Origin of the sequence: Streptomyces neyagawaensis (assembly GCF_023516595.1) — a bacterium.
Taxonomy (GTDB): Bacteria; Actinomycetota; Actinomycetes; order Streptomycetales; family Streptomycetaceae; genus Streptomyces; species Streptomyces neyagawaensis.
In genome coordinates, this window is the sequence record NZ_JAMGBG010000052.1 from 57,672 (window position 1) to 114,673 (window position 57,002).

General features: G+C 71.8%; 50 protein-coding genes, 1 pseudogene and 1 riboswitch (1 of these 52 only partly in view). Of the genes and pseudogenes, 10 read left to right on the forward strand and 41 right to left on the reverse strand.

Going from position 1 to position 57,002, the window contains the following annotated elements; genetic code table 11:
• Positions 1 to 405: 405 nt before the first annotated feature.
• Positions 406 to 1,578: an acyl-CoA dehydrogenase family protein gene (locus M8J73_RS23065; protein ID WP_055542147.1), complete on the reverse strand. Its 1,173-nt coding sequence runs from the start codon at positions 1,576 to 1,578 to the stop codon at positions 406 to 408.
• Between the two features lie 391 nt (positions 1,579 to 1,969).
• On the opposite strand from M8J73_RS23065, the gene M8J73_RS23070 reads away from it, so the two are divergent.
• Positions 1,970 to 3,214 (forward strand): glycoside hydrolase family 18 protein, encoded by a 1,245-nt coding sequence (locus M8J73_RS23070; protein WP_055542146.1) that lies wholly within the window; start codon positions 1,970 to 1,972, stop codon positions 3,212 to 3,214.
• A 72-nt stretch (positions 3,215 to 3,286) separates the two neighbouring features.
• On the opposite strand, the gene M8J73_RS23075 is transcribed toward M8J73_RS23070, so the two are convergent.
• The 3 genes from M8J73_RS23075 to M8J73_RS23085 all read right to left on the reverse strand — a co-directional run bounded on the left by M8J73_RS23075 (position 3,287) and on the right by M8J73_RS23085 (position 5,698).
• Positions 3,287 to 3,946, reverse strand: coding sequence for a TetR/AcrR family transcriptional regulator (locus M8J73_RS23075; protein ID WP_079055184.1), 660 nt, complete (start codon positions 3,944 to 3,946; stop codon positions 3,287 to 3,289).
• Between the two features lie 128 nt (positions 3,947 to 4,074).
• Positions 4,075 to 4,218, reverse strand: a complete 144-nt coding sequence (locus tag M8J73_RS23080) for an SCO1431 family membrane protein (protein WP_107424119.1) — start codon at positions 4,216 to 4,218, stop codon at positions 4,075 to 4,077.
• Positions 4,219 to 4,312: 94 nt separating this feature from the next.
• Complete coding sequence (locus tag M8J73_RS23085) at positions 4,313 to 5,698, reverse strand: C39 family peptidase (RefSeq protein WP_249829006.1); 1,386 nt, start codon at positions 5,696 to 5,698, stop codon at positions 4,313 to 4,315.
• A 173-nt stretch (positions 5,699 to 5,871) separates the two neighbouring features.
• Here M8J73_RS23085 and M8J73_RS23090 point away from each other — a divergent pair, with 173 nt between their 5' ends.
• Entirely contained in the window at positions 5,872 to 6,525 is a 654-nt protein-coding gene (locus M8J73_RS23090; protein WP_249829007.1) for a uridine kinase family protein, read from the forward strand.
• Between the two features lie 435 nt (positions 6,526 to 6,960).
• The gene (locus M8J73_RS23095) at positions 6,961 to 8,826 is read left to right on the forward strand and encodes an AAA family ATPase (protein ID WP_055537210.1); all 1,866 of its coding nucleotides are present in this window, start codon (positions 6,961 to 6,963) and stop codon (positions 8,824 to 8,826) included.
• A gap of 236 nt (positions 8,827 to 9,062) precedes the next feature.
• Here M8J73_RS23095 and M8J73_RS23100 read toward each other — a convergent pair whose 3' ends face one another.
• The 9 genes from M8J73_RS23100 to M8J73_RS23140 form a co-directional block, all read right to left on the reverse strand.
• Positions 9,063 to 10,151: a hemolysin family protein gene (locus tag M8J73_RS23100; protein WP_055537209.1), complete on the reverse strand. Its 1,089-nt coding sequence runs from the start codon at positions 10,149 to 10,151 to the stop codon at positions 9,063 to 9,065.
• Positions 10,148 to 11,491: a hemolysin family protein gene (locus M8J73_RS23105; RefSeq protein ID WP_055537208.1), complete on the reverse strand. Its 1,344-nt coding sequence runs from the start codon at positions 11,489 to 11,491 to the stop codon at positions 10,148 to 10,150. The genes M8J73_RS23100 and M8J73_RS23105 overlap by 4 nt, the downstream gene beginning before the upstream one ends.
• Before the next feature lie 287 nt (positions 11,492 to 11,778).
• Positions 11,779 to 12,234, reverse strand: a complete 456-nt coding sequence (locus M8J73_RS23110) for a PH domain-containing protein (protein ID WP_055537207.1) — start codon at positions 12,232 to 12,234, stop codon at positions 11,779 to 11,781.
• Between the two features lie 20 nt (positions 12,235 to 12,254).
• Positions 12,255 to 13,112 (reverse strand): ATP phosphoribosyltransferase, encoded by an 858-nt coding sequence (hisG, locus tag M8J73_RS23115; RefSeq protein WP_055537206.1) that lies wholly within the window; start codon positions 13,110 to 13,112, stop codon positions 12,255 to 12,257.
• Positions 13,113 to 13,165: 53 nt separating this feature from the next.
• Complete coding sequence (locus M8J73_RS23120; RefSeq protein WP_031486114.1) at positions 13,166 to 13,438, reverse strand: phosphoribosyl-ATP diphosphatase; 273 nt, start codon at positions 13,436 to 13,438, stop codon at positions 13,166 to 13,168.
• Between the two features lie 34 nt (positions 13,439 to 13,472).
• On the reverse strand, positions 13,473 to 13,958 hold the full coding sequence (gene ribH / locus M8J73_RS23125) for a 6,7-dimethyl-8-ribityllumazine synthase (RefSeq protein ID WP_055537205.1): 486 nt from the start codon (positions 13,956 to 13,958) through the stop codon (positions 13,473 to 13,475).
• Between the two features lie 80 nt (positions 13,959 to 14,038).
• On the reverse strand, positions 14,039 to 15,328 hold the full coding sequence (locus M8J73_RS23130) for a bifunctional 3,4-dihydroxy-2-butanone-4-phosphate synthase/GTP cyclohydrolase II (protein WP_055537204.1): 1,290 nt from the start codon (positions 15,326 to 15,328) through the stop codon (positions 14,039 to 14,041).
• On the reverse strand, positions 15,325 to 15,957 hold the full coding sequence (locus M8J73_RS23135; protein WP_055537203.1) for a nicotinamide mononucleotide transporter family protein: 633 nt from the start codon (positions 15,955 to 15,957) through the stop codon (positions 15,325 to 15,327). Before M8J73_RS23135 ends, M8J73_RS23130 begins: the two co-directional genes overlap by 4 nt.
• Entirely contained in the window at positions 15,954 to 16,556 is a 603-nt protein-coding gene (locus M8J73_RS23140) for a riboflavin synthase (protein WP_055537202.1), read from the reverse strand. Before M8J73_RS23140 ends, M8J73_RS23135 begins: the two co-directional genes overlap by 4 nt.
• A 156-nt stretch (positions 16,557 to 16,712) precedes the next feature.
• Positions 16,713 to 16,843: riboswitch (FMN riboswitch) on the reverse strand.
• Positions 16,844 to 17,302: 459 nt separating this feature from the next.
• Here M8J73_RS23140 and M8J73_RS23145 point away from each other — a divergent pair.
• Positions 17,303 to 18,061, forward strand: a complete 759-nt coding sequence (locus M8J73_RS23145; protein WP_055541132.1) for an SDR family oxidoreductase — start codon at positions 17,303 to 17,305, stop codon at positions 18,059 to 18,061.
• A gap of 581 nt (positions 18,062 to 18,642) precedes the next feature.
• On the opposite strand, the gene M8J73_RS23150 is transcribed toward M8J73_RS23145, so the two are convergent.
• Positions 18,643 to 20,013, reverse strand: coding sequence for an ROK family transcriptional regulator (locus tag M8J73_RS23150; protein ID WP_055541133.1), 1,371 nt, complete (start codon positions 20,011 to 20,013; stop codon positions 18,643 to 18,645).
• A 277-nt stretch (positions 20,014 to 20,290) separates the two neighbouring features.
• Between M8J73_RS23150 and M8J73_RS23155 the strand changes: the two genes are divergently transcribed.
• Positions 20,291 to 21,502, forward strand: coding sequence for an MFS transporter (locus M8J73_RS23155; protein WP_055541134.1), 1,212 nt, complete (start codon positions 20,291 to 20,293; stop codon positions 21,500 to 21,502).
• On the opposite strand, the pseudogene M8J73_RS23160 reads toward M8J73_RS23155, so the two are convergent.
• Together M8J73_RS23160 and M8J73_RS23165 are read right to left on the reverse strand one after the other, a co-directional pair.
• Positions 21,462 to 21,602, reverse strand: a pseudogene (locus M8J73_RS23160) (acyl-CoA thioesterase); the annotation flags it as partial. The gene M8J73_RS23155 and the pseudogene M8J73_RS23160 sit on opposite strands and share 41 nt — an antisense overlap.
• A 77-nt stretch (positions 21,603 to 21,679) precedes the next feature.
• Positions 21,680 to 22,807, reverse strand: coding sequence for a glycoside hydrolase family 6 protein (locus tag M8J73_RS23165; RefSeq protein ID WP_249829020.1), 1,128 nt, complete (start codon positions 22,805 to 22,807; stop codon positions 21,680 to 21,682).
• Positions 22,808 to 23,015: 208 nt separating this feature from the next.
• Here M8J73_RS23165 and M8J73_RS23170 point away from each other — a divergent pair, with 208 nt between their 5' ends.
• Positions 23,016 to 23,699, forward strand: a complete 684-nt coding sequence (locus M8J73_RS23170) for a DUF5995 family protein (protein WP_055542277.1) — start codon at positions 23,016 to 23,018, stop codon at positions 23,697 to 23,699.
• Positions 23,700 to 23,756: 57 nt separating this feature from the next.
• Here M8J73_RS23170 and M8J73_RS23175 read toward each other — a convergent pair whose 3' ends face one another.
• From M8J73_RS23175 to M8J73_RS23210, 8 genes are all read right to left on the reverse strand, one after another.
• Positions 23,757 to 25,469, reverse strand: coding sequence for a flavin monoamine oxidase family protein (locus M8J73_RS23175; RefSeq protein ID WP_249829008.1), 1,713 nt, complete (start codon positions 25,467 to 25,469; stop codon positions 23,757 to 23,759).
• 54 nt (positions 25,470 to 25,523) lie between these two features.
• The gene (locus M8J73_RS23180) at positions 25,524 to 26,312 is read right to left on the reverse strand and encodes a carbon-nitrogen hydrolase family protein (protein WP_055538012.1); all 789 of its coding nucleotides are present in this window, start codon (positions 26,310 to 26,312) and stop codon (positions 25,524 to 25,526) included.
• Positions 26,313 to 26,538: 226 nt separating this feature from the next.
• Entirely contained in the window at positions 26,539 to 27,762 is a 1,224-nt protein-coding gene (locus M8J73_RS23185; protein WP_055538013.1) for an MFS transporter, read from the reverse strand.
• A gap of 162 nt (positions 27,763 to 27,924) precedes the next feature.
• A complete protein-coding gene (locus tag M8J73_RS23190; protein WP_249829009.1) occupies positions 27,925 to 29,394 on the reverse strand; it encodes an HAD-IA family hydrolase in 1,470 nt (489 codons plus the stop codon).
• A 247-nt stretch (positions 29,395 to 29,641) separates the two neighbouring features.
• On the reverse strand, positions 29,642 to 30,724 hold the full coding sequence (locus M8J73_RS23195; RefSeq protein WP_055540259.1) for an ABC transporter ATP-binding protein: 1,083 nt from the start codon (positions 30,722 to 30,724) through the stop codon (positions 29,642 to 29,644).
• Positions 30,725 to 30,727: 3 nt separating this feature from the next.
• Entirely contained in the window at positions 30,728 to 31,573 is an 846-nt protein-coding gene (locus M8J73_RS23200) for an ABC transporter permease (RefSeq protein ID WP_055540258.1), read from the reverse strand.
• Positions 31,561 to 32,463: an ABC transporter permease gene (locus M8J73_RS23205; protein WP_055540257.1), complete on the reverse strand. Its 903-nt coding sequence runs from the start codon at positions 32,461 to 32,463 to the stop codon at positions 31,561 to 31,563. Before M8J73_RS23205 ends, M8J73_RS23200 begins: the two co-directional genes overlap by 13 nt.
• Positions 32,460 to 33,611, reverse strand: a complete 1,152-nt coding sequence (locus M8J73_RS23210) for an ABC transporter substrate-binding protein (RefSeq protein WP_055540256.1) — start codon at positions 33,609 to 33,611, stop codon at positions 32,460 to 32,462. The genes M8J73_RS23205 and M8J73_RS23210 overlap by 4 nt, the downstream gene beginning before the upstream one ends.
• 238 nt (positions 33,612 to 33,849) lie before the next feature.
• Between M8J73_RS23210 and M8J73_RS23215 the strand changes: the two genes are divergently transcribed.
• Positions 33,850 to 34,590: a GntR family transcriptional regulator gene (locus M8J73_RS23215; RefSeq protein WP_055540255.1), complete on the forward strand. Its 741-nt coding sequence runs from the start codon at positions 33,850 to 33,852 to the stop codon at positions 34,588 to 34,590.
• Between the two features lie 10 nt (positions 34,591 to 34,600).
• Here the strand turns inward: M8J73_RS23215 and M8J73_RS23220 are convergent, their stop codons facing one another.
• The 6 genes from M8J73_RS23220 to rpe all read right to left on the reverse strand — a co-directional run bounded on the left by M8J73_RS23220 (position 34,601) and on the right by rpe (position 40,817).
• Entirely contained in the window at positions 34,601 to 35,053 is a 453-nt protein-coding gene (locus M8J73_RS23220; RefSeq protein WP_055517441.1) for an Lrp/AsnC family transcriptional regulator, read from the reverse strand.
• Positions 35,054 to 35,063: 10 nt separating this feature from the next.
• Positions 35,064 to 36,530: an amino acid permease gene (locus tag M8J73_RS23225; RefSeq protein WP_055540254.1), complete on the reverse strand. Its 1,467-nt coding sequence runs from the start codon at positions 36,528 to 36,530 to the stop codon at positions 35,064 to 35,066.
• Between the two features lie 291 nt (positions 36,531 to 36,821).
• Positions 36,822 to 38,264, reverse strand: coding sequence for a GuaB1 family IMP dehydrogenase-related protein (locus M8J73_RS23230; RefSeq protein ID WP_055540261.1), 1,443 nt, complete (start codon positions 38,262 to 38,264; stop codon positions 36,822 to 36,824).
• 130 nt (positions 38,265 to 38,394) lie between these two features.
• Positions 38,395 to 38,748, reverse strand: coding sequence for a barstar family protein (locus tag M8J73_RS23235; protein ID WP_055540253.1), 354 nt, complete (start codon positions 38,746 to 38,748; stop codon positions 38,395 to 38,397).
• A gap of 200 nt (positions 38,749 to 38,948) precedes the next feature.
• Positions 38,949 to 39,992 carry a sugar-binding transcriptional regulator gene (locus tag M8J73_RS23240; protein ID WP_063799247.1) on the reverse strand — a complete coding sequence of 348 codons (1,044 nt, stop codon included), beginning with the start codon at positions 39,990 to 39,992 and terminating at the stop codon, positions 38,949 to 38,951.
• Positions 39,993 to 40,130: 138 nt separating this feature from the next.
• On the reverse strand, positions 40,131 to 40,817 hold the full coding sequence (gene rpe / locus M8J73_RS23245; RefSeq protein WP_249829010.1) for a ribulose-phosphate 3-epimerase: 687 nt from the start codon (positions 40,815 to 40,817) through the stop codon (positions 40,131 to 40,133).
• 131 nt (positions 40,818 to 40,948) lie between these two features.
• Between rpe and M8J73_RS23250 the strand changes: the two genes are divergently transcribed.
• Positions 40,949 to 43,066 (forward strand): MMPL family transporter, encoded by a 2,118-nt coding sequence (locus tag M8J73_RS23250; RefSeq protein WP_055542133.1) that lies wholly within the window; start codon positions 40,949 to 40,951, stop codon positions 43,064 to 43,066.
• Positions 43,067 to 43,108: 42 nt separating this feature from the next.
• Positions 43,109 to 43,732: a hypothetical protein gene (locus M8J73_RS23255; protein ID WP_055542134.1), complete on the forward strand. Its 624-nt coding sequence runs from the start codon at positions 43,109 to 43,111 to the stop codon at positions 43,730 to 43,732.
• 74 nt (positions 43,733 to 43,806) lie between these two features.
• Here the strand turns inward: M8J73_RS23255 and M8J73_RS23260 are convergent, their stop codons facing one another.
• On the reverse strand, positions 43,807 to 45,237 hold the full coding sequence (locus M8J73_RS23260) for an RsmB/NOP family class I SAM-dependent RNA methyltransferase (RefSeq protein ID WP_055542135.1): 1,431 nt from the start codon (positions 45,235 to 45,237) through the stop codon (positions 43,807 to 43,809).
• A 223-nt stretch (positions 45,238 to 45,460) separates the two neighbouring features.
• A complete protein-coding gene (gene fmt / locus M8J73_RS23265; RefSeq protein WP_249829011.1) occupies positions 45,461 to 46,405 on the reverse strand; it encodes a methionyl-tRNA formyltransferase in 945 nt (314 codons plus the stop codon).
• A 403-nt stretch (positions 46,406 to 46,808) separates the two neighbouring features.
• On the opposite strand from fmt, the gene M8J73_RS23270 reads away from it, so the two are divergent.
• Positions 46,809 to 47,426 carry a hypothetical protein gene (locus M8J73_RS23270; protein ID WP_249829012.1) on the forward strand — a complete coding sequence of 206 codons (618 nt, stop codon included), beginning with the start codon at positions 46,809 to 46,811 and terminating at the stop codon, positions 47,424 to 47,426.
• Between the two features lie 131 nt (positions 47,427 to 47,557).
• Here M8J73_RS23270 and M8J73_RS23275 read toward each other — a convergent pair whose 3' ends face one another.
• The 9 genes from M8J73_RS23275 to carB all read right to left on the reverse strand — a co-directional run.
• Entirely contained in the window at positions 47,558 to 49,708 is a 2,151-nt protein-coding gene (locus M8J73_RS23275; protein ID WP_249829013.1) for a primosomal protein N', read from the reverse strand.
• Between the two features lie 144 nt (positions 49,709 to 49,852).
• Entirely contained in the window at positions 49,853 to 51,061 is a 1,209-nt protein-coding gene (gene metK, locus M8J73_RS23280; protein ID WP_055541591.1) for a methionine adenosyltransferase, read from the reverse strand.
• 240 nt (positions 51,062 to 51,301) lie between these two features.
• Positions 51,302 to 52,504 carry a bifunctional phosphopantothenoylcysteine decarboxylase/phosphopantothenate--cysteine ligase CoaBC gene (coaBC, locus tag M8J73_RS23285; protein WP_055541592.1) on the reverse strand — a complete coding sequence of 401 codons (1,203 nt, stop codon included), beginning with the start codon at positions 52,502 to 52,504 and terminating at the stop codon, positions 51,302 to 51,304.
• Positions 52,505 to 52,668: 164 nt separating this feature from the next.
• The gene (gene rpoZ / locus M8J73_RS23290; protein ID WP_055541593.1) at positions 52,669 to 52,938 is read right to left on the reverse strand and encodes a DNA-directed RNA polymerase subunit omega; all 270 of its coding nucleotides are present in this window, start codon (positions 52,936 to 52,938) and stop codon (positions 52,669 to 52,671) included.
• A 51-nt stretch (positions 52,939 to 52,989) separates the two neighbouring features.
• Positions 52,990 to 53,583: a guanylate kinase gene (gmk, locus tag M8J73_RS23295; RefSeq protein ID WP_055541594.1), complete on the reverse strand. Its 594-nt coding sequence runs from the start codon at positions 53,581 to 53,583 to the stop codon at positions 52,990 to 52,992.
• Between the two features lie 57 nt (positions 53,584 to 53,640).
• Positions 53,641 to 53,964, reverse strand: a complete 324-nt coding sequence (locus M8J73_RS23300; protein ID WP_003977346.1) for an integration host factor — start codon at positions 53,962 to 53,964, stop codon at positions 53,641 to 53,643.
• A 299-nt stretch (positions 53,965 to 54,263) separates the two neighbouring features.
• Positions 54,264 to 55,112 (reverse strand): orotidine-5'-phosphate decarboxylase, encoded by an 849-nt coding sequence (gene pyrF / locus M8J73_RS23305; protein WP_055541595.1) that lies wholly within the window; start codon positions 55,110 to 55,112, stop codon positions 54,264 to 54,266.
• Positions 55,109 to 56,218, reverse strand: coding sequence for a quinone-dependent dihydroorotate dehydrogenase (locus M8J73_RS23310; RefSeq protein WP_055541596.1), 1,110 nt, complete (start codon positions 56,216 to 56,218; stop codon positions 55,109 to 55,111). Before M8J73_RS23310 ends, pyrF begins: the two co-directional genes overlap by 4 nt.
• A 95-nt stretch (positions 56,219 to 56,313) precedes the next feature.
• Positions 56,314 to 57,002 carry the final stretch of a carbamoyl-phosphate synthase large subunit gene (gene carB, locus M8J73_RS23315; RefSeq protein WP_055541597.1) on the reverse strand. The gene runs 2,620 nt beyond the window's last position, so the window shows 689 of its 3,309 coding nt (coding positions 2,621-3,309); the start codon falls outside the window, past its right edge — the gene reads right to left on this strand; its stop codon occupies positions 56,314 to 56,316.

Consider the following 57,002-nt stretch of genomic DNA (forward strand, 5'->3'; position numbering starts at 1 on the left):
GCGTACGCCGTGCCGGCCGGGGCGGTCGCGAACGCAGGCACGATTCACCTGAGCGGTGACCCCCGCACCGGTCGTCGCGTTGACCCGGTATGACCCCTACGCACCCGGTGGCCGGACGTCGCCACCACATCTTCGTCCCGGCCCCGGCAGAATCGGTTCCCCAGGGGGCGGCATCCTCGCAGGATCCGCCCATCTACCGGGCCCTCATGCTGACGTGGGCGGACGGGGGCCGCACCCTGCCGGGGCGTCACGACCCGGAGTGGGTGCGGCTGGCGACGCCTCCGAGACCCCTCGGTCAGTTCGTCGCCGCCAGGGACCCGTTCGCGACGAGCAGCTCGTTCGGCAGCTCGGCGCTCGGCTTCCACGGGCCCTTCGACGGCTCCCCCACCGACTTCGTCAATTCGTTCAGCGTGACTCGGGACCCGCGAGGTGCCGGGCGATGACCATGCGCTGGATCTGATTGGTGCCCTCGACGATCTGCAGCACCTTGGCCTCGCGCATGTAGCGCTCGGCCGGGAAGTCGGCCGTGTAGCCGTATCCGCCGAGGATCTGCACGGCGTCCGTGGTCACCTGCATCGCGCTGTCGGTGCACAGCAGCTTCGCCATGGCCGCCTGCTTGGAGAACGGCCGGCCCGCGTCCCGCAGTCGGGCGGCGGAGAGGTACAGCGCGCGGCCCGCCTCTATCCGGGTCGCCATGTCGGCGAGCATGAAGCGCAGCCCCTGGAAGTCCGCGATCGGGCGCCCGAACTGGCGGCGGGACGTCGCGTAGGCGACCGCCTCGTCCAGTGCGGCCTGGGCCACGCCGATCGCGCACGCCGCGATGCCGAGCCGCCCGGAGTCCAGCGCGGACAGGGCGATCGCGAAGCCCTGCCCCTCCTCGCCGAGGCGCCGGCTGTCGGGGACGCGCACCCCGTCGAAGTGGACCTGCGCGGTGGGCGAGCCCTTCATGCCCATCTTCTTCTCGGGTGCCGCCCCGCTGAGCCCCTCGGCGTCGCCGGGCACCAGGAAGGCCGTGATGCCGCGTGAGCCCTCGCCGCCCGTACGGGCCATGACGGTGTAGAAGTCGGCGATTCCGCCGTGCGTGATCCAGGCCTTGGTGCCGGTGATCACCCAGTCGTCGCCGTCCCGCACGGCCTTGGTCCGCAGGGACGCGGCGTCCGAACCCGACGAGGGCTCGGAGAGGCAGTAGGCGCCGAGCAGGCCGCCGCCGAGCATCGCCGGGAGGTGCTCGACCTGCTGCTCCTTGGTGCCGTAGGTGGCGAGGGCGTGGCAGGCGAGGGAGTGGACGCTCACGCCGAGACCGACGGTGAGGCGGGCCGCGGCGAGCTCCTCCAGGACCTGGAGATAGACCTCGTACGGCTGGTCGCCACCGCCGTGCTCGGAGTCGTACGGCAGGCCGAGCAGTCCCGACTCCGAGAGCAGGCCGAAGAGTTCGCGCGGGAAGCGACCGGCGTCCTCCTCCTCGGCCGCGTACGGGGCGATCTCCCGCTGCGCGATCTCACGGACGAGCGAGATCAGATCCCGGGCCTCTTCCGTGGGCAGTTGACGGTCCACCGGCTGCGGGGCGCGGTCGGGCATGGCGACGCTCTCCTCCCTGTCGGGCACTGCGGCGGCGCACACCAGGGATGGGGTGGCCCCGCCGGGTCTTACGGGCCGCGGCCGATGCTGCCCCTCCGGATCTCGGAAGTGTGCTGGTCAGCGGCTGTGGCGCTTGGAGTATGCCCGATCGGCGGCATCGAGTCACCAGTTAACGACCGCTAATGAGAAGAAAGGCCGCGGGGCGACGCGCCGAAGTCGATTGGTCCAAACCATTGACCGATTGGTCTAGTCCTTCTACTGTTCCGGCAACGCGCCATCGCGTCCATGCCAAGCAGCGGCCCCGCAGCCGCGCGAGGCGGCACCCCGGCGCGGCACCAGCAGGTCGGCTTTCCTCCCCCGCTCACTCCCCGCTCCCTCACGAGGAGACCCCATGCTCCGACCGTCCCACCCCCGCACCCGATCCCGGGCGCTGCTCTCCACCGCGTGTTGCGCCGCCCTCGGCGCGGGGCTCCTGGCCGGCGCGGGCCCCGCGTCCGCCGGCGAGACGGCGGCCGATGCGGCCGCCCAGCAGGCGGCCCCAGGCTCCAAGGTCGTCGGCTACTTCATCGACTGGGGCATCTACGGCCGCCAGTACTACGTCAAGAACATCGAGACGTCCGGTTCGGCGGACCGGCTCACCCACATCAACTACGCCTTCGGCAACGTCGCCGACGGCAAGTGCGCGCTCGGCGACCCCTGGGCGGACGCCGACAAGCCGTTCACCGCGGAGGAGTCCGTGGACGGCGTCGCCGACACCGCCGGCCAGCCCCTGAGCGGCAGCTTCAACCAGCTCCGCAAGCTCAAGAAGCTGCACCCGAAGCTCAAGATCGTCTGGTCGTTCGGCGGCTGGAGCTGGTCCGGCGGCTTCGGCGAGGCGGCGAAGAACCCCGAGGCCTTCGCGAACTCCTGCTACGACCTCGTGGAGAACTCCCGCTGGAAGGACGTCTTCGACGGCATCGACATCGACTGGGAGTACCCCAACGCCTGCGGTCTCACCTGCGACACCAGCGGCAGGGAGTCCTTCGAGGAGCTGATGGCGGCACTGCGCAAACGATTCGGCAAGAAGGAGCTGGTCACCGCCGCGATCACGGCCGATGCCTCGAAGGGCGGCAAGATCGACGCGGCCGACTACGCGGGCGCCGCGAAGTACGTCGACTGGTACAACCCGATGACGTACGACTACTTCGGCGCCTGGGACGCGACCACCGCCCCGCACTCGCCGCTGCGTCCGTACCCCGGCATCGCGAACCCGGTCTTCAACACCGCGTCGACCATCGCGAAGCTCAAGAGCCTCGGCATCCCGTCCTCCAAGCTGCTGCTCGGCCTCGGCTTCTACGGGCGGGGCTGGACGGGTGTCACCCAGTCGGCGCCCGGCGGCACCGCCACCGGCCCCGCCCCGGCCACGTACGAGGCCGGCTACGAGGACTACAAGGTGCTCAAGACCAGGTGCCCGGCGAACGGCAGGGTGGGCGGCACCGCCTACGCCAAGTGCGGGGACGAGTGGTGGAGCTACGACACCCCGGCGACGGTCAAGGGGAAGATGAAGTACAAGGAGGCGCAGGGCCTCGGCGGCACCTTCTTCTGGGAACTCAGCGGTGACACCCCGGACGGCGAGCTGATCAGGGCGATCAACTGACGCCGGAGGCAGGGCACTTGGGGCGGAGGGCCGAAGGCGGGCCTCCGCCCCGTCCCCGGTGGGTCCAGCCGGTCAGCCGTCGCGGCGGGCGGGCTCCGGGGCTGCGTACGACGGGTCGATCTCCTCGATGGCGCGCAGCGCCCCGCCCAGCATCTTGACCAGCAGCTCGCGCATCGTGTCGCGGTCCAGCCCCGGGCGGTCGATCCAGTCGAGGGTGGCCCCCTCGACTCCGCAGACCCAGCCGAACAGGCCCATGCGGACCACCGGGGCTAGGTCGCTCCTGCCGTAGGCGCCCTCGGCGATGGTGGCGACGATGGCCTCGCGGACACCGTCCCGGATGGCGTGCACCTGGGTGTCGAAGCCGACGCCTCCGCTGACGATGGTGCGGTAGGCGGCCTGGTTGTCCTGGGCGTAGCGCAGATAGCAGTCGATGGTGCGCTGCACCCGCTCCACCGGGGGCAGTCGGAGGCCACTGGCCGCGTGCGTGATCAGGTCGGCCACCGAGTCCTCGACGATCGCGAGGTAGTAGCCGCGCTTGGACTTGAAGTAGTAATAGATCAGTCCCTTGGCCACATGCGCCTGCTTCGCGATGTCGTCCATCGACAGCGTGTCGTAGGACGTGTCCGCGAACAACCTGCGCCCGATGGAGATGAGTTCGGCGCGGCGCGCTAGGGATCGGTCGGTGCCCCGGGCCCGCGGACGTTCGATCCCACGCTGTTGACTGCTATTCAATTTCGGTCCTGGTCTCCAACTGCCAGCGGGACAACCCGCAGTATGGCAGACCCGCACCACCAGCTTGTTCGACTCTGATCGACAGGATCGGGCGGTGGATCAGGCCTGGGGATCGGCAGGGGGGCGGGTCACAGCAGACCCAGCTGAACCACCAGCATCGCGACGACCACGACGAGGGTCCAGCCCATGATGTGTTCGACGATCTCGGGGCCGTCGTCCTCGGGGCCGCCCGTGCGGGTGCGGACGTCGGTGGTGGCAGAGGTCGCGGTCATGGCAGCTCGCTGGTGTGATCGACGTGCGGTGGACTTCCCCCCTACCGTGCGCCCACCTTGCCACCGGTCGGAACGGTCGCGGCCGAGACCTTGGTCACACACGCACCCCGACCGCCGTGAGCGCCGCACGCTGGCGGGCGGTGGGCCGCGCCGGGAAGTAGAGGTAGCAGACACCGCCGGTGCCGGAGACGACCTTGCCGGAGGCGTTGTACCGCTTGGTCCGCAGCCAGATGTTCTCCCACTCGCGCCGCAGGTAGACGCGGCGCACGGCCTCGTTGGTCGGGGAGTTCGGGTCGTTGGCGACGACGTCCCCGGCGGCGGTGAAGCCGATCACCGTCATCAGGTGACCGGGCGTGCCGTAGCCCGCCCCGGTCAGCTCGCTTGCGAGGAACGACTGGGAGGTGATCACCGGGATGCCCGCCGCGATCAGCTTCTCCAGGTCGGTGAGCGAGCCCAGCCGGGTCACCACGCCCTGGAGGTCCCGGTAGGTGGCGGCGTAGGCGGCGTTGAAGGGCCAGTTGCCGCAGCCCTCGTACGCGTAGTCGTAGGTGAACCGGGCGGCGTGGCACACCTGCGGGTCCGCGAACTCCGGATCGACCCAGGACAGGTCCTCGGCGCTGGGCCTCCGCCCCCAGTACTCGATGATCATCTGGGAGGACGTGGGGCTGCACCAGGCCTCGCCGCCGTTGTCGTACTCCGGGTACTGGCCCTTGTGGGTCTCCTGGGAGTAGCGCGGGACGTCCAGTTCGCGGGCGAGGCCGGGAGCGGAGGCCGGGACGGTGAAGCGGTCGGGGACGTCGGAGCCCATCGCGCCGAGGCGCCAGACCGTGGGGGTGAGTCGGGTGCCGGGGGTGCGGTGGAGGGTCAGCCGCAGGCGGTACGAGGCGAGGCGCAGCCCCGTGGCCGGATCGTCGATTGCGAAGGTGTCCGTCCAGACGCTGCTCCGGCCGTCCTTCTGCCCGTCGAGGGAGGTCCGCCGGATGTCCTTGTCCCCCGACGCCCACCGGCCCATGACGTACCAGGGGGTGTCGGTGCCGTCGGAGTAGGTGCCCCGCAGTTCGATCTGGACCCAGGTGCCGTCGGGGGTGTGGGCGTTCCAGGAGGGGATGACCTCGGTGGCGGGCACGGCGAGCCGGTGCACGGGCGACGTCCAGGTCGCGTACTCCCAGGTGGCCGTGCGGCCGGTGTGCGGGTCGGTGTAGTCGGTGGTGCCGGCCGGGGAGCCGATCACCAGCCCCGGCCGCTTCCCCGCCTGCGCGCGGGTGCCCTCGGAGGTGCCGCCGCACCAGTCGGCGTACGACGTCCAGCCGTGGTGGTCGACGAGGCGCTCCGGTGCGCGCGCCGGGCGCGCGGGGGCCTCGGTCCGGACCGGTGGCGCGGCGGCGGTGGCCGGGACGGCGGCCGCGCCTGCCGCCGCGGCGGCGGTGGCGACGGCTGCGGTCAGGACGGTCCTGCGGGACGGCTCGGAAAGTCTCGACATGGGCGGGTGACCCCCAGTGGTCCGGGAAAGACAGTTCAGACGCACGACTGTTCGCCAACTATGGACGCCGGACGCGGACTTCTGCCAGCACCTCGGGCCTCGCCACGCCCTCCAATATTGGTCGATACCACTGGCACGTTCCGGCGTCACCCGTCCCGGTGTTCAATCGCCCCATGCGCATCTCCCCCGCCTCCGAGGACCCCGCCGTCAGCGACCTGGCCGACCGGCTGCGGCTGCTGCCGCCCTCCTGCGGGCCGGTCCGGCTCATCGGCGTCGACGGGCACGCGGGCTCCGGGAAGACCACGTTCGCCGGGCGGCTGGCCCACGCGCTCGGAGACGCCCCCGTGCTCCATCTGGACGACATCGCCACCCACGAGGAACTGTTCGCGTGGACCGAGCGGCTGCTGGGCCAGGTGGTCGAACCACTGCGGCTCGGCGGGATCGCTCACTACGCCCCTTACGACTGGCGGCGGCGAACCTTCGGCCCCCGCGTCGCCCTGCCGCCGGAACCCGTGATCGTCGTCGAGGGGGTCGGTGCGGGACGCCGGGCGCTGCGGCCGTATCTGGCGAGGCTGGTGTGGATGGAGCTGCCGGGTAAGGAGGCGTGGGCGCGGGGGCGGGCGCGGGACGGGGCGGAACAGAGTGAGTTCTGGGCCGGATGGGTCAGGGCGGAACGCCGGCACTTCGCCGAGGATCCCTCCCGGCCGTTCGCCGATCTTCTGGTTCGTGGGGGAAAGACGGGATACGAGGTGCTGGCGGGACCTGGTGTGACTCCGCGTTCGAGGCCCGACCTCACTCAGGGTGACGACCCATCGGCAATGTGCTGAACTTGTGAAGACCCTCGCCCGAGAAGTTCCCCGAGTGCCTCAACTCGGCTTGACCGAGGGCCCGTACAGGTCTTACGTTCTCAATGTGCGGCCCATGGGAGCCGCCCTCCTACGCGAAGCCCCCGGTTGTTCCCCCGTGATCGGGGGCTTCGTTCTGCCCTCGGCCGGTCTCCGGACCCCTCCCGGCGCACGATTTCTTCACCCTCGGTCACCGTGCGCTATGCGCCCCGTCTGCTCCCACCTCGCAATTCGAGCCCTGCGGCACCCTTCGAAGGGCACCCGACCCGCAGGTACGATGCCCTGGGTGCGACCTTCGGACGGTTGCGGCAAACGTGACCACGCAACTCCCGTCCGCGGCACAGCGGTTCGAGAAGGCTGCCGACGGGCACCGGCCCGTTCGGTTTCCACACGGGGGCACGGTTTGTGGGGGACGTGATGGACTTCGGCTCGCGGGGCCCCGAGGCTCCGGCCGACCTCGCCTGGCTGCGAGGCGTGGACGCCTACACCATGGGCGCGTATCCGCAGGCGGAGGAGGAGTTCCGCGCCGCGGTGCGGATGGATCCGGGCATGGCCGACGGCTGGCTCGGACTGCACGCGCTGCGGGTGGACACGACGACCGCCCTGCTGCGGATGTTCCGGCACCGGGAGCGCTTCGGGGAGCAGCGGGCCCGCCATCGGCGCACCCTCAATTCCTGGTACTGGCTCGGCTGGTGGGTCCAGCCGGTCCTGGAGACCCCGCGCGACCTGCTCCTCGCCCACGCCTCGCACTGGCTGGACGGGCGCCACGTCCCCGAACTGGACCGGGCGCTCGCGGGGCTGCCACCGGTGGACGCCGACTCCCAGGTGCGCTTCCTGCACGCCTGCCGCGCCTACCTCGTCAAGGACTGGGAGCAGCTGGTCCGGCACACCGATCCCCTCCTCGACGATCCCCTGCTCGGTATCGAGGCCGGCCTCTTCGGCGGCATGGCCCGGGTCCGCCTGGAGACGTACGGGCAGGCCGAGCCGCTGCTGTCCGCGGCGCTGATGCGCTGCCGCAGCGAGCAGCCGCAGCGCAAGGAACTGCGGTACTGGCTGGCCCGGGCGCACGAGGGGACCGGACGCAGTGCCGCCGCGCTGCCGCTCTACCGGGCCGTGCACCGGGTCGACCCGGCCTTCATGGACACCTCCGCGCGGCTCGCGGCCATCGCCGAGGGGGACGGGTACGACGACGCGGCCGACCTCGCGGCGATCGCGCTCGCCGGGATCGGGCAGGACGCGCTCGACGGGGGCGACGGTCTCGACCCGCTCTTCGACTCCGAGGGCCGGGACCTGAAGCTCTCCGATCCGGACCCCGTGCCGCCGGGCGGGCTGCCGCCCGAGGCGGGCGACACCTTCGTACGGCAGAAGTCCGTGGTGCGGATCGATCCGCTGCCGGCCGGGCCGACCGATCCCGAACTGCTGGAGGAGGCGCTCGCCGAGCTGGAGCGGATGGTCGGCCTGGAACCGGTGAAGCGGCAGGTCAAGGCGTTGTCCGCGCAGCTGAACATGGCGCGGCTGCGGGCCGGGCAGGGGCTGCCCGTACAGCCCCCCAAGCGGCACTTCGTCTTCTCCGGGCCGTCCGGGACGGGGAAGACGACCGTCGCCCGAATACTGGGCCGGGTCTTCTACGCGCTCGGGCTGCTGGGCGGGGACCATCTGGTGGAGGCCCAGCGGGCGGATCTCGTCGGCGAGTACCTGGGACAGACCGCCGTGAAGGCCAACGAGCTGATCGACTCGGCGATCGGCGGGGTGCTGTTCGTGGACGAGGCGTACTCCCTGTCCAACTCCGGGTACGGCAAGGGGGACGCGTACGGCGACGAGGCGCTGCAGGTGCTGCTGAAGCGGGCCGAGGACAACCGGGACCATCTCGTGGTGATCCTCGCGGGGTACCCGGAGGGGATGGACCGGCTGCTCGCCGCGAACCCCGGACTGTCGTCGCGGTTCACGACGCGGGTCGACTTCCCCTCCTACCGGCCGCTGGAGCTCACCGCGATCGGTGAGGTGCTCGCCGCGGAGAACGGGGACGTGTGGGACGAGGAGGCGCTGGAGGAGCTGCGCTCCATCGCCGGACATGTCGTCGAGCAGGGGTGGATCGATGAACTGGGCAACGGGCGGTTCCTGCGGACGCTGTACGAGAAGAGCTGTGCGTACCGGGATCTGCGGCTGTCGGGGTATCCGACCGTGCCGACGCGGGACGACCTGTCGACGCTGCGGTTGCCGGATCTGATGCAGGCGTACGGGGAGGTGCTGTCGGGGCGGGGGCCACAGGATCCGTCGGCGTAGTGAGGGGGCGCCCTGTAGCTCGGGGGTGCGCGTCGGTTCGGCGGGTGCGGGTGGTTCGTGGTTTCTCGCGCAGTTCCCCGCGCCCCTGAAGGGAACGGGCCTACGGCCCGCCCCTTCATGAAAAGCACGGGGCGCAGCCCCGGTCGCATTTCAGGGGCGCGGGGCGGTGACACATGCGGCTCCGCCGCGTGGGCGCGACCAGCCCCCACGCACCCGCTCGCACCCGCGCCCTACCCTCAGCTCGCCAGGACGTTCTCCGGGGATCCCGTCGTCCTCGGCTCAGCCAGACGTACCGGCGGAGCCTGCCGGTGGGCCGGGTCGCGGACCTCGCCCACCAGGAGTTCCAGGACGTCCTCCAGGGCGACCAGGCCGAGGACCTTGCCGGACGCGTCGACGACCTGCGCCAGGTGCGTGGCCGCGCGGCGCATGACCGTGAGCGCGTCGTCGAGGGGGAGTTCCGAGCGGAGGGTGGTCATGGGGCGCCACACCTGCTGGGGGACAGCCCGGTCGGAGTCCTCCACGTCGAGGACGTCCTTGACGTGGAGGTAGCGGCCCATGAACGCGCCGGTCTCCGCGACCACCGGGAAGCGGGAGTAGCCGGTGCGGGCGGTCAGGGCCACCACCTGCGCGGGGGTGACCGAGGGGCCCACCGTCACCAGCGAGTCGCGCTTGAGCAGGACGTCCGTGACCGGGCGGGAGCCCAGCTCCAGCGCGTCCTCCAGGCGTTCCTGTTCCTCGGGGTCCAGCAGTCCCGCCTGGCCCGAGTCCTCGACCAGCCGACCGAGCTGGACGCTGGTGAAGACCGCCTCCACCTCGTCCTTGGGCTCGACGCGGAAGATCTTCAGAATGACCCGGGCGCAGGCGCCGAGGCCCACCGTGACCGGTCCGCAGACTCGCGCGAAGGCGACGAGGCCGGGGCTCAGCCACAGCGCCGTCTTCTCGGGCGCCGCCATCGCCAGGTTCTTCGGCAGCATCTCGCCGATGACGAGGTGCAGGAAGACCACCACGGCCAGCGCGATGACATACCCCAGGGGGTGGATCATCCCGTGCGGCAGATGGATCGCCTCGAACACCGGTTCAAGCAGCTTCGCCACGGTCGGCTCGGCGACCGCGCCGAGCGTCAGTGAGCAGATCGTGATGCCGAACTGGGCCGCCGCCATCATCTGCGGCAGGTTCTCCAGGCCGTGGAGGACCTGTCGGGCCCGTGCCGTGCCGAGCGGTTCGATCTGGCTGCGGCGGACCGAGACCAGGGCGAACTCGGCGCCGACGAAGAAGCCGTTGGCGAGCACGAGGAGCAGGGCGAACAACAGTTGGAGCGCGCTCATCGGGCCGCCTCCGCCAGGCTGAGGGGTTCGGAGGCGGGAGCGGTGCGCACGAGGCGTACCCGCTCGGCTCGGTAGTGCCCGACCTGGCGCACCGCCAGCCGCCAGCCGGGCAGCTCCGCCTTGTCGCCCGGCGCCGGGATCCGGCCGAGCAGGTCGGCGACGAGGCCCGCGACCGTCTCGTAGGGGCCCTCGGGCACATGGAGGCCTATGCGCTGGAGCACGTCGACGCGGCAGCTGCCGTCGACGTCCCAGGCGGGGCGGCCTTCCTCGGGCGGGGCGACGGCCAGTTCGGGCAGGTCCTGCCCGTCGTGCTCGTCGCGGACCTCGCCGACCAGTTCCTCGACGATGTCCTCCAGGGTCACCACGCCGGCCGTGCCGCCGTACTCGTCGACGACGACGGCGATGGGCTGTTCGCTGCGCAGCCGGGCCAGGAGCGGCTGCACGGGCAGCGTCTCCGGCACGAGCAGCGGGGCCTTGGCGATATGGCCGACCGGGGTGTGCAGCCGGTCCTTGGCGGGGATCGCGAGGGCGTCCTTGAGGTGGACCATGCCGACGATCTCGTCGATCCGCTCCCGGTAGACGGGGAACCGGGACAGGCCGGTGGCGCGGGTCAGGTTGACCACGTCCTCGGCGGTGGCCGAGGACTGCAGGGCGCTGACCTTCACGCGGGGCGTCATCACGTTCTCCGCGGTCAGCTCGCCGAGGGACAGCGTGCGGACGAAGAGGTCGGCCGTGTCCTGTTCCAGGGCGCCGGCCTGCGCGGAGTGGCGGGCCAGGGAGACCAGTTCGTCGGGGGTGCGGGCCGAGGCCAGTTCCTCGGCGGGTTCGACGCCGAGCGCGCGGACCAGCCGGTTCGCGACGGCGTTGAGGCCGGCGATGACCGGGCGGAACAGGCGGGAGAAGACGTACTGGGGGCCCGCGACGAAGCGGGCGACCTGCATCGGCCTCGACACCGCCCAGTTCTTCGGGACGAGTTCGCCGATCACCATCTGCACGGCGGACGCCAGCAGCATGCCGACGACGACGGAGACTCCGGAGACCGCGCCTTCGGGAATGCCGAGCGCGGTGAACGGGCCGTGGAGCAGCTCCGCGAGCGCCGGTTCGGCGAGCATGCCGACGACGAGGGAGGTGATGGTGATGCCGAGCTGGGTGCCGGAGAGCTGGAAGGACAGCTCCTTGAGGGCGCCCACCACCTTGTGGGCCCGGCGGTCGCCCTCGGCGGCGGCCTTCTCGGCGTCCGGTCGCTCGACCGTGACGAGGCCGAACTCGGCGGCCACGAAGAAGCCGTTGGCGAGGATGAGGAGGAAAGCGGCTGCGAGCAGCAGCAGAGGGATGGTCATGCCGCCGCCTCGATATGTCGGGAGGGGGCGGCGCAGGTACTACAGGACGATCCGTCCATCGCTGGAAGGAGTCACTCCTCGAAGTAGCAGGGGGCCACTGGCGTACCCGGTGGCACAACAGTGGCGGAGGCGCAACGAAAACGCCTCCGCCAACAGATTAATCAAGACATGGGCCGGTGCGGCAGGGGCGGCGGCCCTGAGTCGGCCCTGATCTTGCCCTGCGTCGGCCCCGAGCCTGCTCGGGGGCGCCCCGGATGCGCTCGCTGTCAGTCCGGGGTCACTCGGTGTCAGCCCCGGGGCTGTTCGGGTTCACCGACGGAGTGGGCCTCGACCAGCGCGCTCAGGGTGCGGGCGTCCTCGATGGCGTGCTGCTTGGCGATGCCGGGCTGGATGCCGAGCGCGGGCAGGCTAGTGCCGTCGGTGAGGTCGAGGAAGACCCAGGGGTCGCCGACCCGCAGGTTCACCTGGACGATCTCCGCCCAGCCGAGCCGGCGCCTCCCGGTGATGTTGACGACGGTCACTCCGGACTCGTCGGCGACCACCTTGGGCCGGGAGAGCAGACACAGCACCCCGGCGAGCAGGGCCGCCGTGAAGACGAAGCTGAGCCGCTCGCCCGGGCCGAGGGTCGGCAGCAGCAGGGCGACCACCGTGATGACCACGAAGATCGCCGCGGCGGCGGTCAGCAGGACGGCCCGGGTGCGCCCCGGCCGGAAGGTGACCGGCAGGGCGGGCAGATCCGACATCGCGTACGACTCCCCGGAACTCAGAGGCGGCAGGCGTGGATGGCGGTGGTCAGGATGGCCCGGGCACCGATGTCGTACAGGTCGTCCATGATCCGCTGGGCCTCCTTGGCCGGGACCATGGCGCGTACGGCGACCCAGCCCTCGTTGTGCAGCGGCGAGACGGTCGGCGACTCCAGGCCCGGGGTGAGGGCGACGGCCTTCTCCAACTGCTCGACGCGGCAGTCGTAGTCCATCATCACGTACGTGCGGGCGACGAGGACGCCCTGGAGGCGGCGCAGGAACTGCTGCACCTTGGGCTCGTTCTCCGAGGAGGTGTCGGCGTCGACGCGGCGGATGACGACGGCCTCGGACTTCATGATCGGCTCGCCGAAGACCTCCAGGCCCGCGTTGCGCAGGGAGGTCCCGGTCTCGACGACGTCGGCGATGACCTCGGCGACACCCAGTTCGATGGCGGTCTCGACGGCGCCGTCGAGGTGGACGACGGAGGCGTCGATGCCGTGGTCGGCGAGGTGCCCCGCGACGATGCCCTCGTACGAGGTGGCGACGGTCTTGCCCTTGAGGTCCGCGACGCCGGCCGCCGTGCCGGGCTTGGCGGCGAAGCGGAAGGTGGAGCGGGCGAAGCCGAGCGGGAGGATCTCCTCGGCGTTGGCGCCGGAGTCGATCAGCAGGTCGCGGCCGGTGATGCCGATGTCGAGACGGCCTGAGGAGACGTAGATCGCGATGTCGCGGGGGCGGAGGTAGAAGAACTCGACCTCGTTCTCCGGGTCGACGATCCGGAGTTCCTTGGACTCCCTGCGCTGGAGGTAGCCGGCCTCATGCAGCATCTCCCCCGCAGGGCCGGACAGGGAACCCTTGTTGGGGACGGCGATGCGCAGCATGAGGCAGGCTTCCTTCGTTCTCGTGGGTGCTCAGATGTGTGCGGGGTGACGGCTCAGAGGTGGGCGTACACGTCGTCCAGGGAGATGCCGCGGGCGACCATCATCACCTGGACGTGGTACAGCAGCTGCGAGATCTCCTCGGCGGCCGCTTCCTTGCCCTCGTACTCGGCGGCCATCCAGACCTCGGCGGCCTCTTCGACGACCTTCTTGCCGATGGCATGGACGCCCTTCCCGACCAGTTCGGCGGTGCGGGAGGTGGCGGGGTCGCCGTTGGCAGCCTTGTGCTGGAGCTCGGTGAAGAGCTCCTCGAACGTCTTCTTGGACATGGTGGGCCCCACACTACGCCGTCACGGGCGTGCCTCAGCGCCAGGGTTCGGATACTGAGCGGAGCGTGGCCGCGGTGGCCACGGCCGCGGTCACCGCCTCGTGCCCCTTGTCCTCGTTGGAGCCCTCGATGCCGGCGCGGTCCAGGGCCTGCTCCTCGGTGTCGCAGGTCAGTACGCCGAAGCCGACGGGGACGCCGGTGTCGACGGAGACCTGGGTGAGGCCCTGGGTGACGCCCTGGCACACGTACTCGAAGTGGGGGGTGCCGCCGCGGATGACGACGCCGAGGGCGACGATGGCGTCGTAGCCGCGGCCGGCGAGGACCTTGGCGACGACCGGGAGCTCCCAGCTGCCGGGGACGCGCAGGAGGGTCGGCTCGTCGATGCCGAGGTCGTGCAGGGCGCGCAGGGCGCCGTCGACGAGGCCGTCCATCACCTTCTCGTGCCACTGGGCCGCGATGACCGCGACGCGCAGGTCGCCGACGTTGCTGACGGACAGTTCGGGTGCGCCCTTGCCGCTCACGTTGCTCCTTGGTTCCTGAATCTCGGTTCGAGACGGTCGTGCTGTGGTTCTGGGGTTCGGTGGTTCTGGGGTCCGGCTTGTTACTGCTCGCCGCAGGTGGTCACGGTGGTCGTGTCCAGCCAGGGCAGGTCGTGGCCCATCCGGTCCCGCTTGGTGCGCAGGTAGCGGAGGTTGTGCTCGCCCGCGCGGACGGGCATCGGTTCGCGGCCGGTGACGGCGAGGCCGTGCCGGACGAGGGCGTCGGTCTTCTCGGGGTTGTTGGTCAGCAGCCGGAGGCTGCGGACGCCGAGGTCGCGGAGGATCTGGGCGCCGGCCCCGTAGTCACGGGCGTCGGCGGGCAGGCCCAGTTCGAGGTTGGCGTCGAGGGTGTCGCGGCCGCGTTCCTGGAGTTCGTAGGCGCGCAGCTTGGACAGCAGGCCGATGCCGCGTCCCTCGTGGCCGCGGAGGTAGACGGCGATGCCGCGACCCTCGGTGGCGATGCGTTCGAGCGAGGTCTCCAGCTGGGGGCCGCAGTCGCAGCGCAGGGAGTGGAAGACGTCGCCGGTGAGGCATTCGGAGTGGACGCGGACGAGGACGTCCTCGCCGTCGCCGATCTCGCCGTGGACGAGGGCGACGTGCTCGACGCCGTCGACGGTGGAGCGGTAGCCGTAGGCGGTGAAGTCGCCGAAGGCGGTGGGCAGCTGGGTCTTCGCCTCGCGCTTGACGGTGGGCTCGGAGGAGCGGCGGTAGGCGATCAGGTCCTCGATGGAGATGATCGTCAGGCCGTGCTTGCGGGCGAAGGGGATCAGCTCGGGCAGGCGCAGCATGCGGCCGTCCTCGCCCGCGATCTCGACGATCGCGCCGGCCGGGCGCAGGCCCGCGAGGCGGGCCAGGTCGACGGCGGCCTCGGTGTGGCCGTTGCGCACGAGGACGCCGCCGGAGCGGGCGCGCAGCGGGAAGATGTGGCCGGGGCGGACGAAGTCGGTGGGCCGGGCCGTGCCGCTCGCCAGCAGTTGGAGGGTGGTGGAGCGGTCGGAGGCGGAGATGCCGGTGGTCACGCCGTGTTCGGGGGCGGCGTCGACGGTGACGGTGAAGGCGGTGCGCATGGACTCGGTGTTCTGCTGCACCATCTGCGGCAGTTCGAGCCGGTCCAGCTCGTCGCCCTCCATGGGGGCGCAGATCATGCCCCGGCATTCGCTCATCATGAAGGCGAGGATCTCGGGGGTGGCCTTCTCGGCGGCGATGACGAGGTCGCCCTCGTTCTCCCGGTCCTCGTCGTCGACGACCACGACGGGGCGGCCGGCCGCGATGTCGGCGATGGCCTGCTCCACGGGGTCGAGCCCGAAGTTCTCGATGTCGTCGGTGCTGTAGAGAATCGGCGCCATGGTCATGCCGGAGCTCCTTCCAGGGCGGGCTTGCGGGACCGCAGCCACCAGTCGCGCATGCCCCACAGGACGAGCGCGCCGTAGATGATGTAGACGAAACCGGAGAAGGCGTAGCCGTTGGCGAAGTTGAGCGGTACGCCCACGAGGTCGACCAGCAGCCAGGCGAACCAGAACTCGACCATGCCGCGTGCCTGGGCGTACATGGCGACGATGGTGCCGGTGAAGATGTACGCGTCCGGCCAGGGGTCCCAGGACAGGGTGGGGAACGCGGTGAAGAGTCCGCCGACGGCGAGGGTGCCGAGGGCGGCGCCGGCGAGGAGGTAGCCGCGTTCGCGCCAGGTGGCGAAGCGGGGGGCGATGGCGCCGTCCGCGGCCTGTCCCTTGGTGCGGTTCCACTGCCACCAGCCGTACGCGGCGACGGCCATGACGATGACCTGCTTGCCGGCGCTGCCGGTGAGGTGGCCGACGAAGGCGCCGAAGAGGACGAGGCCGGAGAGGAACTGCACGGGCCAGTTCCAGATGGAGCGGATCGCGCCGAGGGCGAGGGCGATGAGGCCCAGGATGTTCCCGATCATGTCCGACCAGAGGATCTGCTGGCCGAAGGCCGTGAAGGCGACCGAATTCAGCGAGTTCACCGTGTCGCTCCCTGCGGTCCGAGGAGCCGCTCGACGTACTTGGCGATGACGTCGACCTCGAGGTTGACCGGGTCGCCGGGCTGCTTGCGGCCGAGGGTGGTCAGGTCGAGGGTGGTGGGGATGAGGCTGACGGTGAAGTGGTCGGTGCCGGCCTCGACGACGGTGAGGCTGATGCCGTCGACGGTGATGGAGCCCTTCTCCACGACGTACCGGGTGAGGTCGGCGGGGAGCGAGATCTTGACGATCTCCCAGTTCTCGGACGGCTTGCGCTCGATGACCTGGCCGGTGCCGTCGACGTGGCCCTGCACGATGTGGCCGCCGAGGCGTTCGCCGACGGCCATGGGGCGTTCGAGGTTGACGCGGGAGCCGACGGTGAGAGCGCCGAGGCTGGAGCGGTCGAGGGTCTCCGCCATGACGTCGGCGGTGAACCAGTCGTCCTCGTGCTCCACGACGGTGAGACAGACGCCGTTGACGGCGATGGAGTCGCCGTGCTTCGCCCCCTGGGTGACGACGGGGCCACGCAGTCGGAAGCGGGAGGAGTCGCCGAGATTCTCGACGGCGGTGACCTCACCCAGCTCTTCGACGATTCCGGTGAACACTTCCCGGGTCCTCCTGCCACGTAGGGCTCGGACTCCGGGGCTGTCGAAGACGACAGAGATCAGCGGACAACGGCACAGGGGGCGACGCCGTGTGGAGGACCCGCTCCTGCTGGAGCAGGCCGACAACAGTCGGCAGCGCGCACGCATGCCCGCCCGCCGCGCACTGCCTCCCATCCGGACTTTAACCGTCGGTCCAGGAATTTCACCTGGTCAACCGGCCGCTGGAAGCGACCGGGTCGCGGACTGTAACCGCCGGTTCGGACTTTCACCGACCCCGGAGTGCGCTGCTTCTGGTACATGGCCAGTGTGCCACGACTGATCGGCACCCATGCGGGTGATGACTGTGGGGTGGCTCACAGATGGTGTCACTGGACTTCTACGGCGCGTGACGCGGCGGCCGCACCCTGACTGACCACGAGTCAATTTCCGCCCCGCCCGCCCCAGTCGAACCACGTCGAGCCCTGTCGAGCGGCACGCCGGACCCATTGACCGGGTTGGTCTAGTCCTTTTAAGGTCTGCGATCGCGGTTACTCGTCCCGAAGGCGCGCCGACCGCCCCCCAGTCGACCCGGCGGCGGTGACGACGGCCCTTGCCCCGCCGCCGGGTCCCCTCCCTTCCCCTCTCCCCCACCCCCGCGCTCGCCGTCCGGTGGGTTCTTCGCCCCGTGTCACATTCCACGTGTGCTGTCCGGTCATAGCTACCGAAGGCGTTCCGTGGGGAGCGCCGATGTCGAAAGGCTGGACAGCATGACCACGATCCTGGTGACCGGCGGGACCGGTGCCCTCGGCCGGCGCCTCACCGAACGGCTGCGGGCGGACGGGCACGAGGTGCGGGTGCTCAGCCGGCACGCGCAGCCGTACGCCGTCGATCTGGTCGCGGGCGGGAGCGGGCTGGACTCGGCGCTGGCGGGGGTGGACACGGTGGTGCACTGTGCGTCCTCGCCGCGCGGGGGTGACGAGAAGGCGGCGGCGAACCTGATCGCCGCGGCGCGGCGGGCCGGGGTGGGGCATCTCGTGTACATCTCGATCGTCGGCGTCGACCGGGTGCCGTTCGGCTACTACCGGAGCAAGCTGGCGGTCGAGCGGCTGATCGAGGAGTCGGGGCTGGCCTGGACGACGCTGCGGGCGACCCAGTTCCACGACCTGCTCGTGACGCTCTTCGAGGGTCTGTCGAAGTCCCCCGTCGTGCCGGTGCCCGCCGGGGTGAGCGACCAGCCGATCGCCGTCACCGAGGTCGCCGACCGCCTGGCCGAGCTCGCCGTGTCCACCCCCGCGGGCCGCGTCCCGGACATGGGCGGCCCGGAGGTCCTGAGCCTCCGCACGCTGGCCCGCACCTATCTGACCGCCACCGGCCGCCGCCGCGCCCTCCTGACGGTGCCCCTGTTCGGCAAGGCGTACGCGGGGTTCCGGGCGGGCGGTCATCTGACACCGGAGCGGGCGGTGGGCAAGGTGACGTTCGCGGAGCACGTGGCCGAACGGTTCGGCGGGGGCCGCAGGACAGGGTGAGCCGGGGGCGCCGGATCGGCGGGAGCCACAGGACAGGGCGAGCCGGGGGCGCCGGATCGGCGGGAGCCACAGGACGGGGCGAGCCGAGGGGGCGCCGGGACGGTGGGGATGCCGGGGACGGCCCAGGGTCCGGACTCCACCCGGCGGGGAATGCCGAGGGCGGCCTGGTTCACAGGAGCCGGCCGGCAGGCGTGAACGCCGAAGGCGAGGCGAGACGCGAAGCCTGACCGCCGGGCGGACGCCGAAAGCACGGCAAGCCACGGAGCCCGATCGGCAGGCGGACGCCCAAGGCGAGGCAAGACGCGAAGCCTGACCGCCGGGCGGACGCCCAAGGCGAGGCGAGACGCGGAGCCCGACCGCCGGGCGGACGCCGAAAGCACGGCAAGCCACGGAGCCCGATCGCCGGGCGGACGCCGAAGGCGAGGCAAGACGCGAAGCCTGACCGCCGGGCGGACGCCGAAGACACTGCAAGCCACGGACCCCGAACGGCAGGCGGACGCCGAAGGCGAGGGGAGTCGCGCCGCCTGTTCGGCGGCGGGATGCGGAGGGCGGGCCGGACCATGGGGCGCCCGCTGTCGGCCCTACCTCGGCGGTGGTGCGAACAGTTCGTCCTGGGCCGTGTCCCTCGCCATGAGCAGGGCCCCTCGGAGTACGGCGGCGCCGCCCAGGGCGCTGGGCCGGACCTCCGTGGGCAGCGGCGAGAGTGCAGCCAGCCGCGCCTCGACCCGGGCTGCGAGCACCTCCCCTCCGGCCTGCCCGACCTCCCCTCCGAGCACCACACAGCCGGGGTCGAGAACGGCGACGACGGAGGCGACACCGATGGCGAGTCGATCGGCCAGGGCGTCGAGGAAGCGGGCGTGGGCGTCGGCCGACCGCCGGGTGTCCGGGGCCGTGTCCGGGTCGCCCAAGGGGTGTACGGGAGTGTCCGTCCCGTCCGACGAGGCGTCGGCCCCACCCGCCGCGGGACGCGTCTGCGGGGCGTTCGAGCCGGCCGGTGCGGCCGCGTTTCCGCCCCTCGGGGCGTCGGGTCCGTCCGCCTGAGGTCGGCTCGTCGCCGCCTCCGCGGCTGCCCTCACCAGGGTGGCCGCGGGTGGCTCGTTGCCCGTGGGGGCGGGGGCCGGCAGGGCGTACTCCCCGGCCAAGGAGTCGATCGCGGCGGCGGCGCCCAGGGAGTGGAAGCCGCCCTCGCAGTCGGTGGCCGAGGGCAGGGTCGTGGTGCCCGGGACCGGGAGGAAGCCGATCTCGCCGGTGCCGCCGGAGGCGCCGCGACGGAGGGTGCCGTCGAGGACGACGGCCGCGCCGGTGCCGAGGCCGAGCCAGAGGAGGACGAAGGTGTCGCGGTCGCGGGCGGCGCCGTCCCGCTGCTCGGCGAGCGCCGCGAGGTTGGTCTCGTTCTCGACGAGGACCCTGGCCGGGAGGCGTTCACCGAGGGCGGTGGCCAGCCGACGGTGCCATTCGGGCAGCCCGGTGCTGTCCCGCAGTTCGCCGGTGGCCGGGTCGATGAGCCCGGGGGCGCCGATCGCCACGGTGTGCAGCCGGTCGGCCCCCGCCTCCTTCCCGGCGCGCTCCACGAGGCCGACGGCCTGCTCGACGGCGGGCCCCGTACCCGCGTCGTCCGCGATCGGGACCGACGCCCGCGCCAGTTCCGTGCCGAGCAGATCGGCGACGACGACCGTGACACCCTCGGTGCGCACGTCGAGCGCGGCGAGGTACGCGCGGTCGGCGACGATGCCGTAGAGGCGGGCGTTCGGCCCGCGCCGCTGCTCACCCGACTCCCCCACCACCGAGATCAGTCCGGCCTCGGTGAGGCGCTCCACGAGATCGGCGACGGTGGGCCGGGACAGACCGGTGAGCTGCTTCAACTGCCCCGCCGTCAACGGCCCTTCCTCCTGCAGCAGCCGCAGGGCGAGCCGGTCGTTGATGGCCCGGGCGGTGCTGGGTGATGCGGGCATGCCGGGATCCTCCCAGATCGACGACGCGTACGGTTGCCGGCCTTGTGACAGCCGGGACAGACAATCCGACCGCCGGGCCCGTGACGCCGTACGGACAGCGCCCGTGACGCCGTACGGACAGCGCTCGTCACGCCGTACAGACAGCGCTCTCTATCTATCAGGCAGGGTTCCTGATAGTTTACGGCAGCGCGAGAGCAGGGTCGGGGGCCCGGAAACGGGCGGGTAGGGCTGGAGTCCGAGTTCGAGGGCATTCAAGGAAGCCAGGGAGGGCGGAAAATTGAGCGCAGTGGTCTACGAACGGCGCGATGTGCGGCGGGCCCGGTACGCCGTGGCCGCCGTTTTCGCCGTGCACGGAGCGGTGACCGGCTCGTTCGCGACCCGGGTGCCCTGGATCCAGGACCACGCCCAGCTCAGCGCGGGTCAGCTGGGGCTGGCCCTCGCGTTCCCGGCGATCGGCGCGTCCGTGGCGATGCCGCTCGCCGGCTATGTCAGCCACCGGCTCGGCGCCCGTACGGCGATGCGGGCCCTGATCGCGCTGTGGACCCTCGCGCTGATCCTGCCGTCCCTCGCGCCGAACCTGTGGACGCTGTGCGCCGCCCTGTTCGTGTACGGGGCGACGGCCGGCATGGCGGACGTGGCGATGAACGCGCTCGGCGTCGAGGTCGAGGCCCGCCTCGGCAAGTCGATCATGTCGGGGCTGCACGGCATGTGGAGCGCGGGCGCCCTCGTCGGCTCGGCGGCCGGCACGCTCGCCGCGCACCTCGGCTCGGACGCCCGGCTGCACCACGCGCTCGCGGCGGCCACCCTCACCGTGCTCGGTCTGGTCGCCTGTCAGTGGGTGCTGGACATCCGGGCCACCGAGGACGAGGAGCCGCCACCGCGGTTCGCGCTGCCTCCCAGGTCGGCGCTGCTCATCGGCGCGATCGGGTTCTGCGCGGTCTTCGCGGAGGGGGCGGCCCTGGACTGGTCGGCGGTGTATCTGCGGGACGAGCTGGCGACGTCTGCGGGCCTCGCGGCGGCGTGCACCACCGGGTTCATGCTCACCATGGCGGTGGCCCGGCTGGTGGGCGACGCGGTGGTGAACCGTTTCGGCGCGGTGCGCACGGTACGGGCGAGCGGTGTCCTCGCGGCGCTCGGCGGTGTGCTGATCGTCGTCGCGAACCATCCGGCGGTCGCCATGGCCGGGTTCGCTCTGATGGGGCTGGGCATCGCCGTCGTCGTACCGCTCTGCTTCGCCGCGGCCGGGCGCAGCGGCCCGAATCCGAGCCAGGCCATCGCGGGCGTCGCGACCATCACGTACACCTCGGGGCTGATCGCGCCGAGCGCGATCGGCGGTCTGGCACAGCTGACCAGCCTGGTGGTGTCGTTCGGTCTGGTGACGGTGCTGGCGTGCGGGCTCGCCGTGTTCGCGGGGGTGCTGCGGGCCGGGGAGGGCGACCGGACGCGGATCAGTCGGCCGGACGCGGCGGTTCCCGACCCGAAGCCCTGAAGGCGTCGCTCCACTCGGTGGGCCGCAGGGTGTCCGCGTCCAGCCTGACCAGGACACGGGTTCCCTGCGCGTAGGTACGCGAGCCGTCGGCCGAGCAGAAGCATCAGCGCCGAACGGAACGCCCTCATCCCAAGCAACCGCTCAGTGCGGGCCGGAGGCGTGGTGCTCAGGCCCCGCTCAGCCCCGTGCCAGTTCGTACGCGTACCCCGGTGAGAACTCGCCGGCCTCGCCCCGGCAGCCGTCGGACTCGCCCGGCAGTTTCACCCACAGATAGGCGTCGATGCGGGACTCGCCGGTGGTGAGCGTCGGCGGGCGGCCGAGGCCCCGGCCTGACGGGTCGCACCAGGCACCGTCGGTCGGCGGGCCGTTGCCGTTGCGGCTGGTGTCGATGACGGCGCCGAGGTCCGCCGGGCCGCCGAGGGCGTCCAGCACCTTGCGGGTGTAGGCGATCTCCGCGTCGGTGCGGTTGAAGTTCGACACGTTGCTGAAGACGCCGTCGGAGGAGCCCGGTGCGGCGGCGCCCGCGAGGCGGAGCAGGGTGGCCTGCTTGTCGGGCGGGTTCCACTCCGAGTGCCCGGCGTCGTAGTAGACACGTGCCTTGGGGGCGGCGTCCTTGAGGACGCGGCCGGCGCGGACGAGCGAGGTGAACCGGTCGGCCCGCTCGTCGGCGGAGAGGCAGTCGGACTGGGCGATCGCGTCGGGCTCCAGGATGACGATGACCTCGTCCTCGCCCAGCCCGGCGGCGAACGCGTCGATCCAGGCGTCGTAGGCGTCCAGGTTCTTGGCACCGCCCTGGGAGGCCCCGCCACAGTCGCGGTCCGGGATCGCGTACGCCACGAGGACCGGCACCCGGTCGTGCTCGGCACCGCCGGAGGCGACCGCGGCGACCTCGGCGGTGACGGTGGCCGGGTTCGGGTCGGTGAACCAGACGGCCGCGGGACGGTCGGCGATACGGGACTCGATGACGGCGCTGCGCGGGTCGTCGGGGTGGGCCCGCACCCAGTCGCGGACCTGGGACTCGGGGTGCCGGTAGAGCTTGACGGGGGCGTCCGGCCGGGGCCCGGTGTGCCGGCGGGTCTCCTCCGACGAAGGGCGCGCCTCGGGCGTCCGGGACGGTTCGGGTGATGCCGACGGTGCGGGCGAGGTCCTCGACGGGGACGGGGAGGCCGTGCTCGGGTGGGACGGCCGTCCGGGTGGGCCGCCGGACAGGGTCCGGGCCTCGGCGGCGCCTCCGTTGCCGTTCAGTCCGGCCATCGCGCCGGTGACGGTTCCGGCGACGGCCACGAGCGACGCGGCGGCGATCATGGCGCCGCGGCGCACCTTCCGCCTGTGCGCGGCGCGGCGTGCGGCCAGTCGCTGGGCGCGTAAGCCTGACACGTGGTGCTCCCCCCTGCTCCCGGACCGTGACTCACCGGCTTCCCGGTACGCGCCGCCGAGCCCACGTTCCCCCGATCCGGGGATGTGCCGGGCACGGCGGCATCGGTGTCAGCCTAGGCCTGGGACCCTGCCCCTTATGGCGCAGTTGGAACATTTCACCAATTCCGTGGACTCGGTGGACGCCGTCGTCGCCCGTATGCAGGCCCTCGACGCCGCCCTGCCCGAGCGGGACGGGATCGCGGTCTTCAACCGTGTCTACCTCACCGTCACGGAGGCCGTGGGCCGGCGTGTCGACGCCGGTTGCTTCGCGGATCCGCGGGCCGCGACCGCCCTCGACGTGCGCTTCGCGGAGCGGTACCTGCGGGTGGCGGAGGGCGGCCCCGCGCCCGCCTGCTGGCGGCCGCTGCTGCAGCTCCGGCGCCATCCCGGCGTACGTCCGCTGCAGTTCGCGCTCTCCGGCATCAACGCGCACATCGGGCACGATCTCGCGCTCGCCGTCGTGGACGCCTGTCGTACGCTCGGCTGTGAACCCGTCGACCTGGAGGACGAGTTCGAGCACGTGGGCGATCTCCTCGTCTCGCTGGAGGAGCGGGTCCGCGAGGAGCTGATGCCGGGCCCCGATCTCCTCCAGGTCGCCGACCCGCTCACTCATCTGCTCGGGTCGTGGAGCCTGGAGCGGGCGCGCGAGGCCACCTGGGCGGCGGCCAGGGCGCTGTGGGCGCTGCGCGGACTCCCCGATCTCGCCGAGGAGTTGGCCCACCGCCTGGACGCGGCGGTGGGGTGCGCGGGGCGGATGCTCCTGACGCCGCTGTCGGACTGAGGGGCGACCGGCTCAGAGCCTGTGAACAAACCCCGGTCCGGGCGCGGGCACAGGCTCTCAGTCCTCCGGGAGTTCCACGGGCGCGATCTCGTCGTACACGTCGCCGGGGCCGGGGTTGGCCGCGTCGGTGGTGCCGCCGAGGTGGTGCATGACGCCCCACACGGCATTGAGCGCGGTCTGGATCGCGCCCTCGGCCCAGCCGGCCGTCCAGGAGATGTCGTCGCCGGCGAGGAAGATGCCCCGCTTGTCCTCGGGCAGCCGGTCCTGCATGAAGTGGGTGAACAGGCGCCGCTGGTAGCGGTAGTGGCCGGGCAGGTTGGCCTTGAACGCGCCCATGAAGTAGGGCTCGTTCTCCCAGGAGACGGTGACCGGGCTGCCGATGATGTGCTTGCGGATGTCGACCTTCGGGTAGATCTCGCCGAGCGACTTCAGCATGACCTCCATCCGCTCGTTCGCGGACAGCGGCAGCCACTTCAGACTGTCGTCGCACCAGGTGTAGGACAGGCAGATGACGGCGGGCTTGTCCGGGCCGTCGTCGAGGAGGTACGTCCCTCGCGTCATCCGGTCGGTGAGCGTCATCGACATGACGTCCCGGCCCGTCGGGTTTCCCCTGTCGTCGACGGCCTTGTCGAGCCAGAAGGGCCGGTCGACGGGCACGAACAGCTTCGAGCTCTCCATGTAGTGGGTCCGCTCGATCGCCGTCCAGTGGTCGATCGGGAAGAGCGAGTCGTCGCAGTCGATCTTCGACAGCAGCATCCAGGACTGGGCGGTGAAGACGGCCGCCTGGTAGGTGCGGATGTCGCCGTTCGCGTCGGTCACGGTGATCCGGTTGCCGGCGGTGCGGTGCAGCCGGGTCACGGCCGGGCGGGGCTCGCCGTTCTCGTGCAGCGTGGCGAGGGAGGTGCCGTACGCCCAGTGCACGATCTTCTCGGGCTCGCGCTCCCAGAGGCGGAGCGGGAGCTGCTGGCTGCCGCCGACGATGCCGCGGTGGTGGTCGTCGGCCTCGGTGTAGACGACACGCAGGATCTCCAGGATGGAGTTCGGGAAGTCGGTGTCCCAGCCGCCGGTGCCGAAACCGACCTGGCCGAAGATCTCGCGGTGGCGGAACGACTTGAACGCCTCGGAGTCGCAGAGGAAGCCGTAGAAGGTCTGGTTGTCGAGCTTCTCCACGAGCCGCGCCCAGATCTCGCGGATGCGCGGGACGTCCCGCTCGCGCATGGCGCGGTTCATGTCGGAGAAGTCGGCGCCCTCGTCGAGGCACTTGTTCCAGGCTTCGGCGACGTCGCGGTACACCTGCGGGAGGTCGGCGATCGTCTCGGCGTAGTGCGACTCGCCCTTGAGGTCGACGACGGTCGAGGGCGTGGTCTCCGCGAGGGGGTTGGGGAAGGGCCGCGTCTCCAGGCCGACCAGGTCGATGTAGTGCTGGAGGGCGGTGGACGAGGGCGGGAAGCGCATGGCGCCCATCTCGGCGGTGAGCGAGGGGTCGCAGCCCTCGAAGCCCACCGTGCGCAGCCGTCCGCCGATCCGGTCGGCCTCGTACACGACCGGCTTGAGGCCCATCTTCATCAGCTCGTACGCGGCCACGATGCCGGACAGCCCGCCGCCGATGACGGCGACCTCGGTGCCGTGCTCGGTCGCCGGGATCTGGCCGAGGCCCGCCGGGTGGGCCAGGAAGTCGTCGTACGCGTACGGGAAGTCCGGGCCGAACATGGTGATCGGCGGCTGCTGCTCGTCTGCGTGCTCGATGGCGTTGGGCACGGTGGACGTCATGGGGTACGGACTCCTTGCGGGAAAGCGGCGGGGCGGGGCTGGCGGGAGAGAGGGTCAGACGAGGGATCCGTAGAGACCGGGGCGGCGGTCCGTCAGATACGGGTTCGCCTCGCGGGAGGCCACGACGAACGCGGGGTCGACGTCGGCGAGGACGAGGTCCTCCTCGCGTCCGGCGCGGGTGCGCGCGACCCCGTCGGGCCCGGCCAGCGTGGACAGCCCGACGAACTCGAACTCCCCTTCCCGGCCGACCCGGTTGACGTACGCGACGTACATCTGGTTCTCGAAGGCCCGCACCGGGATCATCGACTCGGCGACGAACTGGAACGGATGCATCTGGGCCGTGGGCACCACGAGCAGGTCGGTACCGGCGAGGGCGTGGGCGCGGACGTTCTCCGGGAACTCCACGTCGTAGCAGATCATGATCCCGACGCGGACGCCGTCCAGCTCGGCCTGGACGACGGGCTGCTCGCCCGGCGTGAAGTGGTCCCGCTCGAAGCAGCCGAAGAGATGCGTCTTGCGGTAGTTGGCGAGCCGGGTGCCGTCGGCGGAGACGAGCTGCGCCGAGTTGAAGACGACCTCGCCGGACCGCTCGGGGTAGCCGTACGCGACGGCGAGCCCGTGGCGTCCGGCGATCTCCGCGACCGCGTCGGCCGAGTCACCGTCGGCGGGCTCGGCGAACCGGGCGATGTCGTCGCCGATCGCGTACCCCGTCAGGAACATCTCGGGGGCGATCAGCAGCCCCGCGCCGGCAGCGGCGGCGCGGCCCGCGGCCTCGTCGAGCACCTTGAGGTTCTCGACGACCGAGCCGGGGCGGCCGGAGCTCTGGAGCAGGGCGATGCGCATGCGCGTTCCTCACCGGAAGGAGGGGGTCTGGGGGTCATATAGACGGTACGGGCGGCTGACCAGGCCGGACAAGGAGGAGCCGTTGCGCGCCAGTGAGCGGTTCATTGCGTCCTGGGGCGGGTCCGCGGCGATTCGTTGCGCGCCTCGGGCGGTGTTTTCCCGCCGTGCGGGGCCCCGTGGGGCTACCCAGTCACGGACGCGATGCGGCAGCCCCACGGGGTGGGTGTCAGGTGCGCGCCCTGGACGTCCCCCTAATCGCCACCAGGACCAGCGCCGTCACCAGGTAGGGCACCGCGAACACCGCGAAGACGGTGCTGTGGGGGTGGTGGGCGCCGAGCAGGGCGTACCCGGCGAAGACGGCGACGGTCGCCAGTTCGGTGCCCATGCTCGCCACCGAGGTGAGGGTGGCCCGGTGCCCGCCCTCGATACGGTCCTGGAGCCGGGCGTCGACGAGGACGTTGACCAGCTGGAAGCCGCCGAAGGCGACACCCACGAGGGCGACGGCGGCGGGGGTCGCCGTCAGCGCTCCCCCGGCGAGGGCGAGCGCCGAGACGGCGAGGACCACCCCGAGCCCGGTCGTGCTCAGGCGTTCTCCCACGCCGGTCAGGAGGCTGCCGATCGTGGGCCCGGCCCAGATCAGCAGCAGCAGGTACGGCACCGTCTGCTCGGCCACGCCGGTGTCGTGGGCCAGCAGCGGGGTGTACTCGTCGAGGGCACCCCAGACCGCGCCGACCGCGGGAACGAGAAGCAGGGCTCCGCGCACGGAACGGTTCCGGCGGGCCTCGGCGAGCCCGGTCCGCAGGGTCGTGAGGGTGGAGGCACGGCGGGCGCCGCCGGCGGCCGTCGGACGGTGCTCGGGGAACCGGGTCGCCAGCGCCGCGGTCAGCACACAGACCAGGACGCTCGCCGCGCCGACGGCCGGGTAGCCGCCGAGGTCGAGCACCGGCCCGGCCAGCCCCATCGCCGCCATCACGGCGATCATCCCGGCCGCCTGGGCCCGGCCGATCACGCGCGCGTACCGGTCGGCCGCGCCGAGCCGGTCCAGTTCGTCGTAGACCAGCGCCTCCAGGGCACCGGAGCCGAGCGCTCCGCGCACCCCCCACAGCACGAAGCCGAGGGCGAACGCCCAGTACGACGGGACGATCACCCACAGGGCGAAGCCGACGGCGGTGAGCAGCGGGCCGAGCCACAGCAGCAGCCGTCGGGAGACGGCGTCGGCCCAGGCACCGGACGGGACCTCCAGCAGGATCCCGGTGATCGACCACAGGGCGAACAGCGAGGAGACCTGCCAGAGGGACAGGCCGGTGTCGCTGAACAGCAGCGCGTACACCGGATAGAGCAGCACGAAGTCGTCGAGGAACGCGTAGCCGTACAGCGTGGCCGTCAGCCGGCGGACACCGGTGGTCCGGAGATCCGCGGCGCGGGGCGCACGCGCAGGTGAGAGTGTCATGAGGCCTTCCCGCAGGGGCGATTCGGACGTCGGAGGTACGGCGTCCGAGGCGGCCCTCGGGAGGCACGGCTGGTGGATCAATGTCGCCAGGTCATGGCAGCGATGCTAGCCGGGCCGTCCCGCCCGGCCCAGGGGATTTCGGCCGTCATCCCTCGGCGGCCCTCACCCCTCGGCGGCCGTACCCAGCGCGAACGTCGTGACGACGGCCGCGTGGTCCGACGGCCAGTCGTTGTCCTCGACGTCCGGCCAGGTGCGGGGGGTGCCGCGCACATAGGTCCGGGAGTCGAGCACGGCCAGGCCCCGGTGCAGGACGAAGTCGATGCGGTCCTGCGGCTCCGGGCGGCCGCTGCCGTCCTCGTGCTCGACGTGGATCGGCGACCAGGTGTGGCCGGGGTCCCGCACGGGGTCGGGGTGGGCCTCGCGGTAGGAGTCGCGCAGACCCGCCGCCTCGGCGGCCCTGGTCACCGGCCAGTCGACCTCGGGCCGGTCAAGGTGCGAGGGGCTGTTGAAGTCGCCCACCAGGACGACCGGCACGGTGCCGTCGAGCCGGCGCAGGCAGTCCCGCAGCTGGCCGAGGCGCACCTCCTCGTGGGCGATCAGCTCGTCGGCGCCCAGCCCGTCGAAGGCGGCCTCGTAGGGCCCGTACGGCTTGTAGTCGAGGTGGACGGTCCACACGTCGACCTCGGTGCCGGTGCCGGTTCTGACGCGGACGCCCGCCGCCCCGTAGAAGCCGACGTCCGGGTCGCCGAGGCGGGCCGTGATCGGGTGGCGGCTGATGACGCCGAGGTTGTCGCCGGCCCGGTGGTGGTGCCAGCCGAGGGCCTCGGCGAGTTCCTCGGCGGCCGTGCCGTACGTCTCCTGGAGGCCCACCACGTCGGCCCCGGTCTCGGCGATCACCGCGAGCTGTTTGGCGCGGTGATCGCGGACCTTGGTGCCGCCGTGCCAGAGGTTCCAGGTCATCACGCGCAGGGTGGGGCCGTCGGGGGCGACCAGCCGGCACAGGCTCGCCGGGGTCACGTCCTCCAGGCTCTCCCGTACGGTCCGGCCCGGCGCCTCGTCGATCGGCGCGAGCGAGGGCACCGCGAGGACCACGCAGCCCGCCGCCTCGGCCGAGGCGACACCGGTCTCGGTGTCCTCGACGGCCACGCAGGCGGCCGGGTCGACGCCGAGGGCACGGCAGGCGGCGAGATAGGGGTCGGGGGCGGGCTTGGTGTGCTCGGTGTCGTCGGCGGTGACGGAGGCGGCGAACAGGTGACGGCCGAGGACGTCGAGGACGGTGTCGGCGACGGTACGCGGTGACGCGGTGACCAGGGCGGTGGGGACGCCCTCGCGGGCCAGGGCCCGCAGCAGCTCCAGGGCGCCCGGCCGGGGCACGATCCCGGTGCGGACCCGCTCGGCGAACTCCCGGTGGAGCGCGGCGGCCAGTTCGCCGAGCGGCGCGCCGGTGATCCCGGCGAGCCAGGCGGCGGTGTGCTCGACCGGGCGGCCGAGGACGTCCGGCTGGTCGGCCCCGGTCAGCGCGCGTCCGAGGCCGGCGGCCACCTCTTCCACCGCCTCCCACCAGAGCCGCTCGGTGTCGACGAGCGTGCCGTCCATGTCGAACAGGGCGGCCTGCAACGGGGGTCGGGACAAGGGCTTCTCTTTCCGTGGGGGTGTCGGGACGGTGCCCGGCCGAGGGAGCCGGGCGGGGTCATCGGTGTGGCACGTAGGCCGGGTGGCCGTCAGTGGGTGACACGCGGTCTGGGCGGGCGGCGCGTGGCACGCAGGGCTCGGTTGCAGCGCGCCCCAGGGCTCGGTTGCAGCGCGCGGCCCCCAAGGCTCGGCGGCCGCCCGCCGCCCGCACGGCTCGGTGGCAACGCGCCACGTGAGGCGGGGCGGGTCAGCGTGTGGTGCGCGGGGCGACCAGCACCGGTCGCTCCGGGAGGCTCACGGTCACGGCCGTTCCCGCGCCGAGGGTCGCCGCCTCGTGGGTGGGCAGGTCGGCCTTGACCTCGGTGCCGTCGGCGAGCCGTACGGTGAGGCGGGTGGCGGCGCCGAGGAACGCGGAGGCGACCACACGGGCGTCCCCGGCGTCGTCGGGCCGTACCCCGACCGCCTCCGGGCGCAGGAGGACGTCCACCTCGTCGCCGGCCGGCGCCGTCCCGTCCACGGGCAGCCGTCGGCCGAGCACCTCGACCGTGGTGCCGTCCAGCCGTCCGGGGATCCGGCTCATCGTGCCGACGAACTCGGCGACGAAGGCCGTGGCCGGACGCCCGTACAGCTCGACGGGTGCCGCGCACTGTTCGAGCCGCCCGGCGTGCATCACGGCGACCCGGTCGGCCATGGACAGCGCCTCCTCCTGGTCGTGGGTCACGAACAGGGTGGTGATGCCCAGCTCCTGCTGGAGTCGGCGGATCTCCTCGCGGAGGGTGAGCCGCACCTTGGCGTCGAGGGCGGACAGGGGTTCGTCGAGCAGCAGGACGCGGGGCCGCAGGGCGAGCGCCCGGGCGAGGGCGACGCGCTGCTGCTGACCGCCGGAGAGCTGGTGCGGGTACCGGTCGCCCTTGTCGGCGAGGCCCACGAGGTCGAGCAACTCGCCTGCGCGAGAGCGCCGTTCGGCCGTGCGCACCTTGCGCATGCGCAGCCCGAACGCCACGTTGTCGAGGGCGCTGAGGTGCGGGAAGAGGCTGTACGACTGGAAGACCATGCCGGCGTCGCGCCGGTGGGCCGGGACGCGGGTGACGTCCTCCCCGTCGACGAGCACCTCGCCGGCGTCGGGGTGTTCGAAGCCGGCGAGCATCCGCAGCGCGGTGGTCTTGCCGCAGCCGGAGGGGCCGAGCAGGGCGAGCAGTTCGCCGGGCCGGACGGTCAGGTCCAGCCCGTCGAGAGCGACGGTCGTCCCGAACTCGCGGCGCAGTCCCCGGAACTCGACGGTGGCTGCCGTGTCGGTGGTATCGGTGGCGGTGGTCTCAAGCACGGTCATGGTTCATCCCCGTGAGGCGGAAGCGGTTCGGGCGCGTCCGCCGAAGGAGGCGAGCGCGAGGAGCATGGCCCAGGTGACGAGCAGGCTGAGCACCGAGACGGCGACGGAGAGCTGGGCCTGCGAGCCGCTGACGTTGACGATCCACACGGCGAACGGCCTGAAGCCCAGCAGTTGGGCGACGGTGAACTCACCGAGCACGAGAGCCAGGGTGAGGAACGCGGAGTTCAGCAGGGCCCCGCGCAGATTGGGCAGCACGGCCCGCACCAGCGCCTGCGGCCAGTTCGCCCCGCAGCTGCGGGCGGCCTCGACGAGGGTACGGACGTCCATGGCGCGCAGCCCGGCGTCGAGGGCCCGGTACACGAAGGGCAGCGCCATCACCACGTAGGCGAGGACCAGCACCACGGGGAAGTCGGGGTTCTGGATCGCGACGAACGTCTGGAACAGCGGGGTGCGGGAGAGGTGTTCGGGCCCCCACTTGAGCACGGTGCCGAGCCCGGCGACGAACGCGATCGGCGGCACCACCAGCGGCAGGGAGCACACCACCTCCACGACGGGCCGCAGCCGGGGCGCGCCGAGCCGCAGCGCGACCATGGCGGGCACCATCAGCAGCAGGACGACGGCGATGGTCGCGGCGGCCAGCTCCAGCGACAGCAGCAGGCTGGAGACGAAGCCTTCGGTGCCGAGGATCTGCGTGTACGCGTCGAAGGTGACGCCCTCGCCGGGGACGTCGACCGTGAAGATCACGGAAGCGGCGAGCGGGACGAGGAAGTACAGCCCGGCGCAGACGAGGACGAGGGGGCGCCACAGGGCGGGGCGCCGCGCCGCGCGCCCGGGGTTCAGGCCAGCCATCGGGCGCTCCGTCGTTGCAGGGGCAGGTAGACGGCCATGACGAGTCCGGCGATGAGGACCATGTCGAGGCTGAGGGCGAGCGCCACGTTCTCCTGGCCGACGAGGACGTTGCCGGAGATGGCGTCGGCGATCTGGAGGGTGACCAGCGGGATCGAGCTGCCCACCATGGCCGCGGCGGTGGCGTACGCGGCGAAGGCGCTGCCGAAGAGGAGGACGAGCCCGCCGAGCAGCGAGGGCGCGAGCACGGGCAGGGCGACGTGGAGCCAGTACTGCGGGCCGGTGGCGCCGTTGTTCTGGGCGGCCTCCCGCCACTGGACGCGCAGTCCGTCGAGGGCGGGGGTGATGGTGAGCACCATCAGCGGGATCAGGAAGTACAGGTAGACGATGACCAGGCCCCAGAAGCTGTAGAGGTCCCAGCCCTTGTCCGTGAGGCCCAGCTGCCGGGTCAGTACACCGGAGTTGCCGAGGGTGGCGACGAAGGCGAAGGCGAGCGGGACGCCGCCGAAGTTGGCGAGCACCCCGGAGGCGGTGAGCACGGCCTCGCGCAGCGCCGGGAAGGGGGAGGTCACCACGGCCTGGGCGAGCGGCAGACCCAGGACGGCGGCGAGACCCGCCGAGACGGCGGAGAGCTTCACGCTGCCGAGCATGGCCGTGAGGTAGGCCCCCTGCACGGAGGCCGTCATGTTCGCCGTGGTGTACGACGTGGCCCCGCTGCTCTGGTCCTTGACGGTGAACGCGCCGTTCAGCATGGCGAGGGCGGGCAGCCCGAAGGCGATGGCGACGAAGGCCAGCAGCGGGAGGACGGCGAGCCAGCCGCCGGCGCGGGGCCGCCGCTTCGGGGAAGCGGCGGCCACCAGCGGGGTGTCGGCCTCGGTGACGACGGCGGTCACCCGGAGACCGCCTTGGCCCAGCCCTGTCCGAGCACGTCCTTGGCCTTGGTCTGCTGGTCCTCGGTCGGGAACTCGGGGGTGCCCTCCACCTTGGGCAGCTTGGCCGCGGCCGCCTTGTCGAGCGTGCCGGCCTTCTCCATGGCGGGCATCAGGGCCGGGCGGGCGTATCCGGCGAGCCACAGGTTCTGGCCCTCGGCGCTGTAGAGGTACTCCTGCCACAGCCGGGCGGCGGCCGGGTGCGGCGCGTCCTTGTTGATCGCCTGGGAGTAGTACTGGGAGAACTTGCCGTCCTCCGGGACGACGACCTTCCAGTCGACGCCCTTGGACTTGAACTCGTCGGCGTACCCGGCGTTCAGGTAGTCCCAGTCGATGCTGATGGGCGTCTCGCCCTTCTCGACGGTGGCCGGGGTGGACTCGACGGGCGTGTAGTTGCCGTTCTTCTTCAGCTTGGCGAAGAAGTCGAGGCCCGGCTGGATGTCGTCGAAGGAACCGCCGCTCGCCAGGGACGCCGCCCACACGCCGCCGAAGGCCGAGCCGGACTTGGTGGGGTTGCCGTTGAGGGCGACCTGGCCCTTGTACTTCGGCTTCAGCAGGTCGGCGAAGGTCTCCGGGCACTCCTTGACGCGCTTGGCGTCGCAGCCGATGGATATGTAGCCGCCGTAGTCGTTGTACCAGCGGGCCTTCGGGTCCTTCTGGCCCTCGGGGATGTCGGCGAACGCGGCGACCTTGTAGGGCGCCAGCAGCCCCTGCTGGGCGGCGCTCAGCGCGAAGGAGCTGCCGAGGTCGAGCACGTCGGGCGCGCGGTCCTGGCCCTTGCGGGAGGTGACGGCGTTGATCTCGTCCTGGCTGGCCCCGTCCGGGTTCTCGACTTCGATCTTGATTCCGTACTTCTTCTCGAAGCCGTCGATCAGCGCGCCGTAGTTGGCCCAGTCGCGGGGCAGGGCGATCGCGTTGAGCTCGCCCTCCCGCTTGGCGGCGGCGATCAGCTGGTCCATGCCGCCGAAGTCCTCGGCCGAGGTCGCTTTGGCCGCGTTGACGCCGTCGCCGCTGGTGGTGGTCTCGGGTGCCGCGCCACAGGCGCTGAGGGTGAGGACGGCGGCGGCGAGGGCGCCGCCGATGACGGCGGTTCTCGGCGGGAAGAGGTTCACGGGCTCTCCAGGGGTACGCGCAGGGACGATCTGGGTGGAGCACTTGTCTGAACAAGTTGGCCTCATTAGGTCCGCGCTTCATATCACGCACGTAAACTCCGGCGAAATACTCGTGCACGGTTTCCCGCACAATCGCTGGCGGACGCGCTCCTTCAGCGGCCTCTTCCCCGGCTGGTTAGGCTGGTCGCGCTGTACACAGCCGGTGATCGGATCACGGAGCGGACGACGGAGGGGGACCATGGCGGCCCGACACGAGGAGATCGCCGAGGCGCTACGGCGGGCGATCGACCGTGAGGACTACACGGTGGGGAGTCTGCTGCCCCCGGAGACCGAACTCGCGGCCCGCTACGGCGTCTCGCGCGGCACCGTCCGCCAGGCGGTGGCGACGCTGACCGCCGAGGGGCTCATCGGCTCACGCCAGGGCGCGCGCCGGGTGGTGCTGGCCGGCCGACGCAGTCAGAGCTTCGCGGAGCTGCGGAGTTTCGCGCAGTGGGCGCGGGCGATGGGCCGGGAGGCGACGGGCCGGGTGATCACCCAGGAGTGGCGCACGGCCACGGCGGAGGACCGGGTCCGCCTCCAGCTCGACCCGGGCGCCCGCGTCCTGCACGTTCTGCGGCTGCGCGGTCTCGACGGGCAGCCGGTCCTGCTGGAGCGCACGGTCTATGCGGACTGGATCTCCCCCGCCGTCGAACACATCGAGGCGGACTGCCCGTCGGTCACCCAGCGTCTGCTGGACGACACCGGGCTGGTCTTCGCCTACGGCGAGCATGTCATCGACGCGGTGGCCGCCGGTGCCCGCGACGCCGAGCTCCTCGCCGTACGCCGCACGAGCCCCCTCCTCCGCGTCCGACGCGTCACGACCACCCGCGAGGGCCGCCCGGTGGAATGGTCCGACGACCGCTACCGCCCGGACGCGGTGAGCTTCAGCGTGCACAACTCGATCGGCAACAACGCGCTGGCCAGGAAGACCGCGGAGTGACGTGGAGCTCTCAGGCGGGCGACCCGGAAGAGAAACGCCGCAGCAAGGGCGAGAGAACGAGCACGGATTTCGTCCGTTCCACGAACGGCTCCCCCGCGATCCGCTCCAGCACCCGCTCGAAGTGCCGCATGTCCGAGGCGAAGACCTGCACCACGGCGTCGGCCTCCCCCGTGACCGTCGACGCGGCGACGACCTCCTGGTAGCGCTCCAGCCCCCGCTGGATGGTCTCCGGCGACGTGTTGCGCCGGCAGTAGATCTCGACGAACCCCTCGGTCTCCCAGCCGAGCGCGGCGGGGTCCACCCGGACCGTGAACCCGGTGATGGCGCCGGTCGCCCGCAGCCGGTCCACGCGCCGCTTGACCGCGGGCGCGGACAGACCGACGAGTTGGCCGATGTCGGCAAAGGAGCGGCGGGCGTCCTCGGCGAGGGCGTGCACGATGCGTTCGTCGAGATCGTTCAGCACTGCGGGTGGATCACTTCTCTGGAGTCGCGAGACGGGAACGGCGATAGCCGTAACTGAAGTAGAACACGAGCCCGACGGCCATCCAGACCCCGAAGACGACCCACGTGATGGTGTCGAGGCTGCCCATCATCCACACGCAGAACGCGAGCCCGAGCGCGGGCAGCACCGGCGACAGCGGCACCCGGAACGTCCGCGGCATGTCGGGCCGCGTCCGCCGCAGCACCACGACCGCCACGTTGACCAGCGCGAACGCGAACAGCGTGCCGATGCTGGTGGCGTTGGCGAGCTCCCCGAGCGGAATGGCCGCGGCGAGCACACCGCAGAACAGCGACACGATGACGGTGTTCACCCGAGGGGTCCCGGTCTTCGGGTTGACCCGCGAGAACACCTTGGGCACGAGCCCGTCCCGCGACATGGCGAAGAGGATCCGCGTCTGGCCGTAGAGCACGGTCAGCACGACGCTGGCGATGGCGATGACCGCGCCGGCGGCCAGCAGCGTCCCCCAGAACGCGTCGCCGGTGACGTCCTTCATGATCCCGGCGAGCGCGGCCTCCGAGCCGTCGAAGCCCTTCCACGGCCGCGCCCCGACGGCGACGGCGGCGACCAGCACGTACAGCGCGGTCACGATGATCAGCGACAGCATGATGGCCCGCGGCAGGTCCCGCTGCGCGTTCTTCGCCTCCTCGCCCGCGGTGGACGCGGCGTCGAACCCGATGTACGAGAAGAAGAGGGTCGCCCCGGCGGCGCTGACGCCGGCCATGCCGAGCGGCATGAAGTTCTCGTAGTTGCCGGAGCGGAAGCCCTGGATGCCGATCAGGCAGAACAGCAGCAGCGCGGCGATCTTCACGACCACCATGATCGTGTTGGCGCGGGCGGACTCACGGGCGCCGCCGAGCAGGAACGCCATGGCGAGCAGGACCACAATCAGGGCGGGCAGGTTGAAGATCCCGCCGTCCCCGGGCGGCGCCGACAGCGCGTCCGGGATGGTCACGCCGAGGGTCCCGTCGAGCAGTTCGTTCAGGTACTCGCCCCAGCCGACGGCCACGGCCGACACCGAGACGCCGTACTCCAGGACCAGACACCAGCCGCAGACCCAGGCGACCAGCTCACCCATCGTTGCGTACGCGTACGAGTAGGAGGAACCGGAGACCGGGATGCTGCCGGCCAGCTCCGCGTAGGAGAGGGCCGAGAACAGAGCGGTGAGGCCGGCGATCACGAAGGAGAGGGTGACGGCGGGCCCGGCCTTGGGGACGGCCTCGCCGAGGACGACGAAGATGCCGGTGCCGAGGGTGGCGCCGATGCTGATCATCGTCAGCTGCCACATGCCGAGGGAGCGCCGCAGCGAGCCTCCCTCGCCCTGCCCACCCTCCGCGACCAGGCGTTCCACGGGCTTACGGCGCATCAGCCGTCCGGCGACACCGCCGGGTGGCGGGACGGGGTGACTCTGTTGCTGCGGGGGTGCGCCTTGGTCGAGCACGCGCCGGCTCCTTCATCGAATGGGTTCAGGGCGAGGGAGGACCGACACCACAGCAACCGAGGGCCACCGAGCAGGGGGTCCCCGCAACGCCACGTACAGCGCACGACCCTATGAGCCAGGGCTTTACATGCGTAATGCGGCAACCTTGCGCAGCCACGCAAGATCGTTGCGTTCCTCGGGGAGGGGCGTGCGTTCGTTGCACGCCTGCTTCACACCGTTGCGATCGGTGTCTTTCGGGGCCCGCATACGCGCAACGAAGCCACCCCTCGCTCCGAGGACGTTCGGCAGCCGTCAGCTCCAGCTGGCGTGCAGCGGCTTGCCCTCCGCGTAACCGGCCGCGCTCTGGACGCCCACGACGGCTCGCTCCGCGAACTCGTCCAGCGACCCCGCGCCGGCGTACGTGCACGACGACCGCACGCCCGCGATGATCGAGTCGATCAGGTCCTCGACCCCGGGCCGCGCCGGGTCCAGGAACATCCGCGACGTGGAGATGCCCTCCTCGAACAGCGCCTTCCGCGCCCGGTCGTACGCCGACTCCTCGCTCGTGCGGTTGCGCACCGCCCGTGCCGAGGCCATGCCGAACGACTCCTTGTACAGCCGACCGCCGGCGTCCTGCTGGAGGTCGCCCGGCGACTCGTACGTCCCCGCGAACCACGACCCGACCATCACGTTGGACGCGCCGGCGGCGAGCGCCATGGCGACGTCACGGGGGTGTCGGACGCCTCCGTCGGCCCACACGTGCTTGCCGTACTTCTTGGCCTCCGCCGCGCATTCCAGGACCGCCGAGAACTGGGGCCGTCCCACACCGGTCATCATGCGGGTCGTGCACATGGCGCCGGGTCCGACACCGACCTTGACGATGTCCGCGCCCGCCTCGATGAGGTCGCGGACGCCCTCCGCGGCGACGATGTTGCCCGCGGCGATCGGCACCCGGGGGTCGAGGTCCCGCACCAGCTTGATCGCGCTGATCATCGACTCCTGGTGCCCGTGGGCGGTGTCGATGACGAGTGTGTCGACGCCGGCGTCGAGCAGTTGCTTCGCCTTGCCCGCGAAGTCGCCGTTGATGCCGACGGCGGCGGCGACGCGCAGCCTGCCGTTCGCGTCGACGGCCGGGGTGTAGAGCGTGGCCCGCAGGGCGCCCTTGCGGGTCAGGATGCCGGCGAGGCGGCCGTCCTTGTCGACGGCGGGCGCGTAGCGGCGGTTGGCGTGGTCGAGGCGGTTGAAGGCCTCGCGGGGGTCGATGTCGGCGTCGAGGAGCAACAGGTCCTTGGACATGACGACTTCGAGCTGGGTGAAGCGGTCGACCCCGGTCAGGTCCTGGTCGGTGACGACACCGACGGGCCGCAGCTGGTCGTCGACGACGACGCCCGCGTTGTGGGCGCGCTTCGGCAGCAGGGCGAGCGCGTCGGCGACGGTCTGGTGCGGGTTGAGCACGATCGGGGTGTCGAGGACGAGGTGGCGGCTCTTGACCCAGGAGATGACGTCGGTGACTACCTCGATGGGGATGTCCTGCGGAATGACCACGAGTCCACCGCGGCGGGCGACCGTCTCGGCCATGCGGCGGCCGGCGATGGCGGTCATGTTGGCCACGACGAGGGGGATGGTCGTGCCCGTGCCGTCCGGGGAGGTCAGGTCGACGCCCTGCCGCGATCCGACGGCGCTACGGCTCGGGACCATGAAGACGTCGTCGTAGGTCAGGTCGTACGCGGGCTGGATGTCATTGAGGAAACGCACGTGCCGCACATCCCAGTCGTTCAGAGGTGACCCCCTGACAGGACCGCCAGGGGGAAGAGCACGTACTTCATTGTCCCATGTCGGCGGGTATGGGCGTCCCCGACGGATCGTCCAGAGGACCGGGCGCGGGCTAGGAGGATCCTCCGAGAGCGAGCACGACGCGCAGGTCGGTCCCGGTGCCCGTCCAGCGGTCCTCGGCCTCGGCGAACACCTCTTGGGCGATGCTCCAGTCGTTCGGCTCGGCCAGCGCGTACTCGCGCCAGCCCGTGATCACGACCAGCCGTCCGCGTACGGGCGGCGCCCACGACAGGTCCGTGAGGCAGTCGGCGAGGGCGTCCCAGTTGCGGCCGAAGTGGTCGGGCAGGTCCAGGGCGCGGGCGCAGCGGTCCATGAACGCGGGTTTGTCGGTGACCCCGGTGAGGTCCAGCTCGACGTGGAGCCAGTCGCCGGCGCCCAGCACCTCCGCGAGTGTGCTGCCGCTCATCTCCGTACCGCCTTCGTCTCGGTACCGCCGTGACCGACGCCTGGTGGCGGTCGGCTTCCTGCGTCCCCCGCTTCCTTCGGGCCCCAGGCACGGGCCCGCCGAGAGCGCGAGGGGCGGACCGCCGCGGCACCTGCCGGTGCCACCGCGCCCGCCCCTGCCCGGCTCCCCGCCGGGACCGTCCGTTCTGCTCCCGTGGCCGCTCAGTGCCCGTCCGGGTCCGCGCGGTTGAGCGCGGGGCGGGGGGTCTGTCCGGCCATCAACAGGGAGTCCGCCGCCGAGGTGTCGGTGACGAGGCTGGTCACCAGCCCCGACCGGAGCACCGCGTCGATCGCCGCCGCCTTCCGCTGCCCGCCGGCGATCGCGACGACCTCCGGGATACGGCGGAGCTGGTCGGCCTTGACCGTGATGCACCGCTCCCCGAGGTCCCGCCCGACGCGGCGGCCCTCGGCGTCGAAGAGGTGCGCGGACATCTCGGCGGCGACACCGAGGGAGGCGTAGTGGGCCCGCTCCTCGTCGCTGAGCATGTCGTGCACCGTGGAGATGCCCGCCTCCCAGGAGCCGATGGAGACGCAGGCGACCGTGACCTTGTCGAAGTACTCGAAGGCCCGGGCGATCCCCGTCTGGTGGCGCAGGGCGGCCGCGGTGGCCGCGTCCGGCAGCAGCATCGGCGCGTAGATGGGGTGGGCGTCTCCGCCCGACACCTGCGCGGCCCGCCGTACCGCCTCCACCGAGCCGCGCTCGGCGGTCCCCGCGTCGTAGACACCCGTCAGCTGCACCACCGTGCACGGCGGCAGCCGGTCGAGGGCGGCGGCCATGTGGATGGTCGAGCGCCCCCACGCCAGCCCGAGGACATCGCCCTCGTTGACCAGTTCACCGAGCAGGTCCGCGGCCACCTCGCCGAGGTTCTCGGGGTCGGGCGACTCCTCGGCCTCGGCCGGGGACTCGACGACCACGGCGTGCCGGAGGCCGTAGCGGGCACGCAGGGCGTCGGAGCGCTCGGCGTCCAGTTCCGCGGGGACTCGGATCTCGATACGTACGAGATCCCGTTCGAGGGCGGTCTCCAGGACACGGGCCACCTTGAAGCGGCTCACGCCGAACTCCTCGGCGATCTGGATCTTGGACTTGCCCTCGAGGTAGAAGCGGCGGGCCATTGCCGCCGCCTGAACCAGCTCAGCGGGTCCCATCCGCATGGCTGACCGGCCCGCCGACATACCCGACACGGCCATCTCCTCACTGCTCTTCACACATGGATACGCCGTTCATCCTTGCAGATCCGACGTTTTCGATCAGGCCGAAGGAACGCCGTTCACGTTTCCTTGGCCGGGAGGTCGCCTGACCTGCCCCCTTCGTCCGACGGCCGCACAGTAGTACGACAGGGTGCCTCAGTGCCCGCAGGCCCATCCGGCGGTGGCCGTGGTGGCGTCGGCCTGGGCGCGCAGGGCGCGGACCGCCTCGGCCGGGTCGTCGGCCCCGTACACCGCGGAACCGGCGACGAATACATCGGCGCCCGCCTCGGCGCAGCGCTCGATGGTGGACGCGGCGACGCCGCCGTCGACCTGGAGCCACAGGTCGAGGCCGTGCTTGCTGATCAACTCGCGGGTCCGGCGGATCTTGGGGAGCATGATGTCGAGAAAGGCCTGGCCTCCAAAGCCCGGTTCGACCGTCATGATCAGCACCATGTCGAGCTCGGGCAGCAGATCCTCGAACGGCTCGATCGGCGTCGCCGGCTTGAGCGCCATGGAGGCCCGGGCGCCCTTGGCACGGATCTCACGGGCGAGCCGCACCGGTGCGGCGGCCGCCTCGGCATGGAAGGTGACGGAACCGGCACCCGCTTCCACGTACTGGGGCGCCCACCGATCGGGGGCCTCGATCATCAGATGACAGTCCAGCGGCGTCTGCGTCGCACGGGCCAGGGACTCTACGACCGGCACACCGAGCGTGAGGTTCGGGACGAAATGGTTGTCCATCACGTCTACATGGAGCCAGTCGGCCCCTTCGACCGCCTTCGCCTCGTCGGCGAGACGGGCGAAGTCGGCGGACAGGATGCTTGGGTTGATCTGCGCGGCCATGGACCAAGCCTGCCATGCCCTCCGGGGGTAGCGGGGCCGGGGTGGGCACCGTGGTACGTCGACCGCGGGCTGTCCGTGCCCGCTCGCGCGGTTCCCCGCGCCCCTGGGGCGGCCAGGTTGCGGGGGTTGTCATGACGAGGGGCCGGGGTGTCGCCCACCTGGTGTGCGGGCGGCGCGCGAAGTGGGTCGTGCTGGGGCTGTGGCTGGTCCTGCTCTTCGTGGTGGCACCGCTCGCCTCCAAGCTGACCGACGCGCAGGACAACGACGCGGCGTCGTGGCTGCCGGGCTCCGCCGAGTCCACCCAGGTGCTCCAGGCCTCCGAGGAGTTCCGGCCCGAGCAGATCCCGGCGGTCGTCGTGTACGCCAGGGAGAGCGGACTCACCGCCGAGGACCGGGCGCAGATCGAGGAGGACGCCCGAGAACTCAAGCGGCTCACGGATCACGGCATCATCGGCGCCCAGACCCGGGGGCCGGTGTACGACCGGGAGACCGACCCGAGGGCCGCCCAGATCTACGTCCCGATCACGATGGACGAGAAGGGCTGGGAGCGGATCGCCCCCGCGGTCGACTCGATCCGCGACGACGTGGGTGAGGGCGGCGACGGGCTCGCCGTGCACATCACGGGTCCGGGCGGGACGAGCGCCGACTTCTCCGAGGCCTTCGAGGGCATCGACTCCACACTGCTGCTGTCGGCGATGGCCGTCGTCATCGTGATGCTGCTGTTCACGTACCGCAGTCCGACCCTGCTGGTGATCCCGCTGCTCGCGGTGGTCGCCGCGCTGTTCACGGCCCAGGCACTGATCTATGTGCTGGCCGAGCACGCGGGGCTGACCGTCAACGGGCAGAGCGCGGGCATCCTCACCGTGCTGGTCTTCGGCGCGGGCACCGACTACGCCCTGCTCCTCGTCGCCCGCTACCGCGAGGAGCTGCGCCGCCACGAGGACCGCCACGAGGCGATGGCGCTGGCCCTGCACCGGGCGGGTCCGGCGGTGATCGCCTCGGGCGCGACGGTCGTGCTGAGCATGCTGGTGCTGCTGGCCGCCGAGATGAACTCGACGAGCGGTCTCGGCCCGGTGGCGGCCATCGGCGTCACGGTCGCGCTGCTCGCGATGATGACGCTGTTCCCCGCCCTGCTGGTGATCGTGGGCCGCTGGATCTTCTGGCCGGCGATCCCGCACTTCGGCACCGCCGACCCCACCGAGCGCGGCGTGTGGGCGCGGATGGGCCGGCGGATCGCGGGCCGTCCGCGTACGACCTGGGTCGCCACGGCGGCCGCCCTGGCCCTGTGCTCGCTGGGCCTGATCCAGCTGCGCGCCGAGGGCATCTCCAACGCGGACGCGTTCACCGGGAAACCCGACTCGATCGTCGGTCAGGAGGTCTCCGCACGCTACTTCCCCGCGGGCAGCGGTGACCCCTTGGTGATCATCAGCAACCAGGCGCAGGCCCGCGAGGTGGGCCGCACGGTCGCCGACACCGAGGGGGTCGTACCGGACTCCCTCGGACTGCCACCGGGCACGAAACCCTTCCACGACGGCAAGGTCCTCTTCGAGGCGACCATGTCCGACCCGGCGGACAGTGAGGCCGCGAAGGACACCGTCGAACGGGTCAGGGACGCCGTCCACGCGGTCCCGGACGCCGACGCGCAGGTCGGCGGCGGTACGGCGGCCCTGCTGGACATGGACAGGGCCACCACGCACGACAATCTGCTGATCATCCCGCTGGTGCTGCTCGTGGTCCTGCTGATCCTCTGCGCCCTGTTGCGTGCGCTGATCGCCCCACTGGTGCTGATCGGCACGGTGATCCTGTCGTTCGCGGCGGCCCTCGGCATCAGCGCGCTCGCGTTCCGCCATCTCTTCGACTACGCGGGGGAGACGACGGACTTCCCGCTCTTCGTCTTCGTGTTCCTGGTCGCGCTGGGCATCGACTACAACATCTTCCTCACCACCCGTATCCGTGAGGAGGCCGCCCATCTGGGCACCCGCCAGGGTGTCGTGACGGGCCTCGCGGCCACGGGCGCGGTCATCACCTCGGCGGGCCTGGTCCTGGCCGGCACGTTCGCCGCGCTCGCCACCCTGCCCATGGTCGCCTTCGCCGAGATCGGCTTCGCGGTCGCCCTCGGCGTCCTCCTCGACACCCTGATCGTCCGCTCCGTCCTCGTCACGGCCCTCTTCCTGGACATCGGCCCGAAGGTGTGGTGGCCGCACCGGCTGGCCCACGAGGACAACCCCCGGACCCCCTCGTCGGTCTGAACCGTCGTCAGACGGTGGCGTACGGGGTCCAGGGGGCAGCCGGTGAGCTGGTTCGACCACATGATGGACAAGCTGGAGGACGTTCTGGAGGCGGGCGACCCTGATCGTCTGTGGACGGACTTCCTGGGGGCGAGCCACGACGTCCACATCGCCGAGGAGGCGCTCCGCGAGGCCGAGGAGAAGCTGGCGGCCGCCCGGGAGCGCGCCCTGGAGGGCGATCTGGCGCCGGCGCTCAAGAAGGAGATGCGCAGGGGCAGGCACACCCTGTCCGTGCTGGACCTGCTGCGCGAGGTGGGAGGTGACCACCCTGACCTGGTCCTCGCGCTGCTCCCGGAGCTGTACGACTGCTGTCTGGGCATCAACAAGACGAGCATCTGGGGCCGCGAGATCCTGCGCGTCCTCGGCCGGACGACCGACCTCCACGACGCCCTCGCGCCGCTGGTCACGAGGACCCTGGGCGACAAGGACGAGCGGGAGGACCTGGAGGCGATGAACGGCCTCGGCATGCTCCTGGACGGCCTCGGCGACACCGCCCTCCTGGCCCGGTGGCACAAAGCGGTCCGCGCATCACAGGACCCCGACGTACGCGAACTCGCCGACGCCTACGAGCCGGACGACGAGACCACCGGGGAGGAGCCGCCCGGCGAGGCGGCACGGCGCGGCTGAGGCCCCGGAACCGGTCCGGAGGAGCCGTCACCGCCCTCCTGGCGCGAAGCCCGCCGCCGCGCGGAACCCGGTGTTCAGGCGGTGCGGCGGATCAGCGCCAGGTACATCGCGTCCGTGCCGTGCAGATGCGGCCACAGCTGTACGTCGGGGCCTTCGCCGAGCGCCGGTACGCCCTCCAGCATGGGCCGGGCGTCGATGAGGTCGGCCGCGTCGCCGTACTGCTTGAGGACGTCCGCGACGACCGCGCGGGTCTCGGCGAGGTGCGGCGAACAGGTCGCGTACCCGACGACACCCCCGACCCGCACGGACTCCAACGCGGTCCGCAGCAGGGCCCGTTGCAGCGGGGCGAAGTTCTCCAGGTCGTCGGGGCGGCGCCGCCAGCGCGCCTCGGGCCGCCGTCGCAGCGCCCCGAGACCCGTGCAGGGCACGTCCATCAGGACCCGGTCGAAGGAACCGGGCCGCCACGGCGGGCGCGTACCGTCGGCCGCGATCACCTGGTACGGCCCGGGGTTGCCGTCGAGCGCCTTGGCGACCAGGCCGGCGCGGTGCGGCTGCTTCTCGGAGGCGAGCAGGACGGCACCGCGTTCGGCGGCGAGCGCGGCCAGCAGCGCGGCCTTGCCGCCGGGTCCGGCGCACCCGTCCAGCCAGGCCCGGTCGGGCCCGTCGAGCGGCGCGTTCGCGAGGGCCAGCGCCACGAGCTGGCTGCCCTCGTCCTGCACACCGGCACGGCCTTCCCGTACGGCGTCGACGGCCCCCGGCTCCCCGCCCTCGGTGAGCCGCACGGCGTAGGGCGACCAGCGCCCCGGCATCGCGGAGTCCTCCCGGAGCAGTTCCTCGGTGGTGGCCCGCCCCGGCCGGGCGACCAGCGTGACCTCGGGCCGCTCGTTGTCCGCCTCCAGCAGGTCCTCGATCCCGGCCCGACCGCCGCCGAGCGAGTCCCACAGCGCGGAGACGACCCACCGGGGGTGCGAGTGCACGACGGCGAGGTGGTCCTCCGGGTCCTCGTCGTACGGCGGCGCGACCCGCTCCAGCCAGCCGTCGAGGTCGTGCTGGGCGATCTTCCGCAGCACGGCGTTCACGAACTTGGCGCGCCCGTCGCCGAGCACGACCCGCGCGAGGTCCACGGACGCGGAGACGGCCGCGTGCGTCGGGATGCGCGTCCCGAGCAGCTGGTGCGCGCCCAGGCTCAGCACGTCCAGCACCGGCGGGTCGACCTCGCGCAGCGGCCGGTCCACGCACTCGGCGATCACCGCGTCGTAGGTCCCCTGCCGGCGCAGCGTCCCGTACACCAGCTCGGTGGCCAGCGCCGCGTCCCGCGCGTCGAAAGCGTCGGGTCCCTCCTTCTCCCGTGCCTTCCGCAGCAGCGGCGGCAGGACGAGATTCGCGTACGCGTCCCGCTCGTCGACGGCCCGCAACGCCTCGAAGGCGAGGAGGCGGACGGGGTCCTTCTGGGGCCGTCGGTACGGCTTGGCCGGCTTACGGGGAGGGCGGGACTGCTCACTCACGAAAAAGGTGCTCCGGATAAGGGATGAGATGCCACGACCAGCGTACGACGCGGGTCGGCGGTGGGGGCGGGGCCCGTGGACGATACGTCCGGGCGGTGCGCTCGGTGCCGAGGAAGTGCCTCCAGGCGGTGTCCACGGTGCCGAGGGCCTACCTCCCAGCGGGTGCCCTCGGTGCCGAGGCCTTACCTCCAGCCGGGTGCCCTCGGTGCCGAGGAACCGCCCTCTAGACGGTGCCCTCGGTGCCGAGGGACTCGCCGGAGGAGATGCGCACGCCGCGCGCCCAGTCGGCGGCGCGCATCGGCTTCTTGCCCTGGGCCTGCACCCAGAGCAGCTCCACGGCGTACGAGCCGGTCCCGGCGTACACGTTGTTCTTGCCGACCTCCAGCGCGCCCGGCGCGAGTTCGGTCCGCCCGGGGACCGGCGCGACATGGATGAGCTTCAGCCGCTCGCCCCGGAACGTGGTCCACGCGCCCGGCGCCGGTGTGCACCCGCGCACGACCCGGTCGACCCGCAGCGCGGGCGCGGCCCAGTCGATCCGTGCGTCGTCGACGGTGATCTTCGGGGCGAGGGTGATCCCGTCGGCGGGCTGAGGCACCGCCTTCAGGGTGCCGTCCTCGATCCCGTCCATGGTGGCGGCGAGCAGCCCGGCCCCCGCGAAGGCGAGCCGCGTCAACAGGTCGCCGCTGGTGTCGGTGGACCGGATCACCTCGGTGACCGTCCCGTACACCGGCCCGGAGTCGAGCCCCTCCTCGATGAGGAACGTGGACGCCCCGGTGATCTCGTCCCCCGCCATGATCGAGTGCTGCACGGGCGCGGCGCCGCGCCAGGCGGGCAGCAGCGAGAAGTGCAGGTTGACCCAGCCGTGCGCGGGGACGTCGAGGGCGACACGCGGCAACAGGGCTCCGTAGGCCACCACCGGGCAGCAGTCCGGCGCGATCTCCCGCAGCCGGGCGAGGAAGTCCTCGTCCCTCGGCCGGTGCGGCTTCAGCACCTCGATGCCGGCCTCCTCGGCCCGCTGCGCCACGGGGCTCGCGACGAGCCGCCGTCCCCGTCCCGCCGGCGCGTCGGGCCGCGTCACCACCGCGGCCACCTCATGCCGCCCCGACGCGATCAGCGCGTCCAGGGCGGGAACCGCGACCTCGGGGGTACCAGCGAAGACAAGCCTCATGGGTGACTGTCGGCCTCTCGGACGGAACTTCAACAACCCCTGCACACAAGACACAGGACAACGCACCAGTCTATGCCCCCGGCTCCCCCGCCGACCGCTCGCACCCCGCACCCCGCACCCCACCCTTCGCTCCAGCCGCCAGCCGCCCGCCGCCCGCCGCCAACGGGGTGTGATGCCAACGGTCGGTGCCCCCTGGGAAACCCTCGTGTGCCGGCCGCCCCGCGGGGACGGTGCGCGGGCGGGAGATCACGTCGCACAGCCACCCTCACGCGCCCTGCACATATGCCCCCACGCCCCCACCCCGTTACCAGCGGAGCGAATCCGCGTTGGTCAAGAAAGAGTTGACCACTACCGACCGCAATCGCGGTACTTCCTTTTCAACGCCGGTTCGAGAGGCTTGTTCATGGCCGACCACGCAACCCACGACGCCCAGGCTCGGGCCAGCCTGCACTTGCTGGTGCGGGACATCGAGCGGGTCCGCCGGCAGGTGGACGCACTACGCACCCTCACCGCCCAACTGGGCAACGTCTACCGCCCGCGCCGCTCCGGCCCCTCCACGGGCTTCGTCGTCTACGGACGCGCCCCCGCCCCGACCGTCCGCCTCGCCCAGGAACTGCGGGACAGTGTCGAGACCCTGGTCACGGCCGCCGTGGACTTCGACCGCTCACTCGGTTTCTCGTGGGACGCGGTGGGCTCGGCCCTCGGGGTGACCAAACAAGCGGTGCACCGCCGCTACGGCGCCCGCCGCGCCGCCGCCCAGGCAGCGGCCGAGGCGGAGCGCACGGGAGAGCCGCAGGGCACCCGCACCGTCAACGTGGGCTCCGGCCTGCCGACGGTCCCCGCGGCCCGCTCCATGCCGAGCCAGCTGCCTGGCCAGATGCCCGGACAGATGCCGAGCCAGCTGCCTGGCCAGATGACGGGCCCGATGCCGAGTCAGATGCCCACGCAGCCGACAGCCGGCAGCCCAACCCTCCGGGACGAGGCAAGACCCACGGCTTTCCCCGGCCCGCGCAACGGCTGACGACCCCCAGACTGCCTCCCGGCCCCCACCGGGAGGCACCGCCGTACGCCGGCGACAACCCCGTACCAGGGCCCCGCCCTCATCCGCTCCCCACTCCCCGTACAGCGACGCCCCGGCTTTTCTGATCCTCCTCACCCAATGTCGAGGGGATCCACCCGGATCCGAACGCCCTCGCCGCCCCCACGCGCCATCCGCGCGGCCTGCGCGGTCTTCAGCGCGGCGGCCAGCGCCGCACCGCTCCCCGGTGGCACCCGGACCAACGCACGCTCCCACGCCTCCCCCGGCGGCGGTGCCCCCACCCGCCGTGCCCGCCCCGTCTCCACGACGGGCAACGGCACGGGCCCCAACACCTCCGCGTCCGGCGGCAGTTCCATGCCGCCCAGGAAGTCGGCCACCGCCTGGGCCGTACCCGACACGGCCGCCATCCGGGACACCGGCGGAAACCCCAGCTCGGCCCGGTCCGCAAGCTCCCGTACCGCGTGCCCCACCGGATCCCACCGCACGAGCGCCTGCACGGGCCGCAGTGTCGGCTCGGCGACCACGACGACCGTGCCGCCCACCCCCTGGTTCCGCACGAGCGCGGCCGCACCGATCCACCGGCGCAGCGCCTCCTCCCCGGCCCGCAGATCGGGGCGCCCGAGCATGGCCCAGCCGTCGAGCAGCAGAGCGGCCGCGTACCCGCCCTCGGCGATCGGTTCGGCGCCGGGTGTGCTCACGACCAGCGCGGGCGTGCCCGGCACGGTGTCGAGCACATGTTCCCGCCCGGAGGTCCGCACCGGCACGGCGGGAAAGGCCCGCCCCAACTCCTCGGCAGTACGCCGCGCCCCCACGACCTGGGCCCTGAGCCGACGGCTCCCGCACTCAGGGCAGTGCCAGCCCTCCTCCTCACGCCCGCACCACCCGCACACCAGGGCACCGGCGCCCTCCCGCGCCTCCAACGGCCCCGCGCAGTGCCGGCACCGGGCGGGCTCCCGGCACTGCGCACAGGCCATCCTCGGCACGTATCCCCGCCGGGGCACCTGGACGAGGACGGGGCCGTCCCGCAGTCCGTCCCGGGCGACCTGCCAGGCGAGGCTGGGCAGACGCGCGGCCCGGGCCGCCTCGTCGCGCGCCAACTCCCCGTCCCCGACGGTCCGCACCAGCGGCGCGACGGCCCGCACCTGCTCCCTGGTGGCGACGATCGGCGCGGCCCACCCGCTCTCGACGAGCTGCGCGGCCTCCACGGTGCAGCTCCAGCTGCCCAGGAGGAAGGCACCCTTGTCCCGAGTCGCCCGCAGCTCCAGCACCTCCCGCACATGCGGGAAGGGGGCGTTGTCATCGCTGTGACTGGCGTCGCCGTCGTCCCAGACGACGACCAGTCCCAGGTTCCGCACGGGGGCGAACATGGCGGCCCGGGTCCCGACGACGGCCCGTACCGCCCCCCGCCGCACCGCCAGCCACTCCCGGTACCGCCGCTCCTGCCCCGCGTCGGCGGTCAGCAGCGCGTGCTGCCCCTCCCCCAGCAGCTCCCGGAGGGCCTCGTCCACCCGCGCGGCGGGCCGCCCCGCCGGTACGACGACGAGCGCGCCCCGCCCGGAGGCCAGGGTCGCCTGCACGGCCCGCCCGATCTCCTCCGCCCAGTCGGGCCCCGGCAGGGCGGTCCACACCGCGCGCGGCGAACGACCGGCGGCCAGCGCCCGCAGGAACTCCGGGCCCCGCGCGTACCTCGCCCAGGACCCCGGTTCCGGCGCGGCCGGAGCGGGGGGCGGCCCGCCCGTCTCGGCCGCCTCGGCACGACCGTGGCGCGGCGGCACGGCCAGCTGGAGCACATCCGCGAGGCTCCCCGCGTACCGGTCCGCCACCGCCCGTGCGAGCCCCAGCAGCTCCGGGCTCAGCACCGGCTCAGGTGACACGACCTGGGCGAGCGCGGCCAAGGGTCCCGCGTAGTCCGACTCGGCGACCCGCTCGACGAGGAACCCGTCGATCAGCGAGCCGCCCTCCCGCCGCCCCTCCCGGACATTGCGCCCCCCGGCCCCGAAACGCACCCGCACCCGCACCCCCGGCTGCGCGACGGCGTCCAGTTCCTCGGGCACGGCGTAGTCGAAGTACCGGTCGAGATGCAGCACCCCTTTGTCGACCAGCACCCGGGCGACGGGCAACTCCTTCGCGAGGGCGGCCCCCCGCCACGTCCGCGGCTTGGCCCGCGGCGCCCGGGCCTTCTTCACGGCCTCCCGAATGAGCGCGAGCTGCTCCGCCCCCGCACCCCCCGCGTCACCACCACGCGTCCCGTCCTCGCTGCTCACGCCAGCATTCTCCCAAACCCCACTGACAACCGACGGCGCCCGCCGGTCGGGGATCGGCGGGCGCCGTCGGCCCGGTGACAACGCCGAGGCCCGGCGCCCCAGAGGGGACACCGGGCCTCGGAAAGAACCGGAGGATTCCGCGTGCTACAGACCCGCAGCCTCGCGGAGGGCGTCCACACGGTCCGTGCGCTCCCACGTGAAGTCGGGGAGCTCACGGCCGAAGTGGCCGTACGCGGCGGTCTGGCCGTAGATCGGGCGGAGCAGGTCGAGGTCGCGGATGATCGCGGCGGGGCGGAGGTCGAAGACCTCGTCGATCGCCTTCTCGATCTTGTCCGTGTCGACCTTGGCGGTGCCGAAGGTCTCGACGAAGAGACCCACGGGCTCGGCCTTGCCGATGGCGTAGGCGACCTGGACCTCGCAGCGGGAGGCGAGGCCCGCGGCGACCACGTTCTTGGCGACCCAGCGCATCGCGTACGCCGCGGAACGGTCCACCTTGGACGGGTCCTTGCCGGAGAAGGCGCCGCCGCCGTGGCGGGCCATGCCGCCGTACGTGTCGATGATGATCTTGCGGCCGGTCAGGCCGGCGTCACCCATGGGGCCGCCGATCTCGAAGCGGCCGGTCGGGTTGACCAGGAGGCGGTAGCCCTCGGTGTCCAGTTTGATGCCGTCGTCGAGGAGGGCCTTCAGCTCCGGCTCGACCACGAACTCGCGGATGTCCGGGGCGAGCAGCGACTCCAAGTCGATGTCGCTGGCGTGCTGCGAGGAGACCACGACCGTGTCGAGGCGGACCGCCTTGTCACCGTCGTACTCGATGGTGACCTGGGTCTTGCCGTCGGGACGCAGGTAGGGGATGGTGCCGTTCTTGCGGACCTCGGACAGACGCTTGGACAGACGGTGCGCCAGGAAGATCGGCAGCGGCATCAGCGTCGGCGTCTCGTCCGTCGCGTAGCCGAACATCAGGCCCTGGTCGCCGGCGCCCTGGCGGTCCAGCTCGTCCTCGTCGCCCTCGACCCGGTTCTCGTACGCCGTGTCGACACCCTGCGCGATGTCCGGGGACTGCGAGCCGATCGACACCGACACACCACAGGACGCGCCGTCGAAGCCCTTCTTCGACGAGTCGTAGCCGATGGCCAGGATCGTGTCGCGCACGAGCTGGGCGATCGGCGCGTAGGCCTTGGTCGTGACCTCGCCGGCCACGTGCACCAGGCCGGTCGTGATGAGCGTCTCCACCGCGACGCGGGACGTGGGGTCCTCGCGCAGCAGTGCATCGAGAATGGCATCGCTGATCTGGTCAGCGATCTTGTCGGGGTGACCCTCGGTCACGGACTCCGAGGTGAACAGGCGACGGGACACAACGCTCCCTGTGGTTGCAGCGGCTGCTGGCTGATCATTGGCGGACGGGACGGGGGCTGCGCCCGGCGTCGTCCGTGAACAGTTTATCGGTCGGTCTCGACCACCGGCCCACCTGTCTCGCCTCTCGGGAGCTCTGTGACCTGCGGCACGTGCATTCTGCCCAATGGCCGTCGCTGTCCGCCAGGGTCGCCACACCCCTAAGTTGCGTCCTGTTCACGGTCCGTGGTGCGAATGGAGCAGTCAGCCCAGTCGGTGGACGACCAGATCCCACACCGTGTCGGCCAGGGCTTCCTTCGGGCCGTGGGGCACGGGCGTCTCGCTGCCGTCGGCTCCCAGCACGACGGCCTCGTTCTCCTCGGAGCCGAAGGTCTTGCGTTCCCCCACCTCGTTCACCACGAGGAGGTCGCAGCCCTTGCGCGCGAGTTTGGCGCGGCCGTTGGCGAGGACGTCGTCGGTCTCCGCGGCGAAGCCGACGACCAGTTGCTCCGGACGGGGGCGGTTGGCCGCTATCTCGGCGAGGATGTCCGGATTACGGACCAGGACGATCGGCTCGGGGTCCTGGCCGTCCTTCTTCTTGATCTTGCCGGTGGCGTAGGTCTCCGGGCGGAAGTCCGCCACGGCGGCCGCCATGACCACCACGTCCGCGTCCGGCGCCGCCTTGAGCACCGCCTCGCGGAGCTGGACCGCCGTGCCGACGCGCACGACGTCCACGCCCGCCGGGTCCGGCAGGCCGGTGTTCGCCTCGATGAGCGTGACCCGGGCGCCCCGCGCGGCGGCCGTGCGGGCGAGGGCGTACCCCTGCTTGCCCGAGGAGCGGTTGCCGAGGAAGCGGACGGGGTCGAGGGGCTCCCGGGTGCCGCCGGCACTGACTACGACGTGCCGTCCGGCGAGGTCCGGTCCGGCGGTGCCGCGAGCAAGCACCCGGCGGCAGACCTCGAAGATCTCGGCGGGGTCCGGCAGCCGGCCCTTTCCGGTGTCGACGCCGGTCAGCCGGCCCACGGCCGGGTCGATGACGAGGGCGCCGCGGCGGCGCAGCGTCGCCACGTTCTCCTGGGTGGCCGGGTGCTCCCACATCTCGGTGTGCATCGCCGGGGCGAACACGACGGGGCAGCGGGCGGTGAGCAGGGTGTTGGTCAGCAGGTCGTCGGCCAGGCCGTGGGCGGCCTTGGCGAGCATGTCGGCCGTCGCCGGAGCCACGACGACGAGGTCGGCCTCCTGGCCGATGCGGACGTGGGGCACCTCGTGGACGCCGTCCCAGACCTCGGTGGAGACCGGGTTGCCGGAGAGCGCGGACCAGGTGGCCGCACCGACGAAGTGCAGCGCGGAGTCGGTCGGCACGACCCGCACGTCATGCCCCGACTCGGTCAGCCTGCGGAGCAGCTCGCACGCCTTGTAGGCGGCGATGCCACCGCTGACCCCCAGAACGACCTTCGGCTTGCCCACCGGGCCTCCCCGCACTCGAACCCGAACCTGACCGATGTACACCGCGGCTCGTCGGCGTACGCACCCATCACACACCACAGGCCCGACAGTCGCGCTGTCGGGCCTGTGGAAAAACCTACCGCGGTTCGCGGATATGACTATCCGACGAAACCGTCGTGTGCTGCTTACGCGGGGCCGTCGACGGCCTCGGACGTCAGCAGACCCGCGTTGATCTCGCGCAGGGCGATCGAGAGCGGCTTCTCGTGGACGTGCGTGTCGACGAGGGGACCGACGTACTCGAGGAGGCCCTCGCCGAGCTGCGAGTAGTACGCGTTGATCTGGCGGGCACGCTTGGCCGCGTAGATCACGAGGCTGTACTTCGAGTCGGTGGCCTCGAGGAGCTCGTCGATCGGCGGGTTGATGATGCCCTCGGGCGCGGAGATGGAAGAGGACACGCTCTACCTTCCGATGGATGGGAAAGATTCAGTGTGCAGCGTCAGTGACGATCACACAACGTCCATCAAGGCTAGCAGCTCGCGGGCCACGTCCTCGACGGAGGTGTTGACCAGGGTGACATCGAACTCCGGCTCGGCCGCGAGTTCGACCTTGGCCGCCTCCAGGCGGCGTTCGATCACCTCGGGCGGTTCGGTGCCCCGGCCGGTGAGCCGGCGGACCAGCTCGTCCCAGGAGGGCGGAGCCAGGAACACCAGCTGGGCGTCGGGCATGGTCTCGCGGACCTGCCGGGCGCCCTGGAGGTCGATCTCCAGCAGGACCGGCTCGCCACGCTCCAGGCGCTCGAGCACGGCGCCCCGCGGGGTGCCGTAGCGGTTGCCGGCGAACTCGGCCCACTCCAGCAGCTCGCCGTTGGCGATCAGCTTGTCCATCTCGTCGTCGGTGACGAAGAAGTAGTGGACGCCGTCCTTCTCGCCGGGGCGGGGCTTGCGGGTCGTCGCCGACACCGAGAGCCAGACCTCTGGATGCGCCTTGCGCATATGGGCGACGACCGTGCTCTTGCCGACCCCCGAGGGGCCGGAGAGCACGGTCAGCCGCGGACGTACGTCCGGGGGCTCGGGGGTCGTCCCCCGGAATGTTGCAGCCATGCAGCGATTATTCCAGCAATCCCGGAGTGCCCGGGACTCCCTGACCGCAGTACCGGGTCAGGAACCGGTGCTGCCGAACTCACGCTCCAGGGATGCGATCTGGTTGGAGCCGAGGCCGCGCACACGACGGCTCTCGGAGATGCCGAGTCGCTCCATGATCTGCTTGGCGCGGACCTTGCCCACGCCGGGCAGCGACTCAAGGAGGGCGGAGACCTTCATCTTGCCGATGACGTCGTTCTCCTGGCCCTGCTTGATGACCTCGTGCAGGGAGGCGCCGGAGTGCTTGAGTCGATTCTTGACCTCGGCCCGCTCCCGGCGAGCCGCGGCGGCCTTTTCGAGCGCGGCTGCGCGCTGTTCAGGGGTAAGGGGCGGAAGAGCCACGCCTACGTCACCTCGGATGTCGAACTGTCGGATACGGACCGGTGAGGAACCTAGTCGCCCCACACCTGGGGAGTACGAGCAACACGCCTGCCCGTTCTCCCCCTACTGCCTGGAGGGCGTGGGAGGTGCCCTCACTCGTCGGAGACTAGCGGCCAACTCCGCCAGAGTCAGCGAGAACAGCGGAAAAGTCCTGGTCAGCCTCCCTGGAGTCGGACATAAGCCGCATAATGCCCCGGATTTGAGGATGTATTCAGACTCAAGCCGTCCGGTAAGCGCCGCCGGAGCACTCATCGGAGGTCTCAGGCGACCTCCACGGCGGCCCTGATCTGGTCCGCGAAACGATCCGAGGCGTCACGCAGCGCGACGACATCGGGACCGTGACGAAGAACACCCCGGCTGACATTGGGCACCACATGGCGCACGGCCGCCCCGAAGACCGCCGGGAGATCGGACGGGGTGGCCCCCTGCGCCCCGATGCCGGGCGCGAGGAGAGGTCCGTTGATCTGAAGGTCGTACGACGAGAGGTCGCCGAGCGTGGCGCCGACGACGGCACCGAAGGACCCCATGGGCTCCTCCCCCGCGTTCTCGGCGGCCAGGTGCGCCAGCATCGTCGCCCCGACGTTCCGCCCGGCGGCGTCCTCCGTGCGCACGGCGTGCTGCACCTCGCCGCCCTCCGGGTTGGAGGTCAGCGCCAGTACGAACAGCCCGGCGCCGTTCTCCCGCGCGAGGTCCACGGCAGGCTTGAGGGAGCCGTAGCCGAGGTACGGCGAGACCGTGAGGGCGTCCGAGAACAGGGGCGCGTCCTTGTGCAGGAAGGTCTCGGCGTACGCGGCCATGGTGGAGCCGATGTCGCCGCGCTTGGCGTCCATGACGACCAGCGCACCGGCGGCTCGCGCCTCCTCGACGGACTTCTCCAGGACGGCGATGCCGCGCGAGCCGAAGCGCTCGAAGAACGCGCTCTGCGGCTTGAGGACGGCCACCCGGTCCGCCAGCGCCTCGACGACGGTCCGGCTGAAGCGCTCCAGGCCCGCGATGTCGTCGTTCAGGCCCCAGGCGGTGAGCAGGGCGGAGTGCGGATCGATCCCGACGCAGAGCGGGCCGCGCTCGTCCATGGCGTGGCGCAGTCGCGCGCCGAAGGGCTCGGTCATGCCGTCTTCTTCCTCACGTCGGCGCCGACCGCGTCGGCGAGGGTGGCGTACGGGCTGGTGCGCAGCCGGGCGGCGAGGCCCTTGTGGACGGCGCGCGCCCAGAAGGGGCCCTCGTAGACGAAGGCGCTGTAGCCCTGGACGAGGGTGGCGCCGGCGAGGATGCGCTGCCAGGCGTCCTCGGCGTTCTCGATGCCGCCGACGCCCACCAGGGTGATCCGGTCGCCCACGCGCGCGTAGAGGCGGCGCAGGACCGCGAGGGAGCGTGCCTTCAGCGGGGCGCCGGAGAGGCCGCCGGTCTCCTTCACGAGAGAGGGTTCGGAGGTCAGACCGAGTCCCTCGCGCGCGATGGTGGTGTTGGTGGCGATGATCCCGTCCAGGCCCAGCTCCACGGCGAGGTCGGCGACGGCGTCGATGTCCTCGTCGGCGAGGTCGGGGGCGATCTTCACCAGCAGCGGCACCCGGCGGGTGCGCACCGTGCGGTCGGCGGCCTCGCGGACGGCGGTCAGCAGGGGCCGCAGCGCCTCGGTGGCCTGGAGGTTGCGCAGACCGGGCGTGTTGGGCGAGGAGACGTTGACGACCAGGTAGTCGGCGTACGGGGCGAGGCGCTCGGTGGACTTCACGTAGTCCGCGGCGGCCTCCTCCTCGGGGACGACCTTGGTCTTGCCGATGTTGACGCCCACGACCGTCCTGAAGACGGGGTTGCGGGAGGCCAGTCGGGCGGCGACGGCCAGGGAGCCCTCGTTGTTGAAGCCCATGCGGTTGATCAGCGCCCGGTCGCCGACCAGGCGGAACAGCCGCTTCTTGGGGTTGCCGGGCTGCGCCTCGCCCGTGACCGTGCCGATCTCGACGTGGTCGAAGCCCAGCATCGTCATCCCGTCGACGGCGACGGCGTTCTTGTCGAAGCCGGCGGCCAGCCCGAACGGGCCGTGCATGCGCAGGCCGAACGCCTCCGTGCGCAGCTCCTCGTAGCGGGGCGCGAGCGCGGCCGCGAGGCAGGTGCGCAGCACGGGGATCCGGGCGGCGAGACGGATCCAGCGGAAGGCCAGGTAGTGGGCCTCCTCCGGGTCCATCCGGGTGAAAACCAGACGGAAGAACAGCTTGTACATCTCGAAGTCCTCGGGTCCTCATGAGGGCTCACGGCCTCATGACAGGTGTCCTCATGAAGAGGGGGACACCGTTTCCGGTGTCCCCCTCAGGGCTGCTAGTCGCGGGCCGCGATCAGGTGTTCGGCGTGTTCCTGGAGTGAGCGCACGCCGACGTCACCGTGGTTGAGCGCGTCGATGCCCTGGACGGCCGCGGCGAGCGCCTGGACCGTCGTCAGGCACGGCACGGAGCGGGCCACGGCCGCCGTACGGATCTCGTAGCCGTCGAGGCGGCCACCGGTGCCGTACGGGGTGTTGACGATGAGGTCGACCTCGCCGTCGTGGATGAGCTGGACGATGGTCTTCTCGCCGTTCGGGCCGGTGCCCTCGGACTGCTTGCGCACCACGGTGGCGTTGATGCCGTTGCGCTTGAGCACCTCGGCCGTGCCGGACGTGGCGAGCAGCTCGAAGCCGTGGGCGACCAGCTCGCGCGCCGGGAAGATCATGGAGCGCTTGTCGCGGTTGGCGACCGAGATGAACGCGCGGCCCTTGGTGGGCAGCGGGCCGTACGCGCCGGCCTGCGACTTGGCGTACGCCGTGCCAAAGACGGAGTCGATGCCCATGACCTCGCCGGTGGAGCGCATCTCCGGGCCGAGGACCGTGTCGACGCCGCGTCCGTGGATGTCGCGGAAGCGCGACCACGGCATGACGGCCTCCTTGACGGAGATCGGCGCGTCCAGCGGCAGCTCGCCGCCGTCGCCGTTCTTGGGCAGCAGCCCTTCCTCGCGCAGCTCGGCGATGGTCGCGC

What these genes read in the sequence shown, in the direction of transcription:
- M8J73_RS23180 (WP_055538012.1), bottom strand. Translation starts at nt 26,312, where the DNA reads ATGCGCATCGCCCTGCTCCAGAGCTCCGGCCGCCCCGGCTCGGTCGTC.
- M8J73_RS23110 (WP_055537207.1), bottom strand. Translation starts at nt 12,234, where the DNA reads ATGTCGGATCTGCCCGCCCTGCCGGTCACCTTCCGGCCGGGGCGCACC.
- M8J73_RS23120 (WP_031486114.1), bottom strand. Translation starts at nt 13,438, where the DNA reads ATGTCCAAGAAGACGTTCGAGGAGCTCTTCACCGAGCTCCAGCACAAG.
- M8J73_RS23250 (WP_055542133.1), top strand. Translation starts at nt 40,949, where the DNA reads ATGACGAGGGGCCGGGGTGTCGCCCACCTGGTGTGCGGGCGGCGCGCG.
- M8J73_RS23090 (WP_249829007.1), top strand. Translation starts at nt 5,872, where the DNA reads ATGCGCATCTCCCCCGCCTCCGAGGACCCCGCCGTCAGCGACCTGGCC.
- M8J73_RS23170 (WP_055542277.1), top strand. Translation starts at nt 23,016, where the DNA reads ATGGCGCAGTTGGAACATTTCACCAATTCCGTGGACTCGGTGGACGCC.
- M8J73_RS23085 (WP_249829006.1), bottom strand. Translation starts at nt 5,698, where the DNA reads ATGTCGAGACTTTCCGAGCCGTCCCGCAGGACCGTCCTGACCGCAGCC.
- M8J73_RS23175 (WP_249829008.1), bottom strand. Translation starts at nt 25,469, where the DNA reads ATGACGTCCACCGTGCCCAACGCCATCGAGCACGCAGACGAGCAGCAG.
- M8J73_RS23185 (WP_055538013.1), bottom strand. Translation starts at nt 27,762, where the DNA reads ATGACACTCTCACCTGCGCGTGCGCCCCGCGCCGCGGATCTCCGGACC.
- M8J73_RS23150 (WP_055541133.1), bottom strand. Translation starts at nt 20,013, where the DNA reads ATGCCCGCATCACCCAGCACCGCCCGGGCCATCAACGACCGGCTCGCC.
- gmk (WP_055541594.1), bottom strand. Translation starts at nt 53,583, where the DNA reads ATGGCTGCAACATTCCGGGGGACGACCCCCGAGCCCCCGGACGTACGT.
- hisG (WP_055537206.1), bottom strand. Translation starts at nt 13,112, where the DNA reads ATGCTGCGCATCGCCGTCCCCAACAAGGGTTCCCTGTCCGGCCCTGCG.
- M8J73_RS23165 (WP_249829020.1), bottom strand. Translation starts at nt 22,807, where the DNA reads ATGATCGCCGCCGCGTCGCTCGTGGCCGTCGCCGGAACCGTCACCGGC.
- M8J73_RS23100 (WP_055537209.1), bottom strand. Translation starts at nt 10,151, where the DNA reads ATGAGCGCGCTCCAACTGTTGTTCGCCCTGCTCCTCGTGCTCGCCAAC.
- M8J73_RS23195 (WP_055540259.1), bottom strand. Translation starts at nt 30,724, where the DNA reads ATGACCGTGCTTGAGACCACCGCCACCGATACCACCGACACGGCAGCC.
- M8J73_RS23310 (WP_055541596.1), bottom strand. Translation starts at nt 56,218, where the DNA reads ATGTACAAGCTGTTCTTCCGTCTGGTTTTCACCCGGATGGACCCGGAG.
- M8J73_RS23130 (WP_055537204.1), bottom strand. Translation starts at nt 15,328, where the DNA reads ATGACCATGGCGCCGATTCTCTACAGCACCGACGACATCGAGAACTTC.
- M8J73_RS23200 (WP_055540258.1), bottom strand. Translation starts at nt 31,573, where the DNA reads ATGGCTGGCCTGAACCCCGGGCGCGCGGCGCGGCGCCCCGCCCTGTGG.
- M8J73_RS23215 (WP_055540255.1), top strand. Translation starts at nt 33,850, where the DNA reads ATGGCGGCCCGACACGAGGAGATCGCCGAGGCGCTACGGCGGGCGATC.
- fmt (WP_249829011.1), bottom strand. Translation starts at nt 46,405, where the DNA reads ATGAGGCTTGTCTTCGCTGGTACCCCCGAGGTCGCGGTTCCCGCCCTG.
- M8J73_RS23070 (WP_055542146.1), top strand. Translation starts at nt 1,970, where the DNA reads ATGCTCCGACCGTCCCACCCCCGCACCCGATCCCGGGCGCTGCTCTCC.
- M8J73_RS23145 (WP_055541132.1), top strand. Translation starts at nt 17,303, where the DNA reads ATGACCACGATCCTGGTGACCGGCGGGACCGGTGCCCTCGGCCGGCGC.
- M8J73_RS23105 (WP_055537208.1), bottom strand. Translation starts at nt 11,491, where the DNA reads ATGACCATCCCTCTGCTGCTGCTCGCAGCCGCTTTCCTCCTCATCCTC.
- M8J73_RS23065 (WP_055542147.1), bottom strand. Translation starts at nt 1,578, where the DNA reads ATGCCCGACCGCGCCCCGCAGCCGGTGGACCGTCAACTGCCCACGGAA.
- M8J73_RS23270 (WP_249829012.1), top strand. Translation starts at nt 46,809, where the DNA reads ATGGCCGACCACGCAACCCACGACGCCCAGGCTCGGGCCAGCCTGCAC.
- pyrF (WP_055541595.1), bottom strand. Translation starts at nt 55,112, where the DNA reads ATGACCGAGCCCTTCGGCGCGCGACTGCGCCACGCCATGGACGAGCGC.
- M8J73_RS23080 (WP_107424119.1), bottom strand. Translation starts at nt 4,218, where the DNA reads ATGACCGCGACCTCTGCCACCACCGACGTCCGCACCCGCACGGGCGGC.
- M8J73_RS23235 (WP_055540253.1), bottom strand. Translation starts at nt 38,748, where the DNA reads ATGAGCGGCAGCACACTCGCGGAGGTGCTGGGCGCCGGCGACTGGCTC.
- M8J73_RS23095 (WP_055537210.1), top strand. Translation starts at nt 6,961, where the DNA reads ATGGACTTCGGCTCGCGGGGCCCCGAGGCTCCGGCCGACCTCGCCTGG.
- rpe (WP_249829010.1), bottom strand. Translation starts at nt 40,817, where the DNA reads ATGGCCGCGCAGATCAACCCAAGCATCCTGTCCGCCGACTTCGCCCGT.